Origin of the sequence: Duganella aquatilis (genome assembly GCF_009674565.1) — a bacterium.
In the GTDB taxonomy this organism is placed as follows: Bacteria; Pseudomonadota; Gammaproteobacteria; order Burkholderiales; family Burkholderiaceae_D; genus Rugamonas; species Rugamonas aquatilis.
Genome location: NZ_WKJL01000023.1, coordinates 1 through 56811 on the forward strand (window position 1 = coordinate 1; position 56811 = coordinate 56811).

General features: G+C 63.8%; 56 protein-coding genes and 1 tRNA gene (1 of these 57 only partly in view). 14 read left to right on the top strand and 43 right to left on the bottom strand.

What is annotated here, in order from left to right:
- Positions 1-10 precede the first annotated feature (10 nt).
- Positions 11-1324, top strand: coding sequence for a S1 family peptidase (locus GJ698_RS23785; protein ID WP_229260150.1), 1314 nt, complete (start codon positions 11-13; stop codon positions 1322-1324).
- Entirely contained in the window at positions 1321-2322 is a 1002-nt protein-coding gene (locus tag GJ698_RS23790) for an FHA domain-containing protein (RefSeq protein WP_154360355.1), read from the top strand. Before GJ698_RS23785 ends, GJ698_RS23790 begins: the two co-directional genes overlap by 4 nt.
- 8 nt (positions 2323-2330) lie before the next feature.
- Here GJ698_RS23790 and GJ698_RS23795 read toward each other — a convergent pair whose 3' ends face one another.
- Positions 2331-2936, bottom strand: coding sequence for a TetR/AcrR family transcriptional regulator (locus GJ698_RS23795; RefSeq protein WP_154360356.1), 606 nt, complete (start codon positions 2934-2936; stop codon positions 2331-2333).
- A gap of 89 nt (positions 2937-3025) precedes the next feature.
- Between GJ698_RS23795 and GJ698_RS23800 the strand changes: the two genes are divergently transcribed.
- On the top strand, positions 3026-4255 hold the full coding sequence (locus GJ698_RS23800; protein WP_154360357.1) for an MFS transporter: 1230 nt from the start codon (positions 3026-3028) through the stop codon (positions 4253-4255).
- A 6-nt stretch (positions 4256-4261) separates the two neighbouring features.
- Here the strand turns inward: GJ698_RS23800 and GJ698_RS23805 are convergent, their stop codons facing one another.
- Positions 4262-5164, bottom strand: coding sequence for a LysR family transcriptional regulator (locus GJ698_RS23805; protein ID WP_154360358.1), 903 nt, complete (start codon positions 5162-5164; stop codon positions 4262-4264).
- Between the two features lie 145 nt (positions 5165-5309).
- Between GJ698_RS23805 and GJ698_RS23810 the strand changes: the two genes are divergently transcribed.
- Complete coding sequence (locus GJ698_RS23810; protein WP_154360359.1) at positions 5310-6143, top strand: N-acyl homoserine lactonase family protein; 834 nt, start codon at positions 5310-5312, stop codon at positions 6141-6143.
- Here GJ698_RS23810 and GJ698_RS23815 read toward each other — a convergent pair whose 3' ends face one another.
- Together GJ698_RS23815 and GJ698_RS23820 are read right to left on the bottom strand one after the other, a co-directional pair.
- Positions 6144-6443, bottom strand: coding sequence for a hypothetical protein (locus GJ698_RS23815; RefSeq protein ID WP_154360360.1), 300 nt, complete (start codon positions 6441-6443; stop codon positions 6144-6146).
- Positions 6444-6462: 19 nt separating this feature from the next.
- Positions 6463-7368: a LysR family transcriptional regulator gene (locus GJ698_RS23820; RefSeq protein WP_154360361.1), complete on the bottom strand. Its 906-nt coding sequence runs from the start codon at positions 7366-7368 to the stop codon at positions 6463-6465.
- A gap of 98 nt (positions 7369-7466) precedes the next feature.
- On the opposite strand from GJ698_RS23820, the gene GJ698_RS23825 reads away from it, so the two are divergent.
- The 7 genes from GJ698_RS23825 to GJ698_RS30690 all read left to right on the top strand — a co-directional run bounded on the left by GJ698_RS23825 (position 7467) and on the right by GJ698_RS30690 (position 13172).
- Positions 7467-8333, top strand: a complete 867-nt coding sequence (locus tag GJ698_RS23825; protein WP_154360362.1) for an NAD(P)H-binding protein — start codon at positions 7467-7469, stop codon at positions 8331-8333.
- Positions 8330-9055, top strand: coding sequence for an SDR family oxidoreductase (locus tag GJ698_RS23830; RefSeq protein ID WP_154360363.1), 726 nt, complete (start codon positions 8330-8332; stop codon positions 9053-9055). The genes GJ698_RS23825 and GJ698_RS23830 overlap by 4 nt, the downstream gene beginning before the upstream one ends.
- A 98-nt stretch (positions 9056-9153) precedes the next feature.
- Entirely contained in the window at positions 9154-11067 is a 1914-nt protein-coding gene (locus GJ698_RS23835; RefSeq protein ID WP_154360364.1) for a M61 family metallopeptidase, read from the top strand.
- A gap of 3 nt (positions 11068-11070) precedes the next feature.
- Complete coding sequence (locus GJ698_RS23840) at positions 11071-11361, top strand: carboxypeptidase-like regulatory domain-containing protein (protein WP_154360365.1); 291 nt, start codon at positions 11071-11073, stop codon at positions 11359-11361.
- Between the two features lie 98 nt (positions 11362-11459).
- Entirely contained in the window at positions 11460-12359 is a 900-nt protein-coding gene (locus GJ698_RS23845; protein ID WP_154360366.1) for an MBL fold metallo-hydrolase, read from the top strand.
- Positions 12360-12484: 125 nt separating this feature from the next.
- Entirely contained in the window at positions 12485-12763 is a 279-nt protein-coding gene (locus GJ698_RS23850; RefSeq protein ID WP_154360367.1) for a BrnT family toxin, read from the top strand.
- Entirely contained in the window at positions 12690-13172 is a 483-nt protein-coding gene (locus GJ698_RS30690; protein WP_229260144.1) for a DUF433 domain-containing protein, read from the top strand. Before GJ698_RS23850 ends, GJ698_RS30690 begins: the two co-directional genes overlap by 74 nt.
- Here GJ698_RS30690 and GJ698_RS23860 read toward each other — a convergent pair.
- The 36 genes from GJ698_RS23860 to GJ698_RS24035 all read right to left on the bottom strand — a co-directional run bounded on the left by GJ698_RS23860 (position 13158) and on the right by GJ698_RS24035 (position 51617).
- On the bottom strand, positions 13158-14024 hold the full coding sequence (locus GJ698_RS23860; RefSeq protein ID WP_154360368.1) for an oxygenase MpaB family protein: 867 nt from the start codon (positions 14022-14024) through the stop codon (positions 13158-13160). The genes GJ698_RS30690 and GJ698_RS23860 overlap by 15 nt on opposite strands.
- 2 nt (positions 14025-14026) lie before the next feature.
- The gene (gene ispF, locus GJ698_RS23865; RefSeq protein ID WP_154360369.1) at positions 14027-14521 is read right to left on the bottom strand and encodes a 2-C-methyl-D-erythritol 2,4-cyclodiphosphate synthase; all 495 of its coding nucleotides are present in this window, start codon (positions 14519-14521) and stop codon (positions 14027-14029) included.
- Between the two features lies 1 nt (position 14522).
- Positions 14523-15248, bottom strand: coding sequence for a 2-C-methyl-D-erythritol 4-phosphate cytidylyltransferase (ispD, locus tag GJ698_RS23870; RefSeq protein WP_154360370.1), 726 nt, complete (start codon positions 15246-15248; stop codon positions 14523-14525).
- 8 nt (positions 15249-15256) lie between these two features.
- Positions 15257-15943, bottom strand: a complete 687-nt coding sequence (locus GJ698_RS23875) for a hypothetical protein (protein ID WP_154360371.1) — start codon at positions 15941-15943, stop codon at positions 15257-15259.
- Complete coding sequence (locus tag GJ698_RS23880) at positions 15940-16491, bottom strand: NUDIX domain-containing protein (RefSeq protein WP_154360372.1); 552 nt, start codon at positions 16489-16491, stop codon at positions 15940-15942. The genes GJ698_RS23875 and GJ698_RS23880 overlap by 4 nt, the downstream gene beginning before the upstream one ends.
- A 34-nt stretch (positions 16492-16525) precedes the next feature.
- Positions 16526-16831 (bottom strand): DUF2818 family protein, encoded by a 306-nt coding sequence (locus tag GJ698_RS23885; protein ID WP_154360373.1) that lies wholly within the window; start codon positions 16829-16831, stop codon positions 16526-16528.
- Positions 16831-18336, bottom strand: coding sequence for an NADH-quinone oxidoreductase subunit NuoN (gene nuoN, locus GJ698_RS23890; RefSeq protein ID WP_154360374.1), 1506 nt, complete (start codon positions 18334-18336; stop codon positions 16831-16833). The genes GJ698_RS23885 and nuoN overlap by 1 nt, the downstream gene beginning before the upstream one ends.
- A 21-nt stretch (positions 18337-18357) precedes the next feature.
- Positions 18358-19857 (bottom strand): NADH-quinone oxidoreductase subunit M, encoded by a 1500-nt coding sequence (locus GJ698_RS23895; protein WP_154360375.1) that lies wholly within the window; start codon positions 19855-19857, stop codon positions 18358-18360.
- 31 nt (positions 19858-19888) lie between these two features.
- Positions 19889-21979: an NADH-quinone oxidoreductase subunit L gene (nuoL, locus tag GJ698_RS23900; protein ID WP_154360376.1), complete on the bottom strand. Its 2091-nt coding sequence runs from the start codon at positions 21977-21979 to the stop codon at positions 19889-19891.
- Positions 21980-22015: 36 nt separating this feature from the next.
- Positions 22016-22324: an NADH-quinone oxidoreductase subunit NuoK gene (gene nuoK / locus GJ698_RS23905; RefSeq protein WP_110848930.1), complete on the bottom strand. Its 309-nt coding sequence runs from the start codon at positions 22322-22324 to the stop codon at positions 22016-22018.
- The gene (locus GJ698_RS23910) at positions 22321-22950 is read right to left on the bottom strand and encodes an NADH-quinone oxidoreductase subunit J (RefSeq protein ID WP_154360377.1); all 630 of its coding nucleotides are present in this window, start codon (positions 22948-22950) and stop codon (positions 22321-22323) included. The genes nuoK and GJ698_RS23910 overlap by 4 nt, the downstream gene beginning before the upstream one ends.
- A gap of 75 nt (positions 22951-23025) precedes the next feature.
- The gene (nuoI, locus tag GJ698_RS23915) at positions 23026-23514 is read right to left on the bottom strand and encodes an NADH-quinone oxidoreductase subunit NuoI (RefSeq protein ID WP_154360378.1); all 489 of its coding nucleotides are present in this window, start codon (positions 23512-23514) and stop codon (positions 23026-23028) included.
- Positions 23515-23537: 23 nt separating this feature from the next.
- Positions 23538-24623 (bottom strand): NADH-quinone oxidoreductase subunit NuoH, encoded by a 1086-nt coding sequence (nuoH, locus tag GJ698_RS23920; RefSeq protein WP_154360379.1) that lies wholly within the window; start codon positions 24621-24623, stop codon positions 23538-23540.
- Positions 24623-26941: an NADH-quinone oxidoreductase subunit NuoG gene (gene nuoG / locus GJ698_RS23925; RefSeq protein ID WP_154360380.1), complete on the bottom strand. Its 2319-nt coding sequence runs from the start codon at positions 26939-26941 to the stop codon at positions 24623-24625. The genes nuoH and nuoG overlap by 1 nt, the downstream gene beginning before the upstream one ends.
- A 22-nt stretch (positions 26942-26963) precedes the next feature.
- Positions 26964-28259 (bottom strand): NADH-quinone oxidoreductase subunit NuoF, encoded by a 1296-nt coding sequence (gene nuoF, locus GJ698_RS23930; RefSeq protein ID WP_154360381.1) that lies wholly within the window; start codon positions 28257-28259, stop codon positions 26964-26966.
- Entirely contained in the window at positions 28256-28735 is a 480-nt protein-coding gene (gene nuoE, locus GJ698_RS23935; RefSeq protein ID WP_072780611.1) for an NADH-quinone oxidoreductase subunit NuoE, read from the bottom strand. The genes nuoF and nuoE overlap by 4 nt, the downstream gene beginning before the upstream one ends.
- A gap of 17 nt (positions 28736-28752) precedes the next feature.
- Complete coding sequence (locus GJ698_RS23940; protein WP_154360382.1) at positions 28753-30006, bottom strand: NADH-quinone oxidoreductase subunit D; 1254 nt, start codon at positions 30004-30006, stop codon at positions 28753-28755.
- Entirely contained in the window at positions 30006-30599 is a 594-nt protein-coding gene (locus GJ698_RS23945) for an NADH-quinone oxidoreductase subunit C (protein WP_154360383.1), read from the bottom strand. Before GJ698_RS23945 ends, GJ698_RS23940 begins: the two co-directional genes overlap by 1 nt.
- A 17-nt stretch (positions 30600-30616) precedes the next feature.
- Complete coding sequence (locus tag GJ698_RS23950) at positions 30617-31093, bottom strand: NuoB/complex I 20 kDa subunit family protein (RefSeq protein WP_008450353.1); 477 nt, start codon at positions 31091-31093, stop codon at positions 30617-30619.
- Positions 31094-31096: 3 nt separating this feature from the next.
- Positions 31097-31456, bottom strand: a complete 360-nt coding sequence (locus GJ698_RS23955) for an NADH-quinone oxidoreductase subunit A (protein WP_160991434.1) — start codon at positions 31454-31456, stop codon at positions 31097-31099.
- 162 nt (positions 31457-31618) lie between these two features.
- Positions 31619-31703, bottom strand: a tRNA-Leu gene (locus tag GJ698_RS23960).
- 183 nt (positions 31704-31886) lie between these two features.
- A complete protein-coding gene (gene secG, locus GJ698_RS23965; protein WP_154360384.1) occupies positions 31887-32279 on the bottom strand; it encodes a preprotein translocase subunit SecG in 393 nt (130 codons plus the stop codon).
- Between the two features lie 71 nt (positions 32280-32350).
- Positions 32351-33097 carry a triose-phosphate isomerase gene (tpiA, locus tag GJ698_RS23970; RefSeq protein WP_154360385.1) on the bottom strand — a complete coding sequence of 249 codons (747 nt, stop codon included), beginning with the start codon at positions 33095-33097 and terminating at the stop codon, positions 32351-32353.
- A gap of 125 nt (positions 33098-33222) precedes the next feature.
- Complete coding sequence (locus GJ698_RS23975; RefSeq protein WP_154360386.1) at positions 33223-34203, bottom strand: NAD(P)H-quinone oxidoreductase; 981 nt, start codon at positions 34201-34203, stop codon at positions 33223-33225.
- 162 nt (positions 34204-34365) lie between these two features.
- Positions 34366-34974 carry a tetratricopeptide repeat protein gene (locus GJ698_RS23980; protein WP_154360387.1) on the bottom strand — a complete coding sequence of 203 codons (609 nt, stop codon included), beginning with the start codon at positions 34972-34974 and terminating at the stop codon, positions 34366-34368.
- A gap of 34 nt (positions 34975-35008) precedes the next feature.
- Entirely contained in the window at positions 35009-35776 is a 768-nt protein-coding gene (locus GJ698_RS23985; protein WP_154360388.1) for a GIN domain-containing protein, read from the bottom strand.
- Between the two features lie 127 nt (positions 35777-35903).
- A complete protein-coding gene (locus GJ698_RS23990; protein WP_154360389.1) occupies positions 35904-37016 on the bottom strand; it encodes an acyltransferase family protein in 1113 nt (370 codons plus the stop codon).
- 28 nt (positions 37017-37044) lie between these two features.
- On the bottom strand, positions 37045-38538 hold the full coding sequence (locus GJ698_RS23995; RefSeq protein ID WP_154360390.1) for an ATP-binding protein: 1494 nt from the start codon (positions 38536-38538) through the stop codon (positions 37045-37047).
- Complete coding sequence (locus GJ698_RS24000; RefSeq protein WP_371865427.1) at positions 38501-39208, bottom strand: response regulator; 708 nt, start codon at positions 39206-39208, stop codon at positions 38501-38503. The genes GJ698_RS23995 and GJ698_RS24000 overlap by 38 nt, the downstream gene beginning before the upstream one ends.
- Entirely contained in the window at positions 39180-40502 is a 1323-nt protein-coding gene (locus tag GJ698_RS24005) for an ABC transporter substrate-binding protein (RefSeq protein WP_371865428.1), read from the bottom strand. The genes GJ698_RS24000 and GJ698_RS24005 overlap by 29 nt, the downstream gene beginning before the upstream one ends.
- A 199-nt stretch (positions 40503-40701) precedes the next feature.
- The gene (locus GJ698_RS24010; RefSeq protein WP_154360391.1) at positions 40702-43260 is read right to left on the bottom strand and encodes a family 20 glycosylhydrolase; all 2559 of its coding nucleotides are present in this window, start codon (positions 43258-43260) and stop codon (positions 40702-40704) included.
- 94 nt (positions 43261-43354) lie between these two features.
- Entirely contained in the window at positions 43355-44605 is a 1251-nt protein-coding gene (locus GJ698_RS24015) for an ABC transporter substrate-binding protein (RefSeq protein ID WP_154360392.1), read from the bottom strand.
- A 52-nt stretch (positions 44606-44657) separates the two neighbouring features.
- Positions 44658-46370: a hypothetical protein gene (locus GJ698_RS24020; RefSeq protein WP_154360393.1), complete on the bottom strand. Its 1713-nt coding sequence runs from the start codon at positions 46368-46370 to the stop codon at positions 44658-44660.
- Positions 46371-46398: 28 nt separating this feature from the next.
- Positions 46399-49020, bottom strand: a complete 2622-nt coding sequence (locus GJ698_RS24025) for a TonB-dependent receptor (protein ID WP_229260145.1) — start codon at positions 49018-49020, stop codon at positions 46399-46401.
- Positions 49021-49113: 93 nt separating this feature from the next.
- Complete coding sequence (locus GJ698_RS24030) at positions 49114-50466, bottom strand: sugar MFS transporter (RefSeq protein WP_166454941.1); 1353 nt, start codon at positions 50464-50466, stop codon at positions 49114-49116.
- Positions 50467-50726: 260 nt separating this feature from the next.
- Positions 50727-51617 (bottom strand): LysR substrate-binding domain-containing protein, encoded by an 891-nt coding sequence (locus tag GJ698_RS24035; RefSeq protein ID WP_154360395.1) that lies wholly within the window; start codon positions 51615-51617, stop codon positions 50727-50729.
- 77 nt (positions 51618-51694) lie between these two features.
- Between GJ698_RS24035 and GJ698_RS24040 the strand changes: the two genes are divergently transcribed.
- Positions 51695-52096, top strand: a complete 402-nt coding sequence (locus tag GJ698_RS24040; RefSeq protein ID WP_154360396.1) for a CidA/LrgA family protein — start codon at positions 51695-51697, stop codon at positions 52094-52096.
- Positions 52093-52776, top strand: a complete 684-nt coding sequence (locus GJ698_RS24045) for an LrgB family protein (protein ID WP_154360397.1) — start codon at positions 52093-52095, stop codon at positions 52774-52776. Before GJ698_RS24040 ends, GJ698_RS24045 begins: the two co-directional genes overlap by 4 nt.
- Here GJ698_RS24045 and axe2C read toward each other — a convergent pair.
- The 3 genes from axe2C to GJ698_RS24060 all read right to left on the bottom strand — a co-directional run bounded on the left by axe2C (position 52763) and on the right by GJ698_RS24060 (position 56482).
- Positions 52763-53809, bottom strand: a complete 1047-nt coding sequence (gene axe2C, locus GJ698_RS24050) for a bifunctional acetylxylan esterase/glucomannan deacetylase AxeC2 (RefSeq protein WP_229260146.1) — start codon at positions 53807-53809, stop codon at positions 52763-52765. The genes GJ698_RS24045 and axe2C overlap by 14 nt on opposite strands.
- Before the next feature lie 88 nt (positions 53810-53897).
- Positions 53898-55220, bottom strand: coding sequence for a glycoside hydrolase 5 family protein (locus GJ698_RS24055; RefSeq protein ID WP_371865429.1), 1323 nt, complete (start codon positions 55218-55220; stop codon positions 53898-53900).
- Positions 55217-56482, bottom strand: a complete 1266-nt coding sequence (locus GJ698_RS24060) for a sugar MFS transporter (RefSeq protein WP_154360399.1) — start codon at positions 56480-56482, stop codon at positions 55217-55219. Before GJ698_RS24060 ends, GJ698_RS24055 begins: the two co-directional genes overlap by 4 nt.
- Positions 56483-56746: 264 nt before the next feature.
- Here GJ698_RS24060 and GJ698_RS24065 point away from each other — a divergent pair, with 264 nt between their 5' ends.
- On the top strand, positions 56747-56811 hold the 5' portion of the coding sequence (locus GJ698_RS24065) for a LacI family DNA-binding transcriptional regulator (protein WP_154360400.1). The gene runs 964 nt beyond the window's last position; only the first 65 of its 1029 coding nucleotides appear in the window; it begins with the start codon at positions 56747-56749; its stop codon lies off the right edge, out of view.

Below are 56811 nucleotides of genomic sequence, written 5' to 3' on the forward strand. Positions count from 1 at the left end.
GGCGTCGGCGTTGGCCGCTGCCGCGCCGGACGCGGCCAACGCCGACGCCGCCCCGCTGCCGCCGCCCTCCAGCGCCGCCCAACACCTGTACGCCGCCGCCAAGAACGACATCCTGCAAGTGCGTTCGCTGCTGAAAAGCGGCCGCACGCAATCCTCGGTCGGCTCCGGCTTTCTGATCGGCACCAGCAACCTGGTGGTGACCAACTACCACGTGGTGTCGCAGTTCGCGCTCGATCCCGACACCTACGTCGGCGAATGGGTCGACACCGGCGGCCAGCGCGGCAACGTGGAACTGCTGGCGGTCGACGTGCTGCACGACCTCGCGGTGCTGCGCGTCAGCCGCAACGGCACCGGCTTCTTCAAGATGCCGGACCAGCTGGCGCGCCTGACCCAGGGCCAGTACCTGTACTCGATGGGCAATCCGCTCGACCTCGGCTTTGCGATTTCCGAAGGCGCCTACAACGGCGTCATCACGCGCAGCTTCTACGACCAGCTGATGTTCACCGGCCCGATCAACTCCGGCATGAGCGGCGGCCCCAGCGTGACGGGCGACGGCTCGGTGGCCGGCGTCAACGTCTCCAAGCGCCTTGACGGCGAACTGGTCAGCTTCCTGGTGCCGGCGCGCTACGCCCAGGACTTGCTGAAGAAGGTCGAAGCGCAGGCCAAGGCACCGACCGACTTCACCGCCGTGGTGGCCGGCCAGCTGCTGGCGCACCAGACCGCGATGGTCAACCAGTTGCTGTCCAGCCCGCTGAGCCTGAAGCCGATGGGCCCCTACCAGGTGCCGGTGCGCGAATCCGAACAGATGCGCTGCTGGGGCCGTTCCAACGTCAAGGCCGACAAGCCGTTCACGGTGGACGACGCCAGCTGCGCAATGGAATCGGCGATCTTCGTCAGCGGCTCGCTGCAGACGGGGCAGATCGCGATCCGCCACCAGTTCCTGCGCAGCGCCGGCCTCGACAAGCTGCGCTTCGCCCAGCTGGCCAGCGCCTCGTTCAAGAACGAGCACTTCGGCAGCAACAAGGACGCGCGCCTGACCGGCCCCAATTGCACCGAAGACTTCGTCAAGAACAAGGACCTGCCGCTGCGCGCCGTGCTGTGCGTGCGCGCCTACCGCAAGTTCGCCGGCCTGTACGATTTCGCGCTGCTGACCGCCAGCACCGACCAGGGCTTGATGAGCCTGCAAAGCCGCATCGACGCGCGCGGCGTGTCGTATGAAAACGGCCTGCGCCTGGCGCGCGTGTTCCTCGATTCGCTGTCGCACGCGCCGGCGCCTGCCGCCGCCCCCGCCGCGGCTGCGGCGAAGAAAGGCGGTGCCAAATGAAGGCGCCCTACTTCGTTGAAATCCTCGCCCGCAATGGCGATGTGCTGCACCGGCACAAGGTAAGCGAGCTGCCGATCCGCATCGGCCGCAGCTACGACAACGACATCATCCTGGACGACGCCCACAGCGCCGCCAGCCACGCCATCGTCGAAACCGACCAGCACAACCAGGTCGTGCTGCGCGACCTTGGCAGCAAGAACGGCACCGTGTTCAAGGGCCGGCGCCAGAGCAGCATCACGCTCGACGGCAACACCATCGTGCGCCTTGGCCATACACGGCTGCGGGTGCGGCCGTCCGATTTCCCGGTGGCGCCGGAAATCGCCGACACCACCATGCACAGCTGGGAAGGCGCGACGCCGGCCACCATCGGCCTGGTGCTGATCGCGGTCTTCAGTCTGCTGGAAACCTGGCTGTCCGACGTCGAGCCGTTCGCGCTGATCCGCTACCTGCTGGTGCTGGCGTCCAGCCTGGCTGCCGGCCTGCTGTGGGCCGGCGTGTGGGCCCTGGCCAACCGCCTGTTCGGCAGCCATGCGCGCATGGGACGCCACCTGTTCATTCTCGGCGGCGCGCTGGCGGTGGTGGGCGTGTGGCGCGCCGGCAGCGCGGTGCTGGCCTATGCCTGGTCGGCCGAATCGCTGACGCGCTACGGCAACCTGGTGACACTGGGTATCGCCTGCGCGATGATTTTCTTCCACCTGATCACCATCAAGCCGCACCACCCGCGCCGCTTCCTGATCGCCGCGACGGTGCTGCTGCTGGCCGGTTCCGGCCTGGTGGTGTTGAGCAACCTGCAAGGCACGGGCCGCGCGGCCGATGAGCTGTACATGTCGGTGCTGCTGCCGCCGGACGTGCGTTACAGCGACAACCGCAGCGTCGACCAGTTCATGGCCAACGCCGCCAAGCTGAAAGCCGGCGCCGACGCCGCCCGCGCGCATGCCGTCAAGGACGGCGCCGATGGCGACGACGGCGAGGAAGACGACGCCGGCAGCGCCGACTAAAGCGGACGCTACGCGGCCGGCCAGCCGCGCAGCACCTGGTCCACCACCTCCTGCAACTGCTGGCGGGTGGCGCCGGCGGCGGCCTGCACCGCCATGCCGTTCGACATGGTCATCACATAGCGCGCCATCTGGCTGGCGCAGAACGTCGCCGGCAGGTCACCCTCGTCCTTGGCGCGCAGGAAGCGGTCGCGCAGGCGCGCCTCGGACGCCGCCCGGCGCTCGATCAGCGAATTGCGGATCGGCAGCGCATCATCGCTGCACGCCAGCGCGCCGTTGATGACCAGGCAGCCGTGCGGATTCTCTTCCTCCGTCTGGGCGTCGGCGTTACCGCGTAAGAAATGTTCCACCACGCCGCGCGCGGTCGGTTCTTCCAGCGCCGCGTCGAACAGCGGATCGTGGGTGGCGCCGTAGCGTTCCAGCGCCAGCTTGAACAGGTTTTCCTTGTTGCCGAAAACCGCGTACAGACTGGGACGGTTCATGCCCATGGCCTCGGTCAGCTCCGGCAGCGAGCTGCCTTCGTAGCCCTTCTCCCAGAACACCTTCATGGCCTTGTCCAGGGCCGTGTCTGCATCAAAAGTGCGCGGCCGGCCCGTCTTGCGTGCAGGTTGTTTCATACCGATCGATTAAAAATTCATTGACAAAGTGCTTTGCTGCGCACATTATGAACCGACCAGTAAAAAACTCAAGCACTTTCAGGACTTTTATGAACAAGCAAACCAATACCCAGGCCGCCGTCGACGAGGCGCAGCCCGCCGCTCCCCACCACTCGCCGTGGCCGGGCGTGCTGTCGATCGCCATCGGCGCATTTGCGCTGGTGACCACCGAATTCCTGCCGGTCGGCCTGCTGCCGGCGATTGCCGCCGAGCTGCACGTGACCGAAGGCGTGGCCGGCATGATGGTCACCGTGCCGGGCATTGTGGCGGCGTTTGCCGCCGTGCTGGTCACCATCGGCATCGGCAAGACCGACCGCCGCTACGTCATCTGGGGCCTGACCGCCACCCTGCTGCTGTCCAACCTGATCGTCGCCTTCTCGCATTCCTTCCCGCTGGTGCTGGCCGGCCGCGCGCTGCTGGGCGTGGGCGTCGGCGGCTTCTGGGCGCTGGGCCCGGCACTGAGCACGCGTCTGGCGCCGGGCTCGGAAGCGCGCGCGCTGTCGATGATTTTCGCCGGCGTCTCGATCGGCACCGTGGCCGGCGTGCCGGCCGGCGCGCTGATCGGCGACCTGTATGGCTGGCGCACCGCCTTCCACGCCGGCAGCGCGGTCGCCGTGCTGGTGCTGCTGACGCAGATGCGCCTGCTGCCATCGCTGCCGGCCAGGCAGAGCATCACCTTCAGCCACCTGCCGGAACTGCTGCGCGTGCCGAAGGCGCGGCTGGGCATCTTCATCACGCTGCTGATCTTCATCGCCCAGTTCGCGGCCTACACCTATATCACGCCGTTCCTGGCCCAGGTGACGCAGCTGGACGCCAAGACCATCAGCACCCTGCTGCTGGTGTATGGCGCGGCCGGCCTGGCGGGCAATGTCATCGGCGGCAAAATCCTGGCGCGCAGCGTGCGTGCCGGCCTGGTCACCACCGGCGTGGTGCTGGGCCTGTCGACGCTGGCGCTGCCGCTGCTGGGCCATGGCCTGATCGGCGCGGCGCTGCTGGTCGTGGTGTGGGGCATTGCCTTCGGCATGATGCCGATGTCGGTGCAGACCTGGATCTTCCAGGCGGCGCCGCATGCGATGGAAAGCGGCGGCGCGGTATTCGTCGCCACCGCGCAGGTGGCGCTGGCCAGCGGCGCGCTGGTCGGCGGCCTGGCGGTCGATCATATGGGCGTGTCGAGCGCCATGGTGGTCGGCGGCGTGCTGGCGCTGGCCATGGCGGCGGTCACGCTGCGCTGGGCCCGCGACGGCGAGCAGCCGGCCGCCAGGCTGCACGCGGTGCATTAAAAGCGGCTAGCGCATCAGCGCCGAGTTCTCGAACAGCGCGGCGATCCAGTCGACGAAGGTCCGCACCGCCGGCGACAGATGCCGGTTGGGCGGATACAGCACGGAAATCGGACTCAGCGCCGGTTTCCACTGCGGCAGCACTTCAACCAGCGCGCCCGACGCCAGGTGCGGCCGCGCCAGGAACAGCGGCGCCTGCACGATGCCCAGGCCGCGCAGCGCGCCGTCGACAAAGGTTTCGACATCATTGACGGCAAAGCGGCCGCGCATCTTGACCGGCACCATCTGTCCGTCCACCACGAAGGTGTAGTCCATCGGCCGTCCGGTGCGCCAGAAATAATGGATGGTGACATGCTGGTCCAGATCGGCCAGCGTATGCGGCGTGCCGTGGCGCGCCAGGTAGTCCGGGCTGGCGACGGTTGCCGTGTGGTGGTCGCCCAGCCGGCGCGCCACCAGCGTTGAATCGGCCAGTGCGCCGATGCGGATCACCACATCGACGCTGTCCTGGATCAGGTCGACCGGCCGGTCGCCCATGCCGACCATCAGGTCGATGTCCGGATAGCGCGCATGGAAGTCATACAGGGCCGGCATCACCACGCTGCGCCCCAGCGCCAGCGGCATATCGATCCGCAACCTGCCGCGCGGCCCCTGGTCGCCGACCACAAACGCCCCTTCCGCTTCCTCGATCTCGGCCAGGATGCGCGCGCAGCGCTCGTAGTAGGCGGCGCCGTCCGGCGTCAGGCTCAGGCGCCGGGTGGTCCGGTGCAGCAGCCGCACCTTCAGGTAGGCCTCCAGCTGCTGGATGATGATGGTGGCCGAGGCACGCGGCATCGCCAGGCTATCGGCCGCGCGCGAGAAGCTGCCGCTCTCGGCAACGCGGGTGAAGACTTTCATGGCTTGCAGGCGGTCCATTTCGGCTTTCCGGATTATTCTGGCACTTTCGATTATACCCAAGTCGATTGTTTAGAAATTCCAAATTATCATGTGGCCGCCGCTGCATTTATCTGGCGCGCCCGTTCTTCTAGACTGGCTTCATTACTTTCTTGAAGGAATACACATGAAAACGCTCTACGCCCTGATTATCGCCGGCATGCTGGCCCTGTCCGGCGCCGCACCAGCCGCGCCTGCCCCGGCCGATGTACGCCTGTACCGGCTCGACTGCGGCACCATGCATTTCGGCGACCTGTCGATGATGTCCGACAGCGGCGAATACAAGGGCCAGACCTACGATATCGTCATCTCCTGCTACCTGATCAGGCACGGCGACGACTGGATGCTGTGGGACACCGGCTTCGCCAAGAACTTCCAGCAAGGCGTCAAGAACGGCACGCTGGACATGAAGCTGTCCACCACCATTGTCGACCAGCTGCGCAGCATCGGCCTCACCAGCGACGACATCCGCTATGTCGCCATCTCGCATTCGCACTTCGACCATACCGGCCAGACCAGGGACTTCCCGCATGCCACGCTGATCATGCAGCAGCGCGAGTACGCGGTCCTGTCGGATAAGAAGGCGGCGGAAGCCCACTTCATCGATCCCGAACTGCTCGCCATCCAGCCCGGCCACCTGAAGCTGGTCGACGGCGACTACGACTTCTTCGGCGACGGCACGGTGAAGGCGATCCTGCTGCCAGGCCACACGCCGGGCCATATGGCGCTGCAATTGACGCTGCCGCACACCGGTCCGGTGATCCTGTCCGGCGACCAGTGGCACTTTACCGAGAACCGCGCCCGCAACCAGGTGCCGACCTTTAACTTCGATCACGACACCACGCTGAAATCATCGGCACGGCTGGAAGAGATACTGCGCACCACCGGCGCACGCCTGATCATCCAGCATGAACCGGCCGACAACGCCAAGCTGCCCAAGCTGCCGGCTTATCTGGACTGATCAGAGCCTGACGCGGCGATAGGCGCCGAGGAAGACGTCGGCCTCGGCGTCCGACATCACCTTGACCTCGTCGCCGTGCCAGACGTACAGGTACTGCACGCCATCGCGGTCGGTCAGCTTGGCGTTCACCAGGAAGCAGGTGCCGAGCGGGTAGACGCTGGTGTCGCTCAGGCGGCGCGAGCATTGCACCGGCAGGTCGGTCGCATAGGCCTGGCCGGACGCGGGATGGATCTCCACCCTGCCGTTCCAGTCCACCGACTCGACGACCATCTGCCGGTATGCGTAGGTGTCACGCGCCATTGTCATTCCCCAAAAGGCGTCATGGTAGCAGAGACTGGAAGAACTCCAGGAAGGCCCGCGTCTTCGCCGGCGGGTGCTGGCGCGACGGGTACAGCGCATACAAGGGGAAGCGTTCGTCCGGCCAGGCGCCGAGCACCGGCAGCAGCGCGCCGGAACGCAGCAGCGGTTCGACCGCGATGTCGATCACCTGCGCCAGTCCGTAGCCGGACAACAGCACGCTCTCCATGGCGCCGGCGTCGTTCAGCGTGATCTGGCTGCGCGGCTGCACCATGGTGACCTTGCCGCCGCGATGGAACTCCCAGTCGAATGGCCGCCCCGTTGCCGGATTGCGGAAGTGGATGCAGGTGTGTTCCGCGCTTTCCAGGTCGATCGGTTTCTTCGGTGTGCCGTGCTTGCGCAGGTAGGCTGGCGTGGCGACGGTCAGCACGCGCGTGTCCAGCAGCTTGCGGGCGATCAGCGAGGAATTTTGCGGCTGGCCGAGGCGGATTGCCAGGTCGATGCCGTCGCCCACCATGTCGCCGAGGTGGTCGCGCGCGAACAGGTCCAGCTCCAGTTCCGGATGCTGCTTGAGGAAGGCGCCCAGCCTGGGGCCGAGCAGCAGCCTTGCCAGCAGCGGATCGATATTTACGCGCAGCTTGCCGCGCACAGCCACCGCCCCCTCGCCCGCCGAAGCCACGGCGTCTTCCAGTCCCGCCAGCAACGGATGGATCTGCGCATAGAAGCGGCGGCCTTCGTCGGTCAGCGAGACCTTGCGCGTGGTGCGGTCGAACAGCCGGATGTTGAGCCGCGCTTCCAGCCGGCCGATGGCGCGGCTGACGCCTGACTGCGACATCTCCAGCGCCTCGCCAGCGCGCACGAAACTGCCGCTGTCCACGATGGCGGCCAGCACGCGCATGCCGTTCACGGTTCTTTCGTCGAATGCCATATATGCCAAATAGTCATGAATGATATGAGTCCCATGCTATCGGAGTATCAGCCGTTTTGCATCAAAATTCTCCCATCAACTCAACCAAGGAGAACACGATGTATGCAATTACCGGTATTACGGGACAAGTCGGCACGACGCTGGGCAATCAGTTATTGGCGGCTGGCCTGCCCGTGCGCGCCGTGGTGCGCGACGCGGCCAAGGGCCAAGCCTGGGCCGCGCGCGGCGCCGACGTCGCGCTGGCGGATGTGACCGACGCCGATGCGCTGGCCGCCGCCTTTGCCGGCGCCGAGGCGGTTTTCGTGCTGCTGCCGCCAACCTTCGATCCGACCGAAGGCTTCCCGGAAGCGCGCCGCACCATCGCCGCATTGCGCGAAGCGCTGGCGGCGGCGCGTCCGTCACGCGTGGTCGTGCTGTCGACCATCGGCGCGCAGGCCAAGCAACCCAACCTGCTGAATCAGCTGGGCATCATGGAACGCGAACTGGGCGCGCTGGACCTGCCGGTGGCCTTCCTGCGCGCCGCATGGTTCATCGAGAACAGCCTGTGGGACGTGGCGTCGGCGCGCGCCGGCAGCACCGCCAGCTTCCTGCAGCCGCTGGACCGTCCAGTGCCGATGGTGGCCTGCGCCGATATTTCCACCGTGGCGGCGGAACTGCTGCAGCAAACCTGGCAAGGCACGCGCATCGTCGAACTGGAAGGTCCGCAACGCATCAGCCCCGCCGACATCGCGGCCAGCTTCAGCCGCCTGCTGGGCCGCGATGTCGCCGCGCGCGCCGTGCCGCGCGATACCTGGGCCGCGCTGTTTGCAGCCCAGGGCATGAGCAATCCGACGCCGCGCATGCAGATGCTGGATGGCTTCAACCAGGGCTGGATCGAGTTCGAGAACGGCGCAAGCGGTTCGCGCAAAGGCTCCGTCACGCTGGACCAGGCCATCGCCGGGCTGCTGGCGCGGGTACCGGGATGAGCGGCCGCCTGCCCGGCCAGCGCGTGATCGTGCTGGGCGCGTCGTCCGGCATCGGCCTTGCCGTCGCGCGCGAGGCCTTGCGCGAGGAGGCGGAAGTCATGATCGTCTCCAGCCAGATGGCGCGCATCGAAAAAGCGCTGGCGGTGCTTGGTCCCAAGGCGCAGGGCTGCGCACTGGACCTGCGCGACGAGCGGGCGGTTGAACGTTTCTTCAATACCTGCGGCGCGTTCGATCACCTGGTGTACACGGCCGGCGACACCTTGCAGCTGGCGCCACTGGCCGACGCCAGCCTGCCGGCCGCACGCTCCGCCTTCGACCTGCGCTACTGGGGCGCGCTGACGGCGGCGAAGTATGGCGCGCGCTGCCTGCGGCCTGGCGGCTCGCTCACCTTCACCACCGGCATAGCCGCGCAACGGCCGCGCGCCGGCTGGACGCTGGCCGCCAGCGTGTGCGGCGCGGTCGAGGCGCTGACCCGCGCGCTGGCGATGGAACTGGCGCCGTTGCGGGTCAACGCCGTGTCACCGGGCCTGGTGGCGACCAATCTGTGGGCCGGCATGACGGAAGAAGCGTGCCAGCGCATGTACGCCGACGCCGCCGATGCGCTGCCGGTGGGCCGCGTCGGCTCGGCGGAAGACATCGCTGCCGCCTATCTGTTCCTGATGACCAGCGGCTTCGCCACCGGCCAGGTTCACACCGTCGACGGCGGCGCGCTGCTGGCGTGAACGGACGTCCGCGCGGACAACTTTACACCGCGCGGACAGCCATATACCCTTGCCATCCTGTGGATTTCATTTGGCATGCATATTGCAAGGTATATGGTATGAAAAAGCTACTTGCCCCTCTTCTCGTCCTGGCCTGCGTCGCACCATCGCAGGCCAGCGTCGGCCCGCAGCCGGCACCCGCCGCTCCCGCCATTGCCGCGCCGCGCGACGTTCCATTCAAAGGCCGGATCACGCTCAAGGTCGATGCTTCCGACAGCGTGCATAAAATCTTCCGCGTGCGCGAGACCATTCCGGTCCAGAAGGCCGGCGCCATGGTGCTGCTGTACCCGCAGTGGGAAACCGGCAGCCATTCGGCCACACAGGAAGCGGCGCCACTGGCGGGCCTGGTCATCAAGGCCGGCGCGCGCCGGCTCGAATGGCGGCGCGATGCTGTCAACCCGTTTGCGTTCCACATCGACGTGCCAGCTGGCGTGCCTCAACTGGAACTGGAGTTCCAGTACCTGCCCGCCGCGAACGGCCCCAAGCTGATCTCGCGCGACATGCTGATGCTGCCGTGGTCCAAGGTGGCGCTCTACCCTGCCGGCTGGTTCATCCGCAATATCGGCGTGCAGGCGGAATTGACGATGCCCGAAGGCTTCCAGTTTGCCACCTCGCTGGAAACGGCGGCCGCAGACGCCGGTCACGTACAGTTCAAGGCGACCAGCTTCGAAGACCTGGCCGATGCGCCGGTCTACGCGGGCCGCTACGCCAGGCGCGTGGAACTGACCTCGGTGCCGGCCATTCCGGTGCGCCTGAATATGTTCGGCGACAATGAGGCCGCGCTGGACCTGCCGCCAGCACTGGTGGAGAAATTCCGCGCGATGGCAAAGGCCGTGCCGCAGCTATTCCGTTCGCAGCACTACCGGCACTTCGATTTGCTGATGTCCCTGTCCGACGTGATGCTGTCCGGCGGCGGCGTGGAGCACCAGGAATCGACCGAAATCAATGTCTCCGCCAACTATGCACGCGACGCGGGCGAACAGGTGTTGATGGCGAATCTGGTCGCGCATGAATTCATCCATTCGTGGAACGGTCGCACACGGCAGCCGGCCGATTTGTGGACGCCCAACCTGAACCTGCCGATGCGTGGCAGCCTGCTGTGGGTGTACGAAGGACAGACCGAATTCTGGGCGCACGTGATGTCGCGCCAGCTCGGCCTGCGCAGCATGGCGCAAAGCCTGGACGCGCTGGCGGTCGATGCTGCGCTGATGACCAATCGTCCGGGACGCGCATGGAAGTCGCTGCAGGACAGCACCATCGATGCGCTCTACATGCCGGCCAAGCCGGTCAACTGGCGCGACTGGCAGCGGCGCGAGGACTATTATCCGGAAGGCGTGATGCTGTGGCTGGACGTGGACATGCTGCTGCGCGAACTGACCAGCGACCGGAAAAGCATGTCCGATTTCGCCGCCACCTTCTTCGGTGCGGGCCAGGACTCGCGCACCATCTCGACCTACACTTTCGACGACGTGTGCAAGGCCTTGAACAAGATCGCACCCTACGATTGGTCAGGCTACTTCACCACGCGCCTGAACGCGCATGACGACACGCATCTGCTGGATGGCCTGAAACGCGGCGGCTATCAACTGGTTTATACCGATCAGCCGACCGAGTACTTCGTGCTGCACGAGGCGGACCTGGGCGGTATCGATCTTTCCACTTCGCTCGGGCTGGTCATCGGCAAAAAAGGCGCGGTGAAAAGCGTGGCGTGGGAAGGCCCGGCGTTCAAGGCCGGCATCAGCCTTGGCGCACGCCTGACCGCTGTCGGCGGCAAGCCGTACACGGACGAGCTGCTCAAGCAGGCCATCCGCGATGCGGCAGCCAGCAAGCAGCCGATCGCGCTGACGTTCGACGCCGATGGCGGCGCCCACACAGTCAGCATCGCCTATTTTGATTCGCTGCGCTATCCGCGCCTGGAACGGATTCCCGGCACGCCGGATCGCCTGCAACGTCTTTTAACTCCAGCTCTTTAAACCATGCGAAAACTACTTACTGCCGCGCTGCTGGCACTGACCACTCCCTTGATGGCTGCCGAGGCCACCGGCAGCATTGCCGGCGCCGCCGATGCGGGCGCACAAATCGTCGTCACCAATATCGGCAGCGGCGAGATTATCGGCATCATGGTCAGAGATGATGGCACCTATCGAGCGGAAGGCTTGAAACCTGGCCGTGATCGTATCGTCGAAACCGGTCCGCACCATGCGCCGCGTGAGGTCGGGGTCAACGCTGGCAAGGAATCGCAGGTTGATTTGGCGGCGCGTAAGTGAATACGCGGCCTATGGAAAACCGATAAGGATATGCGTAAATAGACTTGGCATAAATATTTTCAGCGCGTGACAATCGTTTGATCGATGAAAGGATCAATATGAAGTTGCTGCGCTTGATGATTTTGCTGGCAGGCCTTTCCTGCCTTTTCCGCGCCCAGGCCGAGGAGCCTCCTGCGCGCGTCACGGTGATCTTTGATGCCTTCGGCAAGCCGTCCGACCTGGCGCGCGGATGGGGTTATTCGGCGCTGGTGGAATACGGCGGCAAGCGGATTCTGTTTGACACCGGCGGCCAGTATCAGGCGTTTGCCGACAATGTGCGCAAGTTGAAGATCGATCTGAAGACGCTCGATTTTGTCGTCATCTCGCACCGGCATGGCGACCACACGGGCGGCCTGGCGTATGTGCTGGAACAGAATCCTCATGTGAAGATTTATGCGCCGCTGGAAACCGGCTCGTTCGGCACGCCGCCCTCGCCGCCAGCGGCCAAGGCGCTGCTGCGCAATGCGGCCGGCATCACGCCGGACCTGCGCTACTTCAACGGTCAGCCGCCGGCCAACCTGACCATCGACTCGCCGTGGCCGGGCACGAAGTTCACGCTGATCGACAAGTCCGTCGAAATCGCGCCGGGACTGTTTTTGGTGAAGACCGTCTCGGATAGCAAAGGCACGCTGGAACTGAACGAGCTGTCGCTGGCGATCAGGACGCCGCAAGGGCTGGCGGTGATCGTCGGGTGTTCACATCCGGGCATCGAGCGGATTCTGGAGGCGGCGTCGCAGTACGACAAGCAGCTTTACACCATCGTCGGAGGCCTGCACCTGGTCGACAAGAGCGACCAGCAGGTCAGCGAAGTGGTCAACAACTTCAAGACGCGCTGGCATATCGACCGCGTCGCGGCCGGCCACTGCACCGGCGAATTCGCGCAGGTCGAACTGGAACGCGTCTACGGCGACCACCACGACCACTCCGGCATCGGCGAGGTCATCTCCCTGCCCCGCTAGCTCAGCAGGCACTATTGACGTGGCTTAAAGTCACGCCACAAAACAAGCTCAGGATATCGCCATGATGTCCTGAGCCTTTGTCTTTTCAGTCCGCTTGAAGGATATCTTTAAGCCACTACACTGAAATGACTATCTATACATGGGACGAGGCCAAGCGCAAAAGCAACCTGCGCAACCATGGCCTGGATTTCGCAGACGCCGCTGCGGTGATCGAAGACTTCAATTCGGTTACCGTGGAGGACAAACGTTATCACTACGATGAACGACGTTTTCTAACGCTAGGATTTTCGCTTGGTCAAGAAGTTGCTGTGATTTACACGGAGAGGAATAATGGAACACGAATCATCTCATTTAGAAAAGCCAGTCGACGAGAGCGACTTGCCATACTTAGGGCCAACAAGTGAATGGATGAATGTAATGCCCATACCAGAAGACGACATCCTGTTCGACGAGGATTGTCCGCCGCTGGAATCGGGCGTCTACGCCAACCCTGTGCGCCGTTTTAACGGGCGCATTATTCCGCCACGCGAATCGCCACTGGATCCGCTTGATCCGGAACTGCTGGCATTCATGAAGTCGCTCACGCCGCAAGTGCAGATGGAACCGGATATTCTGGGCGGCATGCCGGTATTTCGTAACACGCTCGTGCCCATCAAGCGGATGTTTGATTGCCTGTTGGCCGGCAATTCCCTTGATGACTTCCTTCGCGAGTTTCCGGCCGTATCACGCGACAGCGCCCACGCGGTGTTGGAAAACGAGGCGACGGTATTTTACGAGGATATCAGCGTGGCGCTGGACTCACTGCGTGCTTGATGATGGTGGTGCGGCCACGCGCCGCGCCGCTTGGGCGGGCGGCGTATCGTTGAGGGGCAGTAGTCCGGCGAGGCGCGCCAGCGTGCGTACCAGCGCTGCTTCGCCGACGCGCAGGCCACGGCTGCGCAGTTGCGGTAGCGAGCGGACTGGTTCGGGTGTTATGTGCACGGCGGCGCGCACCAGCAGGCGTTGCAGCCAGCGCATCGGTGCGGGCAGGATTGGCGCTGCGCCCATGACGCGCATGAAATCAGAGAGGATGTCCGATTCTTCCAGCGCCGGCGCAGTGCGCGTGAGCAGCGCTTCCCATTCTGCCCATGAACGCGGCGCGCCGGTGGCGCCGTACAGCTTTGACGACGCCTGGCCTTCAGCGAAGGCGGCATCCTTGTCCGTGCCTGACAGACGTTGCGCGTATCGGTGATAAGCCTCGGCAAAACCGAACGTGGCGGTGGCATGCACCCAGTCGAGCAGACGCGGATCGTTGGCCTGGTAAGCCACGCCACCGGGCGTAAGGCCTTCCACGTGACCATGCATCTTCACCACGCGCGCAATCAGCTGCTCCGCCGCCGAGCGCGGACCGTAGACGGTCATCATGGCGGCAAAGCCGGTGCGGCGCAGGCGCGTTGCCGGATCGCGCTGGAAGCTGCTGTGATCCCACACGCCAGTGCGCACCGAGGGTTCGGCCAGCTCCAGCAGCACCGCCGTCACGCCGCCGATAAACAACGTGACCGGATTGGCGAACACGCGCCACGAGACACCATCTGCCGGCGCCAGCGCAGCCTCGCCGGCCGGCTGGCTGAAATCGAAGTCCATGCCGGCGGGAGGCCGCATCAGGTCTTCGATTAATTTGAACATGGTCAGCTGCCGGAGGCGATCAGCAGCGCGACGGATTCAGCGGCGATGCCCTCTTCGCGGCCAAGGTAGCCCAGCTTCTCGTTGGTCTTGGCCTTGACGTTGACCTGGCTGATGTCCACGCCCAGGTCTTCCGCGATGTTGGCGCGCATGGACGGGATGTGCGGCGCCATCTTCGGCCGCTGGGCAATGATGGTGCAGTCGATATTGCCGATGCTGTAGCCAGTAGCCACCACGCGCCTGGCCGCTTCCTTCAGCAGCTTGCGCGAATCGGCGCCCTTGAATTCAGGATCGGTATCCGGGAAGTGCTTGCCGATGTCGCCCAGCGCGGCGGCGCCGAGGATGGAGTCGGTGATCGCGTGCAGCAGCACGTCGGCGTCCGAGTGGCCCAGCAGGCCGACGTGGTGCGGAATGTCGACGCCGCCGATGATCAGCTTGCGGCCTTCCACCAGCGCGTGGCAATCGTAGCCCTGGCCAATGCGGAATGGGAGTTTGGTCATGTCATTTTTCCTCGTTGGCCAGGTACATTTCGGCGATGCGGATGTCGGCTGGCAGCGTTACTTTCAAGTTTCTTGGATGGCCTTCGACCAGGCGCGGCGACAGGCCGAGCATCTCGACCGCGCTGGCGTCGTCGGTGATGGCGTTGGCGTCCGGCGCACTGCCCAGGGCGTGCAGCAGCAACGCGTAACTGAACATCTGCGGCGTCTGCGCCGACCATAGGCCGTTGCGCGGCACCGTCGCCGCGCTGACGCTGACGCCATCGGCGCCCGGCGCGCTGCGCTTCATGGTGTCCACCACCGGCAATGCCAGCAGGCCACCGGCCGGATCGTCGCCGACACCGTCGATCAGCTTCGCGATCAGGGCCGGCGTCAGGCCCGGACGCGCGGCGTCATGCACCATCACCAGATCGTGTTCGGCCAACTGGCCGGCCAGCGCGCGCAGGCCGTTCAGCACCGAGTCCATGCGCGTGGCGCCGCCGACCCGCAGCACCGTCACGCCATCGAGTTCCGGCGGCAGCACCGAGTCGATCACGCCGTCGTCGGGACTGACGACGACATAGGTGTGCGCCACCAGAGCGCTGGCGCGGAAGGCATCCACCGCGTGGCGCAGCATCGGCTTGCCGCCGACGGTCAGGTATTGTTTCGGTCCATTCGCCGCCATGCGCGCGCCGACGCCGGCGGCGGGCAGCAGCGCAAAGTAGCGAGCTTGTTGGTTCGTTGCTGTCATAAGTCTTTTCATTTACGGCGGCGATTCACGATCGCCGCGATCTCGCCATTGCACGCCTTGCCCAGGCGCGCGTATTCTTCCGGCGAATCGATCTTCGCCTGCTCTATCTTGCCCTTGTCGAATTCCGCCTGGATGAACGGGAACCAGGTGCCATTCACTTCATGCTCCAGTGCCGACAAGGCGGTGCCGGACGGCGCGTACATCGGCTGTCCGGCGAAGCGTTTGTTGAGCGCATCCTTCACCACCTTTTCCACGCGCGCCAGGTTGTCCATATAGGCTTTCAGGTGGCGCTGCTCGTGCGCCAGGATTTCCTTGTAGGCGCAACTGCCCGGCACGAACTCGTTGCCGACGTAGATCAGCACCGGCGAGTAATTCAGCTTGATCTCCAGCTTGGGCGCGATGCATTCGTAGCCGCTGGCGGCGTCCTGCAAAATCGGCCCGCCCAGGTTGGCGCGGTAGATGCCCTTGGTGACGGTCAGTCCCAGCGTCTGCATGCGGTTGTCCATGCTGCCGGTGCGCGCGGTCAGCGCGCGGTATGGCAGCTGGTTATTGATCGTGAAACCGTTCTGCTGCGACGACAGCACCGACACCGTCTTGCTGATCGTGTCTTCGCAGCGGATCTGGAATGGCGTACGCTGCGCCGCCTGCACGCCGCTGGCGGCAAGCAGCAGCGCGAACGCCATCCACGGTTTCATAGCTTCCAGTCGCCCGCGCGCAGTTTATCCAGCCAGAACACGCCGATGATGGTTTTCACGTCGGTGATCTTGCCTTCGCGGACCCACTGCAGCAGTTCGTCGATGGTGGCGGTGAAGGTTTCGAGGAATTCGCCTTCATCCAGCCTGGCCTTGCCGGCCTTGAGGCCGCGCGCCAGGTACAGGTCCAGGTATTCGTCCGAATAGGCGATGGCGTTGTGGATCTTGGTGACGAACTGCCACTCGCCGCCGGTGTAGCCGGTTTCCTCTTCCAGCTCGCGCTGGGCGGCCAGCAGCGGATCTTCGCCCTTGTCGATTTTCCCGGCCGGGAATTCGATGAACACGTCGTGCAGCGGATAGCGGTATTGGCGCTCCATCAGCACCGTGCCGTCGTCCAGCAGCGGCAGGATCACCACGGCGCCTGGGTGCAGGATGTATTCGCGCTTGGTGCGCTTGCCGTCGGGGAGTTCGATGATGTCGCGCTGGACCTTGAGGAAGTGGCCTTCGTAGACCAGTTCTCCGTCGATGCGCGTTTCTTTGAGGTTGTCCATCCCTGCTCCACTAACGTTGAAGAACGATAGTGTATCAGCCGTGAGGCTTGCGCAGGTAACGGACGATGAATCCCGGGAATCCGAGAACGACAAACAGGCAGGCGGAGATCGCGTAGAACTCCCAGGTCTGCGGGAAGCGGGTGCCGATGTTGGCTTCGAGGGCGAAGCCCACCGCGCCAACGACAAGATACAGCGCCGTCATCTCCAGCAGCCGGATGAACAGCGGCTTGCGCTGCCATCTGGCGCCGACCACGGCGAACAGCTTGTCGTTGAAGAACGGCAGGTTGGCGGCCGCGAGTGCAACCGCGATCACCAACCAGCCGGCGATGGACGTATCCATCAGGTCGCCAGAGTCGCTTTGATGGCGGCCAGGCAGGCCGACAGCAGGGCTTCAGGCATCACGCCCAGCAGCACCACGGCCAGGCCGTTGATGCTCAGGACCAGTTTCATGTCGAGCGGCGCGGCGATCGGCGCGGTATCCACCGGCTCGTCGAACCACATGGTCTTGATGACGCGCAGGTAGTAGAACGCGCCGATCAGCGAGAACATGACGGCGAAGATGGTCAGCCACAGCTGGCCGGTCGCCAGCACCGAGTTCAGCACGGCGAACTTGGCGGCAAAGCCCATCATCGGCGGCACGCCGGCCAGCGAGAACAGCAGGATGGTCATCACCAGCGCGAACCAGCCATTACGCTTGCTCAGGCCCTTGAAGTCGGCCAGGTTGTCGGCGTCGAAACCGGCGCGCGACAGCAGCATCAGCGTGCCGAAGGTGCCGACGGTGGTCAGCACGTAGGTGATCACGTAGTACATCGCCGAGCTGTAGGCTGCATCGCGACCCGTGACGTCGGTGGTGCCGGCCACGCCAGCCAGCAGGCCCAGCAGCACGAAGCCGATTTGCGCGATGGTCGAGTAAGCCAGCATACGTTTCAGGTTGGTCTGCGCGATCGCGGTCAGGTTACCGATCGCCAGCGACAGCACGGCCAGCACCATCAGCATCTGCTGCCAGTCGAACGCCATCGGCATCAGGCCTTCCACCAGCAGGCGGATGCAGATGGCGAAGGTGGCGATCTTCGGCGCGCCGCCCAGCAGCAGGGTCACTGCCGTTGGCGAACCTTCGTAGACGTCCGGCACCCACATGTGGAACGGCACGGCGCCCAGTTTGAAGGCCAGGCCGGCAACCAGGAACACCAGGCCGAACACCAGGATGGTCGGCTTGATGGTGCCGCTGGCGACGGCGGTCGAAATGCCGCGGATGTCCAGCGTGCCGGTCGCGCCATACAGCATCGACATGCCGTACAGCAGGAAGCCCGACGCCAGCGCGCCCAGGATGAAGTATTTCATCGCCGCTTCGGTGGCGCGTACGTTGTCGCGGCGGATCGCCACCAGGGCGTACAGCGACAGCGACATCAGTTCGACGCCCAGGTAGATCGACAGCAGGTTGGAACCCGAGATCATCACCATCTGGCCCAGCATGGCGAACAGCGCCAGGACGTAGAACTCGCCGCCCAGGTTACCGCTCAACATCTCGCGGTCGGCTGCGTACTGGCGCGAATACACCAGCGTCATGCCGACGGTCAGGTAGGTGAACAGCTTCAGCAGGTTGGCCATCGGATCGGACACGAACATGCCGTGGAAGGTATAGCTGGTGGCGCCGGTGTGGAAATCGGCGCAGCTGATACCGGCCAGCACCACCAGCATCAGCAGGGACAGCACATAGGTGAACGAACGCTGCGCCTTGGACAGGAACATGTCGATCAGCAGGATGGCCGAAGCGCCGATCAGCAACGCGATCTCGGCATACGCCGGGACCAGGTTCACGGCCTCTTGTGGAATAGGTGTAGTCATTTATGCGTTTCCGTTATCTTCTTAAGGCAGCTTGCTGTGTGCGACGTGGGCCAGCAGGTCAGCGACCGAGGTCTGCATCGTGTCGGTGAATGGCGCTGGGTACAGGCCCATGTACAGCGTGGCGACCGCCAGAATGCCCAGCATCAGGAATTCACGGCCGTTCAGGTCAACCAGCTCGGCCACGTGGTGGTTGCTCACTTTGCCGAAGATGACGCGCTTGGCCATCCACAGCGAGTAGGCTGCACCGAAGATCAGCGCGGTGGCTGCCAGCAGGCCGATCCAGAAGTTGAACTGGGTGGCGCCCAGGATCACCATGAACTCGCCGACGAAACCGGAGGTTGCCGGCAGGCCGCAGTTGGCCATCGAGAACAGGATGAAGAAGGCGGCGAAACGCGGCATCTTGTTGACCACGCCACCGTAGTCGGCGATCTGGCGCGAGTGGGCCTGGTCGTACAGCACGCCGATGCACAGGAACATGGCGCCCGACACGAAGCCGTGCGAGATCATCTGCATGATGGCGCCTTGCGTGGCCATTTCATTGAAGACGAAGAAGCCCAGGGTGACGAAGCCCATGTGCGCGATCGACGAGTAGGCGACCAGCTTTTTCATGTCCTTCTGTACCAGCGCGACCAGGCCAATGTAGATCACGGCGATCAGCGACAGCGTGATCACGAAGCCCGACAGGTAGTGCGAGGCGTCCGGGGTGATCGGCAGCGAGAAACGGATGAAGCCGTACGCACCCAGTTTCAGCATGATCGCGGCCAGCACGGCGGAACCGCCGGTCGGCGCTTCCACGTGGACGTCCGGCAGCCAGGTGTGGACCGGGAACATCGGCACCTTGACGGCAAACGCCATGAAGAAGGCCAGGAAGATGCAGACCTGTTCGGTCATCGTCAGCGGCGCCTTGTGCCACATCAGGATGTCCCAGCTACCGGTCACTTTGTACAGGTAGATGATGGCAACCAGCGTCAGCAGCGAACCGAAGAAGGTGTACAGGAAGAACTTGAACGAGGCGTAGACGCGGTTGTCGCCGCCCCAGATACCGATGATGATGTACATCGGGATCAGGGTCGCTTCGAAGAAGAAGTAGAACAGCAGGCCGTCCATCGCGGTGAACACGCCGATCATCAGGCCGGACAGGATCAGGAACGCGCCCATGTACTGGGCCACGCGTTTCTGGATCACCTGCCAGGCCGAGATCACGACGATCACGGTGATGAAGGCGGTCAGCGGCACGAACCACAGCGACAGGCCGTCGATCCCCAGCGAGTACCAGATGTTGAAGCGTTCGATCCACGCCGATTTCTCGACGAACTGCATGCCGTGGGCGGCATTGCTGAAGTTGGTGATCAGCGGAATGGTCGCAACAAAGCTGACCAAGGCGCCGAGCAGCGACAGCACGCGCGTAAAGCCTGCGTTGCTGTCACGCCCTACTGCCAGGACGATCATGCCGAAAATAATCGGGAGCCAGATCGCCAGGCTCAGGTACGGAGGTAGTGTAGATATGGTTGACTGCATCATGGTTATCGTTATCTCTTTGCGTATCAGCTAATTAAGCGTGCCAAAACGGCAGGAAGTAGACCAGGAACCCCAGAATGCCGAGGATCATGACGAACGCATAGTGGTAGATGTAACCAGTCTGCGCCAGGCGGGTCAGCGAAGAGAACCAGCCGACTACTTTGGCGCTGCCGTTGACCAGCAGGCCGTCGATCAGGGTCTTGTCGCCCACGTTCCACAAGCCATTGCCCAGCAGGCGTGCGCCGCCTGCGAACACCACTTCGTTGAACTTGTCCATGTAGTACTTGTTGTCCAGCAGCGTGTGCACTGCCTTGAACTTGGCGAAGAACCATGCCGGTACGCGCGGATTGATCATGTAGCAGTAGTACGAGAACGCCACGCCGGCAATCGCCAGCCACAGCGGCAGCGAAGTCAGCGAGTGGATCGCCATGGCGACCGGGCCGTGGTATTCCTCGCCCAGCACTTCCATCGCCTTGTGGTTCTCGCCGATGAAGATCACGCCTTTGAAGAAGTCGCCGAACAGCATCGGGCCGATGGTCAGCGCGCCGATGATGACCGATGGGATGGCCAGCATGACCAGCGGGAACCAGACCACGAATGGCGATTCGTGCGGTTTCTGGCCTGGGGCCAGGCCGTGGTGGCCGTGATCGTCTTCCTCGTCGTGGCCATGGTCGTCGTGACCGTGGTCGTCGTGTGCGGCGGCGGCCGGAGCATGATGGTCATCGTGACCATGTGCGTGGGCCTGGCCGAAACGCTCTTTACCGTGGAACACCAGGAAGTACATGCGGAACGAGTAGAACGCGGTCACGAACACGCCAGCCAGCACGGCGAACTGGGCGAAGCCAGCGCCGGCGATGTGGGTCTCGGCGACGGCTTCGATGATCGAATCCTTCGAGTAGAAGCCCGAGAAGAACGGCGTACCGATCAGGGCCAGCGAGCCCAGCAGCGAGGTGATCCAGGTGATCGGCATGTATTTGCGCAGGCCGCCCATGTTGCGGATGTCCTGGTCGTGGTGCATGCCGATGATGACCGAACCGGCGCCCAGGAACAGCAGTGCCTTGAAGAACGCGTGGGTCATCAGGTGGAACACGGCGACCGAGTAGGCCGACGAACCCAGCGCCACGGTCATGTAGCCCAGCTGCGACAGCGTCGAGTACGCCACCACGCGCTTGATGTCGTTCTGGATGATGCCCAGAAAGCCCATGAACAGCGCGGTGATCGAACCGATGACCAGGATGAAGCTCAGCGCGGTGTCCGACAGTTCGAACAGCGGCGACATGCGCGACACCATGAAAATGCCGGCGGTAACCATGGTGGCCGCGTGAATCAGTGCGGAAATCGGGGTCGGGCCTTCCATCGAGTCAGGCAGCCAGACGTGCAGCGGGAACTGCGCCGACTTGCCCATCGCGCCGATGAACAGGCAGATGCAGGCCACGGTCAGCAGCATCCAGTCGGTGCCCGGCAGGTGCAGCAGCGCCAGCGCTTCGCGCTTGGCGAACACTTCCTGGTAGTTCATCGAACCGGCGTAAGCCAGCAGCAGGCCGATGCCCAGGATGAAGCCGAAGTCGCCCACGCGGTTGACCAGGAAGGCCTTCATGTTGGCGAAGATCGCGGTCGGACGGGTGTACCAGAAGCCGATCAGCAGGTAGGACACCAGGCCCACGGCTTCCCAGCCGAAGAACAGTTGCAGGAAGTTGTTCGACATCACCAGCATCAGCATGGAGAAGGTGAACAGCGAGATGTAGGAGAAGAAGCGGTTGTAGCCTTCGTCTTCCGCCATGTAGCCGATGGTGTAGATGTGCACCATCAGCGACACGAAGGTCACCACGCACATCATCATCGCCGACAGCGAATCGATCTGGAAGCCGACTTCCATCTTCATGCCGGCCACGGTCATCCAGTTGTAGATGGTGCCATTGAAGCTGGCGCCATTGACCACATCATTCAGCGTCAGCGCCGAAATGATGAATGCCACCAGCACGCCCAGGATGGTCGCCGCGGTCGCGGTCTTGCGACCGACCACGTTGCCGAAGAATTTAGTTCCCAACAAGCCCGCCACCGCCGCGCCCGCGAGGGGCGCCAGTGGTACGACCAGCAGGAGATTAGGGTTAAGAGTAACCGCCATGATGAACCTTAATCGTTATTTTTCGTGAGGTTAAAATTAGCCCTTGAGGCTGTCCAGGTCTTCTACATTGATGGTGTCCAGATTACGGAACAGCACCACCAGGATCGCGAGGCCGATGGCCGATTCGGCAGCGGCGACGGTCAGGATAAAGAAGACAAAGATCTGCCCTGCCGCATCACCGAGGTAATGCGAGAACGCGATGAAGTTCATATTCACTGCCAGCAGCATCAGTTCGATGGCCATCAGGATGATAATGATGTTCTTGCGATTCAGGAAAATACCGACGATCGAGATCGCGAACAGGATCGCGCCCAGAACGAGGTAGTGAGCCAGGGATAAAGTCATGGTGCCTCCTTAACTTCGGTTTCGGCCTGGCCACGGGTAGTCACCGGATCGATCTTGACGATCTTCAGGCGGTCGTTACGCTTGACGCGGACGGCGTCGGCTGGGTCGAAGTGTTTGGTGTCTTTGCGCTTGCGCAGGGTCAGCGCCACGGCCGCGATAATCGCAACCAGCAGGATCACCGCGGCGATTTCAAAGCCATAGATGTATTTGGTGTAGATCAGCAGGCCCAGTTCCTTGGTGCCGCCGATGTTGCCGGCTGCGACAGCCTGCTGGTCGAACGACAGGAACGAGCGCCACAGCACGGCGGCCATTTCCAGCACGATGATCACGCCGACGAAGGACGCGACCGGGAGGTAGCCCCAGAAGTTCTCGCGCAGCTTTTCGGTGTCGATGTCGAGCATCATGACCACGAACAGGAACAGCACCATGACGGCGCCGACGTAGACCAGCACCAGCACGATCGCCAGGAACTCGGCTTCGAGCAGCATCCAGATGCCGGCGGCGTTGAAGAACGCCAGCACCAGGAACAGTGCCGCGTGCACCGGATTGCGGGCCGTGATAACGCGCGTCGCAGCCAATATCATGATGGCGGCGAAGACGTAGAACAAAGCAGTTTTAAATTCCATAACTAACCCAAGAGACGTACAGTTTATTGATCACATCGCTGTCGCGGGCCGCGCCGAAGCTTGGCCCGCGCGGTCTCAGCGATAAGGAGCGTCCGCTGCGCGGGCTGCGGCGATATCGTTTTCGTAACGGTCGCCTACGGCCAGCAGCATCTCTTTCGTGTAGTACAGATCGCCGCGTTTCTCGCCGTGGTATTCCAGCACGTGCGTCTCGACGATCGAATCAACCGGGCACGACTCTTCGCAGAAACCGCAGAAGATGCACTTGGTCAGGTCGATGTCGTAACGGGTGGTACGGCGCGAGCCGTCCGCACGCTGCTCGGATTCGATGGTGATCGCCATCGCCGGGCACACTGCTTCGCACAGTTTGCAGGCGATGCAGCGCTCTTCCCCGTTCGGGTAGCGGCGCAGCGCGTGCAGACCGCGGAAGCGCGGCGACATCGGCGTCTTCTCTTCCGGGTACTGCACCGTGATCTTGCGCGAGAACATGTACTTGCCCGTCAGCGCCATCCCTTTGATCAGTTCGGTCAGCATGAAGCTGCCGATGAAGTCTTTTAATCGTTCCATGATTTTCTTGTCCTTACTTCCAGTTACTTCCAGATATTCCAGGAGGTCTGCATCCAGCCAGCCACGAACACCAGATACACCAGCGTCAGCGGGATGAACACTTTCCAGCCCAGGCGCATGATCTGGTCATAACGGTAGCGCGGGAAGGTACCACGCACCCAGATGAAGACCGACACCAGGAAGAAAGCCTTGACGAACAGCCAGAAGAAGCCACCGAAACCGCCCCAGAATTCAAGGAAGGCAAACGGCGCCGACCAGCCGCCCAGGAACATGATGGAACCCAGCGTGGCGATCAGGATCATGTTGGCGTATTCGGCCAGCATGAACATGGCGTAGGCCATGCCCGAGTATTCAACCATGTGACCGGCAACGATTTCCGACTCGCCCTCGACCACGTCGAACGGGTGGCGGTTGCACTCGGCCAGGCCGGAAGTCAGGTAGACCACGAACAGCGGCAGCAGCGGCAGCCAGTTCCACGACAGGAAGTTCAGGCCGTGTTCGACCATGACGCCCTTCTGCTGGCCCAGCACGATGTCGCCGAAGTTCAGCGAACCGGACACCATCAGCACGACCACCAGCACGAAGCCCATCGGGATTTCGTAGGAAATCATCTGCGCCGAGGCGCGCATCGCGCCCATGAACGAGTACTTCGAGTTCGACGCCCAGCCGGCGATGATGATGCCGTAGACTTCCATCGAGGTGATCGCCATCAGCAGCAGCAGGCCGGCGTTGACGTTGGCCAGCACCGCTTCAGGACCGAAAGGCACCACCGCCCAGCACGCCAGTGCCGGCATGATGGTCATGATCGGGCCGATGACGAACAGGCCTGGATTGGCCTTGGCCGGGGTGATGATTTCTTTGAACAGCAGTTTCAGCGCATCGGCGATCGGCTGCAGCAGGCCCATCGGGCCAACGCGGTTCGGGCCGACGCGGATCTGGATCCAGCCGATGAACTTGCGTTCCCACAGGGTCAGGTAAGCAACCAGACCCATCAGTGGCAACAGCACGACGACGATGCGGATCAGCGCCCAGATCAGCGGCCAGGCCGGAGCCAGCACGCTGTTCGCGCCGAGCGAATTGATGGTAGTGACGAATTCAGGCAGAGCCATTATTTACCCTCTCCTGCTTTTTCTACGGTGATGGAACCGAACATGCTGCCCAGCGCGGCGGTCGACGCGTGCGCGGCGGCCACGCGCACGGCGTTGGCAGGCAGTTTGGCGTCGACAGTGGCGACCAGGATCGCGCTGCCGGAACCCTGGCTGACCTTGACGCTGTCGCCTTCGGCCACGCCCAGCTGCTGCGCCAGCGCGGTCGACAGGTGCGCTTTCGGCGCGGCGCTGTCGCCCATCTTCTGCAGCGACTCGGCACGGCGCACGATGGCGTCGGCAAAGTAGATCGGCACGTCGGCGATACGTTCGGTACCGGTGGAGGCGGCGGTCGACGCGGCCAGCGCCACTTTCGACACGTTGTTCAGCTTGGCCGAGACGTCGAACACGCCGGCGCCCAGCACTTCGTCACGCACCGCTTCCGAGGTCTCGTAGTCGAAGCCGGTCAGGCCCAGGATGTTGCCCAAGACGCGCAGCACTTTCCATGCAGGGCGGGTTTCCAGCAGCGGCTTGACGGTGGCGTTGAAGCTTTGCGCGCGGCCTTCGGCGTTGACGAAGGTGCCCGAGGTTTCGCTGAATGGCGAGACCGGCAGCAGCACGTCGGCGTAGTCCATGCCATGCTTGAACGGCGACAGCACCACCACCATCTCGGCCTTGTTCAGCGCGGCGATGGCGGCTTGCGGGTTGTGCGCGTCCAGTTCCGGTTCGGCGTTCAGCAGCACGTAGGCCGATTTGGCTTCGGTGAACACTGGCGCCTTGCCGGCATTGGCGTTGGCGATGTAGGCGCCGACGGTGTTGGCGGCTTCGGTCAGGTAGCCCAGCTTGGCGCCGGTCTGTTCCGCGATCCACTGTGCGGCGGCGTGCAGCGCGGCGGCTTGCGGGTGCTGGGTTGCAGCGTTACCCAGGAACACGCCCTTGTTCTCGCCCGAGATCAGCGAAGCGGCGATCGCGGCAGCGGCGTCCGACGCCTGTACGCCTTCGAAGCCGGCAGGCACTGCCACTTCCTTGGCCTTGGCGACAGCCACCACCACTTGCGACAGCGCCGACAGCCACTCCGATGGCGCAACGATCAGTTTGTTGGCGACGTTCATCAGCAGGTCGTCGTCGGTTGCGCTCAGCAGGGACAGCTTGGCGCCGCCCTTCACTGCCGTGCGCAGACGGGTAGCCAGCAGCGGGTGATCTTTACGCAGGAACGAGCCGATCACGAAGGCGCGGTTCAGCGCGCCGAATTCGGTGATCGACATGCCCAGCCATGGGGTCACGTCCGACGAGAAGTCGGTGTGGCGCAGGCGGGTGTCCACGCTGTCCGAACCCATGCCGCGCACCAGTTTCTGCAGCAGGTGCAGTTCTTCCAGCGTCGAGTGCGGGGTCGCGACCGCGGCCAGCGCGTTGGCGCCGTGTTCGTGACGGATGTTTTTCAGGCCGTGCGCGACATATTCCAGCGCGGTCTGCCAATCGACTTCCTTCCACTCGCCGCCCTGCTTCAGCATCGGCTGGGTCAGGCGGTCGGTGGTGTCCAGGCCTTCGTACGAGAAGCGGTCCTTGTCGGAAATCCAGCACTCGTTGACGGCGTCGTTTTCCAGCGGCAGCACGCGCTTGACCTTGCCGCCCTTGACCTGAACGATCAGGTTGGCGCCCAGGCCGTCGTGCGGCGAGACCGATTTGCGGCGCGACAGTTCCCAGGTACGGGCGCTATAGCGGAACGGCTTCGACGTCAGTGCGCCAACCGGGCACAGGTCGATCATATTGCCGGACATTTCCGAGTTGACGGTCTGGCCGACAAACGCGGTGATTTCCGAGTGTTCGCCGCGGCCGATCATACCCAGCTCCATCACGCCGGCCACTTCCTGGCCGAAACGTACGCAGCGCGTGCACTGGATACAGCGGGCCATTTCCTGCATCGACACCAGCGGGCCGGCATCCTTCGGAGCAACAACGCGCTTGTCTTCTTCGTAGCGCGATTCGCCCTTGCCGTAGCCGACGGCCAAGTCTTGCAGCTGGCACTCGCCGCCCTGATCGCAGATCGGGCAGTCCAGCGGGTGGTTAATCAGCAGGAACTCCATCACCGACTTCTGTGCCTGCACGGCCTTGTCGGAGTGGGAGTGCACAATCATGCCTGCCGAGACCGGCGTTGCGCATGCTGGCAAAGGCTTGGGCGCCTTTTCCACTTCGACGAGGCACATACGGCAGTTTGCTGCGATCGACAATTTCTTGTGATAGCAGAAGTGCGGAATGTAGGTTCCCAATTTGTTGGCGGCGTCCATCACCATGCTACCAGCAGGGACTTCGACTTTTTTGCCGTCTATTTCGATTTCAACCATGGTGATCGTTACCTGACGCAGCTTAGATATAAGCGGGCACGCAGCATTGCTTGTGCTCGATATGGTGTTCAAATTCTTCGCGGAATTGCTTGATGAACGCACGCATCGGCATAGCCGCCGCGTCGCCCAGCGCGCAAATCGTGCGGCCCTGGATGTTGTCGCAGATCGAGTTCAATACGTCCAGATCCGACTTGCGGCCCTGACCGTTTTCGATACGGTGGATCATGCGATACATCCAGCCCGTACCTTCGCGGCATGGGGTGCACTGGCCGCACGATTCTTCAAAGTAGAAGTACGCCAGACGTTCCATTGCCTTGACCATGCAGCGCGTCTCGTCCATGACGATGACCGCGCCCGACCCCAGCATCGAACCCGCTTTCGCGATCGAATCGTAGTCCAGGTCGGTTTGCATCATGATCTCGCCGCGCACCACTGGCGCGGACGAACCGCCAGGGATCACAGCCTTGATCTTTTTGCCGCCGCGCATGCCGCCTGCCAGTTCCAGCAGTTTGGCGAACGGCGTGCCCAGTGGCACCTCGTAGTTGCCCGGACGCTCGACGTCGCCCGAGATCGAGAAGATCTTCGAGCCGCCGTTGTTCGGACGGCCGATCGCCAGGTACTTCTCCGGGCCCATGTTCAGGATGAACGGCACGGCGGCGAAGGTTTCGGTGTTGTTGATGGTGGTCGGCTTGCCGTACAGGCCGAACGACGCCGGGAACGGCGGCTTGAAGCGCGGCTGGCCTTTTTTGCCTTCCAGCGATTCCAGCAGCGCGGTTTCCTCGCCGCAGATGTAAGCGCCGTAACCGTGGTGCGCGTGCAGCTGGAAGCTGAACTCGCTGCCGAGGATCTTGTCGCCCAACATGCCGGCGGCGCGCGCCTCTTCCAGCGCCTCTTCAAAGCGGGTGTACACCTCGAAGATCTCGCCGTGGATGTAGTTGTAGCCGACCGTGATGCCCATCGCGTAGGCGCCGATGGCCATGCCTTCGATCAGCGCGTGCGGGTTGTAGCGCAGAATGTCGCGGTCCTTGAAAGTGCCTGGTTCGCCCTCATCTGAGTTACATACCAGGTACTTCTGGCCAGGGAACTGGCGCGGCATGAAGCTCCATTTCAGCCCGGTAGGGAAACCCGCGCCGCCGCGGCCGCGCAGCGACGAGGCTTTGAGGTCGGCGATGATCTGTTCCGGGGTGATTTTCTCTTCGATGATGCGGCGCAGGGCGCTGTAGCCGCCGCGCTTGACGTAGTCTTCCAGATGCCAGTTATCGCCGTTCAGGCCGGCCAGGATGACTGGATCGATGTGTCGGTCGTGGAGTGACGTCATTTCTTCAATTCCTCCACCAGGGAGTCGATTTTGTCGTTGGACATGAAGCTGCACATGCGGTGATTGTTCACCAGCAGCACCGGTGCGTCGCCGCAGGCGCCCATGCACTCGCCTTCCATCAGCGTGAACTCGCCGTCCGCCGTGGTGTCACGGTAGTCGATGCCCAGCTTCTGTTTCAGGTGGTGCGCCGCGCGCTCGCCGCCCGACAGGGCGCAAGGCAGGTTGGTGCACACGGTGATCTTGTGTTTGCCGACCGGCTTCAGGTTGTACATATTGTAGAAGGTCGCGACTTCCTGCACGGCAATCGCCGGCATGCGGATGTAGTCGGCCAGTTCCTGCATGGTTTCAGGCGAGACCCAGCCCAGTTCGACCTGGGCGTGCGCCAGCGCGGCCATCACGGCCGATTGGCGCTGATCGTCTGGGTACTTGGCCAGCTCGCGATCGATTTTTTTGTAGCACTGCTCAGATAACAACATACTTTTGCCTCTCGCACTTAGCGGTCAATACTGCCGAACACGATGTCCTGCGTACCAATGATGGTGACGGCATCGGCAATCATGTGGCCACGCGCCATTTCATCCAGCGACTGCAAGTGTGCGTAGTCTGGAGCGCGCAGTTTCACGCGGTATGGTTTGTTGGCGCCATCCGACACCAGGTAGACGCCGAACTCGCCTTTCGGATGTTCCACTGCGGAGTAAGCCTCGCCCGGTGGGACGTGGAAGCCTTCAGTGAACAGCTTGAAGTGGTGGATCAGCGATTCCATGTTGGTCTTCATGTCCACGCGGCCCGGCGGCGCGACCTTGCGGTTGCTGGTCATGACAGGACCCGGGTTGTTGCGCAGCCATTCGACGCACTGCTTGATGATGCGGTTCGACTGGCGCAGCTCTTCCACGCGCACCAGGTAGCGGTCGTAGCAGTCGCCGTTGGTGCCGATTGGAATATCGAAGTCCATCAGGTCGTACACTTCGTACGGCTGGTGCTTGCGCAGATCCCACTGAATGCCCGAACCGCGCAGCATGGCGCCGGTAAAGCCCATCGCTTTCGCATCTTCCGGCGACACCACGCCGATGCCGACGGTACGCTGTTTCCAGATACGGTTGTCGGTCAGCAGGGTTTCGTATTCGTCGACATAGGTCGGGAAACGCGCGGTGAACGCTTCGATGAAGTCCAGCATCGAGCCCTGACGGTCCTTGTTCAGGTTGTCGATGGCCTTGGCCGAACGGATGATCGATGGCTTGTGCTGCGGCATCGCGTCCGGCAGATCGCGGTAGACGCCGCCCGGACGGTAGTAGGCCGCGTGCATGCGTGCGCCCGACACCGCTTCGTAGCAGTCGAACAGGTCTTCGCGGTCGCGGAAGCAGTACAGGAACGGGCCCATGGCGCCGACGTCGAGCGCGTGCGCGCCCAGCCACATCAGGTGGTTCAGGATGCGGGTGATCTCGTCGAACATGACGCGGATGTACTGCGCGCGCAGCGGCACTTCGATGCCCATCAGTTTTTCGATGGCCATGACGTAGGCGTGCTCGTTGCACATCATCGACACGTAGTCCAGGCGGTCCATGTACGGCACCGACTGCAGGTAGGTCTTCTGCTCGGCCAGCTTCTCGGTGCCGCGGTGCAGCAGGCCGATGTGCGGGTCGGCGCGCTGGATCACTTCGCCGTCCAGCTCCAGCACCAGGCGCAGCACGCCGTGCGCGGCCGGGTGTTGCGGGCCAAAGTTCAGGGTGTAGTTCTTAATCTCAGCCATTATTTAATCCCGTAGTTTTCTTCGCGGATCACACGCGGCACGTTTTCACGCGGCTCGATGGTGACCGGCTGGTAGACCACGCGCTTCTGCTCAGGGTCGTAGCGCATTTCGACATAGCCCGACACCGGGAAGTCCTTGCGGAACGGGTGGCCGATGAAGCCGTAGTCGGTCAGGATGCGGCGCAGGTCGTTGTGGTTCTCGAACAGGATGCCGTACATGTCGAAGGCTTCGCGCTCGTACCAGTTGACCGCACGCCACAGCGGGGTCACGGACGGCAGCAGCGGCATGTCGTCGTCGGCGCAGAACGCGCGCACGCGCACGCGCCAGTTGTGCGTCACCGACAGCAGGTGCACGACCACCGCGAAACGCTGGCCGTCCCAGGCGCCGTCGCCGTAGTTCAGGTAGTCCACGCCGCACAGGTCGATCGCCTGATCGAAGCCCAGCGTGGCGTCGTCGCGCAGCGTCTGCATCACGCCGTAATAGTCGGCCGCCTTCACGGTCAGGGTGATTTCACCCAGTGCGACGACGGTAGTAACGCGTTCGCCCAGGGCAGTGCCGAGGGCGGTTTGGAGTTGTTCCAGATGAGTAGTCATGTGTTGTAGCGCCCCCGTTAGCGTGCGATCGTGTTGGTGCGCTTGATCTTGTTCTGCAACTGCATGATGCCGTACAGCAGGGCCTCAGCGGTTGGCGGACAGCCTGGCACATACACGTCGACCGGCACGATGCGGTCGCAGCCGCGCACCACGGAGTACGAGTAGTGGTAGTAGCCGCCGCCGTTGGCGCAGGAACCCATCGAGATGACCCAGCGCGGCTCCGGCATCTGGTCGTAGACCTTGCGCAGTGCCGGGGCCATCTTGTTGCACAGCGTGCCGGCCACGATCATCACGTCGGATTGACGTGGCGATGGACGGAACACCACGCCGAAGCGGTCCATGTCGTAACGGGCAGCGCCCACGTGCATCATTTCGACCGCGCAGCAGGCCAGACCGAACGTCATCGGGAACATCGAACCCGTGCGCGCCCAGTTGATCAGCTTGTCGGCCGAGGTGGTGATGAAACCTTCGTTTAATACGCCTTCAATAGCCATGGCTTATTCCCAATCAAGGGCACCTTTCTTCCAGATATACCAAAAACCGACCACGAATTCGGCGATGAACACCATCATCGTAACGAAGCCCTGCCAGCCCAGTTCGCGCATGGATACGCCCCACGGGAAGAAGAATGCCGTTTCCAGATCGAACAAAATAAAGAGGATTGCGACGAGGTAGTAACGCACGTCGAATTTCATGCGCGCGTCTTCGAACGCTTCGAAGCCGCATTCATACGGGGACAGCTTGGCTGCGTCGGGCTTTTTCGGGCCCAGGAGATGGCCCAGCACTTGGGGAGCGATACCTACGCCGAGACCGACGAGGATGAACAACAGGACGGGGAGATAATTTTCGAGGTTCACGATTGATGAGCTTATATTGAACGATCAGGTTAAAGGACACATCGCGCTGTTCTGCGGTGCGCTTAACGTTCGCCCCAATCGTAAAACTGCTCTGACCAGGATCGAACGACACATCCTCGTAAAAAAGCCAGCTTGGTACCACCCTTGCTGGCCTATATTTTCTGGTGCCGACGACGAGACTCGAACTCGTACAGCTTGCGCCACTACCCCCTCAAGATAGCGTGTCTACCAATTTCACCACGTCGGCATAAGGCCGTTATTTTACTTCCTTTTCACGCGGTTGTTAATCCGTATTGCGTCAAAACAAGAAGAAAAACGATAATTCTTTAACTAAATTGATGTACTAAAGTTTTTCGCTACGATACTGCCAAAACAATGTGCAAACAACTTAAAAAATTATCAACTGCGCCTAATTAACTACACAATTATATTACTTTGGGATGGAGTTTGCAGGAGCCGGTGCAGGCGCTGCGACCGGAGCCGAGGCGGCCGGGGCGGCTGGCGTTGCAGGAATGGCATTGGCCGGGGCTGGCGCGGCGGCGGCCGGCACCTTGTCCATCACACCACCGCTGACGTTGTTGGTCTGGTGGGTGGTGATGTACGACAGGGCCAGCGTGGCGCTGAAGAAGATGGCGGCGGCCACGCCGGTCGACTTCGACATGAAGTTCGACGAGCCGGTGGCGCCGAACAGGCTGCCGGACGCGCCCGAGCCGAAGGCGGCGCCCATGTCGGCACCCTTACCGTGCTGAAGCAATACCAGACCGATAATGGCGATTGCCGATACGACCTGCACGATGATAACCAGATTGAACAAGGAGCTCATGTTATTCCATTCCAAATTAAAAGTTTTGTATCGTTTTGTTTCTACTGCGCTTTTACACTTACGCGTAACGCTTAAACCGCCTGAATAATCCCGAGAAAATCAGTCGCCTTTAATGCCGCTCCGCCGATCAGGCCACCATCGATATCCGGTTGTGCCATCAATTCTTTTGCATTCTCCGGCTTCATGCTGCCGCCGTAGAGTATCTGCACGGTTGCCGCAGCCGCCGCATTCTTGTTTGCCAGGCAGTTGCGCAGGAAGCGGTGGGCATCCTGCGCGATCTGCGGCGTGGCGGTCTTGCCGGTGCCGATCGCCCAGACCGGCTCGTAAGCCAGCACGATACTCGCCACCTGCTCCACCTGCAGCGCATCGAGCACGGCCTGCAGCTGGGCGCAGATCACGTCCTCGGTCTGCCCTGCCTCGCGCTGCGCCAGCGATTCGCCCACGCACACCACCGGCGTCAGTCCGGCGGCCAGGGCCACCACCGCCTTCTGCGCCACCAGCGCATTGCTCTCCTGGTGGTAGGCGCGGCGCTCGGAGTGGCCGCACAGCACATAGGTCGCGCCGAAGTCGCGCAGCATCGCGGCCGCCACCTCGCCGGTGTAGGCGCCGCTGGCGTGCACCGACAGATCCTGCCCGCCCCACGCCAGTTCCGTGCCTTCCAGCTCGGCCTGGCACTGCGCCAGGTACGGCGACGGCACGCAGACGGCGCTGTCGGCGCCAAAGTCGTTCAGGCCGGCGACGATGCCGGACAACAGTGCCGTATTGGCGGCGCGGTTGCCGTTCATTTTCCAGTTCCCGATTACGAGTTTGCGACGCATGGCTAGCCTAAAGGTTAATAACCCGCCATTTTAACGCGCGCAAAGAAGCACGGTCAAACAGGCAAAGCGTAGCCCCGGCTCAACAAAACCGTAAATTTACTACGCATTTTACAACGAATTGGCCTTTAGATCACCTGCAACATGATTTTGCCGACGTGCGAGCTGCTCTCCATCAGCGCGTGGGCGGCGGCGGCCTGCTCCAGCGGGAAGACGGTGTGGATCACCGGCTTGAGCTTGCGCTCGGCCATCATCGGCCACACGCGTTCCTTGAGTTTTTTGGCGATCGCGCCCTTGAATTCCACCGAGCGCGGGCGCAAGGTGGAGCCGGTGACGGTCAGCCGGCGGCGCAGCACCTGGGCCATGTCGAGCGTGGCCTTGCCGCCGCCCAGCGTGGCGATGATGGCGATGCGGCCATCGTCCGCCAGGCAGGAAACCTCGCGTGGCAGGTAGTCTCCGGCCACCATGTCGAGAATCACGTCGACGCCGCGATCGTTGGTCAGCGACTTGACGACGGCGCCGAAGTCCTCGGTTTTGTAGTTGATGCCGCGCTCGGCGCCGAGCTTCATGCAGGCCGCCACCTTGTCGTCCGAACCGGCGGTGGCGAACACCCGGTGGCCCATGGCGCTGGCCAGCTGGATGGCGGTGACGCCGATGCCGGAGCTGCCGCCCTGGACCAATAACGTCTCGCCGGCGGTCAGCTGGGCGCGGTCGAAAACGTTGCTCCAGACTGTGAAGTAATTTTCCGGAATTGAGGCGGCTTCGAGCATCGACCAGCCTTTCGGGACCGGTAAAACCTGCTGTATTGGTGCAACAACGTACTCGGCATAGCCGCCGCCCTGCACCAAAGCGCAGACGTGGTCGCCGATATCGAGGGTGGTGTAGTCCAGATCGCCGTCGACGATTTCGCCGGCCACTTCCAGGCCGGGGATGTCGGACGCGCCCGGCGGCGGCGCGTAATTGCCCTGGCGCTGGAACACGTCGGGGCGGTTGACGCCGGCCGCGTGGACCTTGATCAGCACCTCGCCGGCCTTGACGACGGGCATGGGGCGTTCGCAGAGTTTCAGGACATCGGCCGGGCCGGGCTGGGTGATTTCAATCGCGCGCATGGGGTGCCTTTCAGGGAAAGCACGATTTTACCCCGCACGGCGATCCGTCACAGGACAGCGCCCTTTTGAAAAATTCTCCCGCACGGCGAGCCGTCGCGGAGTCTGACCCCGCATGGGGTCAGACCCCTCTGTCGCTGGTGGGTGGAGGCGCCGCGATGGGTATCAGCCGCCGCCCGTCCGCGACTTCTGCGGCAGCGGTGTATTCGGTTTCCACGCCGCCGACAAGGCCTGCCCCTCCTCGATCTGCTCCTGCGTCATGCCGCGCGCCACCTGCCCGCGCTGCTCGGCCGCGTTGGCCGAGCCATTCGCCGCCGCCAGGTTCCACAACATATAAGCAATCACATTATCCTGCGGCACCCCGCCCATGTGATAGCGGTACATCAGCCCCAGCACCTGCTGCGCCTGCGGATGGCCCTGCTCGGCCGCCTTGCGGAACCAGCCCACCGCCTGCTTGTGGTCCTGGATCACCGCGTTGCCGGTGTAATACATGGCGCCCACCACGTACTGGGCGTCGGCCTTGCCCTTGAGCGCGGCCTTGCGGTGCCATTCCAGCGCAATCTTGTAATCCTGCGGCACGCCGCGCCCCATGTAGTACATCAGGCCCAGCAGATGTTCGGCATCGGCATTGCCGGCTTGCGCCAGCGGCCGGATTTCTTTCAACGCCACCGCGTAATTCTTGTTGTTGTACGCGGTCGCCCCTTCGGCGAATCCTGCCATCGCGGCTTGTTGCCAGCCTAGTGCGACGACGATCGCTAGTATGAATTTTTTCATATCGCGTTATATAAGGTGTGCTTATTTGGAGAGCTTATTTCCAGCTGACTTTGCCCAGGCCGTCCACGCTGACGTTGCGGTTCAACGGCTTGCCATAAACAATGACCGATCCCAGGCCGCTCAAGTTCAACGTCGCGTTGGCCTTGGCATTGACGGTGGCGTTGCCCAGGCCGCTCAGGTCGACATCGACCGACTCGGCCTGGAACTGCTGCGCGTTCAGGCTGCCGACGCCGCCCAGGTTGGCTTTCAGCAACTTGCTGCGACCGCCCAGCGTGATGTAGCCGGCGCCGCGCAGGTCAAGGTCGGCCTCGTCGTTTTCACTGATCCACAGGTTCATGCTGCCGACGCCGCCCAGGTTGGCCTTCAGCACGCGGTAGTCGCCCACCACCTTCATGCTGCCGGCGCCGTCCATGGTCAATTCCAGCAGTTCGCCGCTGAAACCGTTGATCTCGGTCGAACCGACGCCTTCCGACACCACCTGGCGCAGATTCGGCAGGATCAGCTCGGCGCGGGAGGTGGAGCGCCCGACCTTGATGCCGCGCGCCTCGCTCTCCAGGTGCAGGGTGTCGCCGCTCTGCGAGGCGGTCAGCTTGTCCAGGTAGCGCTTTTCGCCGCTGACCTTGAGCGAGGCCGTGTCGCCCTGGCGCAGCTTGACGTCGATCACGCCGTCCAGCTTGACCCGCACCACGCGGGCGTCAATCGTGATCATGCGCGTCTCGGTGACCTCGTCGGCTGCTTCGGCACGGCCGAACAATGCGCAAAACGCGGCAAACAGCAAACCGAACTGGAAAAGCTTGTTCATTATCGAATCCTCTGATGTTGATGAGTAATCATAACCGCCGGGCAGCAGCCAGCACCCCGAATTGCGACGAAATGCACAAAACGGGCACTGGACGACCAATTCCGGGGACTAGCCCTCCCCGGCGGTTTTACAGTTTGATGTAGATTTTCCGCCGGTCCAGCAGGTAGCCGACCAGCCAGCAGCCCAGCATGTAGACCGCCGCCCACAGCAAAGTGCCGTTGTACGTCCCGGCCCACGGCCGGAACAGATTCAGGTAGACCCAGTCGAACACCGACAGGCCGCCGATCCGGAAAAGGAAGAACAGGGTCGCCACCAGCTCGCTGAGCAGGTAGATGAACAACGTGTTGCGGCCGAAGACCTCGAAGAAGTAGGTCCAGCCGCGCTGGCCGCGCAGGTCGATCACGTACAGCAGCAGCGCCAGCACGCCCAGGTCGATGGCGATGGTGATCAGGGTGTAGGAGCTGGTCCACAGCTTTTTATTCAGCGGGAACACGCTGCTCCAGGCCAGCGCCAGCAGCGCCAGCACGGCGCCGGCCATCATCAGCCGCGCGATGCTCTCGTAGCTGGCGCCCAGCCGCCGCACCAGCCGCCCGGCGAAATAGCCGGCCAGCACATTGACGATGGACGGCAGCGTGCTGAGTATCCCTTCCGGGTCGAAGGCCACGCCCTCGCCGTGGTACATATGGGCCTCGCCCAGCACCAGCAGGTCCAGCTTGCGCTGGGCGTTGCCGGCCAGCGTGTAGTCGCCGAAACCGGCCAGTAGCGCCCAGTAGCCGAACAGCGCCAGCAGCGCGAACACGACGGCGCCCTTGGCGCCGCTGTAGTGCAGCAGCAGCGCGGCGGCGCAGTAGCCCAGCGCGATGCGCTGCAGGACGCCGAACACGCGCGTGCCGGAAAGCGGCAGCATGCTCACCGAGCCGCCGTCGACGCCGACGAAGGGGAACCAGTACATCAAAAAGCCGCACAGGAAGATCAGCGCGGTGCGGGTGCAGATCTTCTTCAGCACCGCCGCCTCGCCCATGCCCTGGTACTTCTCCAGCGTGAAGCTGAGCGCCGTGCCGACCACGAACATAAAGGTCGGGAACACCAGGTCGGTCAGCGTCAGCCCGTGCCAGTCGGCGTGCAGGAAAGGCGCGTAGGTGGTGGCCGGCGATCCCGGCATGTTCACCATGATCATCAGCGCGACCGTCAGGCCGCGCAGCACGTCGATGGCTTGCGAGCGTTGCTGCTGTATCGTCATTGAAGCGCCTTTCAGGTGGTGGTTGCGTTCAGGCCGGCAGGCGGATGACGGCGTTCAGGCCGCCCTGCGGATGGTTCTCCAGCAGCAGCTGGCCGCCGTGCGCCTCGGCGATGCTGCGCGCGATGCCGAGGCCGAGTCCCATGCCGCCGTCGTTCTGCTCGCGGCCATGGGCCAGCCGCACGTAGGGATCGAACAGGCTGGCGAAAGCGTCGTCCGGCACGCCCGGACCGTGGTCGCGCACGGCGATCGCCAGCGCGCCCGGCTCCTCGCTGACGCCGATCTCGGCGCGCTCGCCGTAGAACAGCGCGTTGTCCAGCAGGTTGCCGATGGCGCGCTTCAGCGCCAGCGGCTTGGCGCGCACCGTCAGGCCGCTGGGCTGGTAGGCCACCACGTGCCCGGCCAGCTGGGCGCTGCGCACCAGCCGGCCCAGCAAGGCGTCCAGCTTGACCTCGGCCGGATTCTCGTGGATGTCGGTGTCCTTCACGCATTGCAGCGCGCCCTTGACCATCATGTCCAGTTCATCCAGGTCTTCCTCGAACTCGTTGCGCAGCGCTTCGTCGTCCAGCAGCTCGGAGCGCAGCTTGAGGCGCGTGATCGGCGTGCGCAGGTCGTGCGAGATGGAGATGAACAGCCGCTCGCGGTCCTCGATGTAGCGCTGGATGCGCTCGCGCATGGCGCTGAAGGCGCGCGCGGTGTTGATGAACTCGCGGCTGCCCGTTTCCGGCAGCGGCGACGCGCCCTCCTCGTGCCCCTGGCCAAAGGCTTCGGCGGCGTCCGACAGCGCCGCCAGCGGACGCGTGATCGAGCGCACCACCAGCAGGCACAGCAGCAGCACCACCGCCAGCGACAGGCCCTGCAGCGTCAGCCGGTCCCACGCGAACGGATCGTTACTGCTCAGGAAATACGGATTGGGCATCAGCGCCGCCATGTACAGCCAGTTGCCCGGCTCGATCTCGGTCTGGATCACCAGGATCGGCGCCGGATCGGGTTGCAGCAGCAGCACGTGCTGCACCCAGGCGTCCGGCAGGTCGTTCAGGCGCACGTCGTGCTCCGCCACCACCAGTTGGTCCGGCCAGGCGAAGGCCAGCTCGAAGCCCGGCGAATGCGGCAAATCGGTCTTCAGCGTTTCGCGCACGGTGGCGATCACGCTTTGCGCCAGCGGGTGCGGCGCGATCTGCGTGATCGGCACATACGCATGATTCAGGTTGACGAAGAAGCGCGTGCCGCCCATTTCGCGCAGCTGCTGGATGATCAGCATGCGGTAGGCCGGCGGCAGGCTGCGGAAGAAGCGGATGGCGCCAGCCGCGCTGTGCGCCACGTACTGCGCCGCCGACTGCGCCTCCACCTGCGACTTGGCGCGCAGCTGGCTGGCCCAGATCGCGCTGGCGGCCAGCTGCGTCACCAGCACGCCGGCCACCATCACCAGCGTCAGCCGTCCCAGCAACGACGCCGGCCACAGCCGCCGCAGCCTGTCGCCGACGCGCTTAAGCACTGGACACGCTGACGTCGGCGGAGAACACATAGCCGGCGCCGCGCACGGTCTTGATCAGCGCCGGCTGCTTGCCGTCGTCGTTCAGGCGCAGCCGCAGGCGGCTGATCTGCACGTCCAGCGAGCGGTCCAGCGGGCCGGCGTCGCGGCCGCGGGTTTCCTCGCACAGCACGCTGCGGTCGAGGATCTGGCCCGGATGCTCGGTGAAGTATTTGAGCAGCTGGAAATCCAGTCCGGTCAGCACCACCGGCTGGCCGGCGCTGTCGGTCACCTTGCGCTCCTTCAGGTCCAGCGTGAAGCCGACAAAGCGGTAGTAGCGCGCGGCCGGCGTCTCCACCGCGCTGCGGCGCAGGATGGCCTTGATGCGCGCCAGCAGCTCGCGCGGACTGTAGGGCTTGGCGATGTAGTCGTCGGCGCCCAGCTCCAGGCCGACGATGCGGTCGGTCTCGTCCGAGCTGGCGGTGAGCATGATGATCGGCACATTCGATCCCTGGCGCACCTGCTTGCACAGCACGAAGCCGTCGGTGTCGGGCAGCATCACGTCGAGGATCACCAGCGACAGCTGGTCCGTGTGCGCATGCAGCTCGGCTAGGAAGCTCTCGCCGTTGTGCGACAGGATCACCTCGTACTGGTTTTTTTCCAGGTAGGTTTTCAGCAGCTCGCGGGTCTTTTGGTCATCGTCTACGATCAGTATCTTGCGCACCTGGCGCTCCTTGGCTTCTGAGATTGAATAGTCGGAATAAGGCGCCCAGGCGCCGCTGGGCGTCGGCCGCCTGCGCCCGGTCGTCGAGGAAATAGCGGTGCACCTCGGCGATGATGGCGTCGCGGCTGGCCTCGTCGGAGGCCATGCGGTGCACCAGGCTGGGCGCCTGCACCGCCGCGCCCTTGCCGAAAATGCTCCAGGAGGCGCGCGCGCAGCTGTCCATGCGCGCCGGGTCGGCGTCGCGCCGCACCGGCACGCCGCCTTTCAGGGCGTTGAAGTCGGCCTGCAGCGCTGGCGTCAGCAGCAGCCGCGCCATCTTTTCCTGCGCCGGCATATGGCGGTAGTCGCCGGCGAACATGGCCAGCGTGTCGACGCTGTACAGGTGGTAGTTGCCGGTGCCCGGCGCGGCGGCGCAGCCGTAGTCCTGGTCGAGCGCCATGCCGCGTTCGGTCAGTTCGGCCTTGGCCCAGTCGCCCATGATCAGCATGCCCGCCTGGCCGCGCGCGAACTGCGCCACCACCTCGGTCCAGGGCCGCTCGTCGAGCTGGCCGCGTACCCAGCCCTTGATCGCGCGCAGGCGCTGCAGCGCGTTGGCGGTGCGCGGGTCGGCCGCCGCCGCCGGGCTGCGCTGCACGAACAGCTGGCGATAGAATTCCGGGCCGCTCTCGGCCAGCACCAGGTTCTCGAACAGCGCCGCCACCTGCCACGCCTCGCTGCTCTGCGCCAGCGGCTGCACGCCGGCCGCGCGCAGGCGCTGCGCGGCCGTCTCGAATTCATGCCAGGTCTGCGGCGGCGCCAGCTTGAGCTGGGCGAACAGCGCGCGGTTGTAGTACAGCGTGTTGACGCGGTGGATGCCGAGCGGCGCCGCCACCACGTGCTTGCGGTGCTGGATCAGGTTCTGGATGGTGGGGAACAGAAAACTGTTCCAGTTGCCGGCGGCGGCCACGTTGTCGAGTTCCAGCAGCAGGCCCATGTCGGCCCACTCGGCGATCGAAACGCCGATGATCTGCGTGACTTCCGGCGCGTCGCCGGCCAGCACGCGGCCTTTCAGCACCTTGCCGGCGCCCAGGCCGGCGCCGCCGGGAATCGCGGCGTCCTGCCAGTCGATGCGTTCCTCGGCCATGCGCGCCGCCAGCAGGTCGGCGGCCTTGCGCTCGCTGGCGGACGTCCACCAGTGCAGCACCTGCAGCGTGGATGGCGAGGCGGCGGCCGCCGATGGCGCGGCGCCTATCATCTGGGCGGCGGCCAGCGCGCCGCCGTTGCCGGCGCAGACCGCGGCCAGCAGGCCGAACACCCAGGCGCGCCGGGTCTGCGGGCGGCGGAAGCGCGAACGAAAGCGTAACCAATCGGAGCAATGCGTGTAGCAAAACCAGCTTACTTTTCCTATCGACGCTATCACTCAATATCCCGCAGAAAAAATTGATTATAACGAAGAAGCCCGCCGGCGGGGACACGACGGCGGGCCTTGCGGCCATATGCGGCGCTGCTTGCTATCAACGTTCCAGCCGCGCCACCAGTCCGCTCCTGCCGTTGCGGTCGAAGGCCGCCACCTGGATCACGCCGCGCGCGGCGATCGGCCCCGTCACCAGCGGGCTGGCGGCGGTCGGCGCGCTGCCGTCCGTGGTGTAGCGCAGCGTGACGCCCGGCAGCACATGGTTGACCAGCACCCGGTCGCCATCCAGCAGCAGGCCCGGCGGCGCGATGCGGTAGGCCACGCCGGCCTGCTCCAGGTCCAGGCGCGGCAGCACGCGTTGGCCCAGCTGATTGACGAAGCCGGACCAGTCGCGCCGGTGCACCGCGGCGGCCTTGGCGGCGTCCGGCTCGGTGGCCCAGGCCGGATCGGGCGCCCAGCCGCGCTCGGCCACCGCCAGCAGGCGCGGCATGACCAGGTAATCGATGCGGGCCGGATCGCGCACCGTTTCGGTAAACAGCGTCGCCTCCAGCCCGCGCACGCGACGCTTGCCGTAGTCGGTCAGGCCGTCCTTGCCGAGGCGCTGGGCGTCGCTGGCGTTCTTCAGGTAGTCGAACGGAATGAAGTCGTACACCGTATCCAGCTCGACGTAATCGCCCCAGTTGACGCCCGGCTCGTCCGGGTTCGGGTTATACGACATGTCCATATACATCTTGGTCACCGGCGCCAGCACGATGTCGTAGCCGGCATTGGCCAGGCGGTAGGCCAGATCCTCGGCGCCCTCGGTGTTGTTCCAGACATAGGCGCTGAAGCCGCGCTGCGTAAAACGCGGATTCGGGATCAGCTTGTGCTGGCCGCGCAGCATGGTCTTGCGCGACGCGATCTCTTCCCAGCCGGAGGTGAACAGGCCGTGCTTGTGCAGGATGCCGTCGACGCGGTCGTAGAAATAGTCCCACAGGTCGGCGCTGGTTTCCAGATTGTGCTTCTTCATCTGCGCCAGCGCGGCCGGCGATTTTTCCCAGGCGCCGTTCGGCAGTTCGTCGCCGCCCATGTAGATGGTGTGCAGCGGCACGCCGGCCTCGCGGTGCAGCGCCACCACCTGCGTCACCACGTGTTCGATGAAGGTGAAGCTGGACTCCAGGCCAGGATTCAGCACATGGTCGTTGTACAGCTGCGGTGACTTGTAGACCGAGCGGTCGTTCAGATCGTTCAGCAGGTACTTGTCGGCGTCCTTGCCGCCGGCCGCTTTCAGGCGGTGGTAGCGCGCTTCCATGGCCTGCACGGCCGCGCGCGCGTGGCCCGGCATTTCGATTTCGGGGATCACCTCGATGTGGCGCGCCGCCGCGTAGCGCAGGATCTCGATGTAGTCGGCGCGGCTGTAGTAGCCGCTGCCGTGCGGATCGCTGGCGTCCGGGCCGGAGCCGTAGGCCGGCTGCAGGCGCACGCCCGGCTTGGCGCTGTGGCCGCGCACCGCGCCGATGCTGGTCAGCTCCGGCAGGCCGGCGATTTCCAGGCGCCAGCCTTCATCCTCGGTCAGGTGGAAGTGGAATTTGTTCAGCTTGTAGCGCGCCATCAGGTCCAGCCACTTGAACACGACCTGCTTGTTCTGGAAGTTGCGGCTGACGTCCAGCTGGAAACCGCGATAGCCGAAGCGCGGCGCGTCGGTGATGCTCACCTCGGGCAGCGACAGCGCGCCGGCGCCGGGCAGCGGCAGCAGGTCGCGCAGCGTCTGCAGGCCGTAGGCGACGCCGGCGGCGCTGTTGCCGACGATGGCGATGCCCTTGCCCGCGTCAATGTTCAGGGTATAGGCTTCCGGCGAAGTTTGGCCGTCCACCTTGCCGACGTCGAGACGCAGCGCCGGGCCACCGGCCGCCAGGCTGGCCGGGAACAGCGTGCGCGCCAGCGCCGCTTCGGCCGCCAGCGCGGATGCCGCCTGCACCATCGGACGAGCGGTCAGCGCCAGCTTGCCGGCGCCGGCCTGCAGGTGCAGCGGCGTCGGCAGCACCAGCGGCACCTCGGCTGCCGGCAGCAGGTCGGCGCGGGTGTTGCGGCGATAGGTATCTTGCGGCGTCACCACCGGTGCGGCGCCGCTATTGCCCTTGTCCAGTTGCTCCGGCCGCGTCACCGGCAGCAGCTGGAAATCGGCGATGGCGGTGCCGACGTCGGGCGCGGCGTCGTACACCAGGTAGGGGCCGATCGGCGCCTTGGCCATCTTGATGATCAGGCCCGGATGGTAGTAGACGATGTCCAGCGTCTGTCCCGGCGCCAGGCCGGCGAAGTCCGGCGCCGGGCGCAGGCGGAACAGGCTGCCCGCCACCTGCTCGATCACCAGCTTGCTGGGCAGCGTACCGGTTTCCACGCCGTCCATGCAGTTGAAGTACAGCGACCAGCCTTGCGCCGGCAATGGCCGACTGTCCTTGTTCGTGAGGATAAAACGCGTCTGCGTGCGGGTGGACTGCGCGGTGAACAGCGGCCGCTGCACTTCCCAGCGCAGCTGCAGCCGGGCGCCGCTGGCGTGGTCGTTCAGCGCCGCCGGCGACTGCTGCGCCGGCACGGCCTTGTCGGCGGCGGCTTGCACCAGCGGCGCGATCAGCAGCAGCGAGGTCAGCGCGCAGGCGCCATATAGTTTTCGATTATCCAAGAGTCTCTCCAAATCCAGCCAAAAAACGACCGGCGCCGCGCCCGGCGCCGGTCCAAAAATTCACACTCATCGAGGGGAGGGATAAAGTGTGACACTACTTTTGCTGTGGCTTGTACCACTTGGCAAAACCGTTCTGCAACCTGGCGGCGGCCTCCTTCGGCGCCAGGCTGCCATTCAACACTTGCGCGTTGATGCTCCAAAGTTCGCTTTCCATGCTGGGCTGGCCACGGTTCAGCACTTGCGCGTTGAAGCGTATCGTCGAGGCGCAACTGTTGCGCCACTCGGCCATCTGCTTGGCCACCGGGTCGCGCACCGCGATCAGATGGTTGGACAGCGTGAAGAAGCCCGTCAGCCGGTCGGTATAGATGTTCGCGAATTCCTGCGAGCCGACCCACGCCAGGAACTTGTAGGCGTCGTCCTTGTTCTTCGATTTGCGGTTGACGCCGATGCCCAGGTCCATGTGGTCGGAAATGAAGCACGGGTCGCCGTTCCTGCGCACCGGCGGCGCAAACGCGCCCAGCTCCAGGCCCGGCGTCTGGCTGAAATGCGCGATGTCCCACGAGCCGGTCGGATAGATCGCCGCCCTGCCCGCCGCGAACTGCGCCTGGCTGTCGCCGTAGGTCTGGCTGCTGGCGTTCCTGCCCAGGTAGCCGCCCATGCGCGCTTCGAACTGCAGGGCCTCGACATACGGCGCGTCGGTCAGCCTGGCCTTGCCGCTGATCAGCGCCTTGCGGCCTTCCTCGCCGCGCCAGAAATTCGGGCCGATGTTGGTGTACACCATCTGGCTCGCTTCCCACTGCTCGGCGGTGCCCAGCGCCAGCGGCGTGACGCCGGCCTTCTTCAGCACGTCCAGCACGGTGAAGAAATCCGCCACCGTCTTGGGCGGCTGCAGGTCCAGCTGCTTGAAGATCTTCTTGTTGTACAAAAAGCCGTGGATGACCGACGCCACCGGCATGCAGAAGGTGTCCTTGCCGTTGTCGGTCTGCCACGCCAGCATCGCTGTCGGCGCGAAATTCTGCATGCCGGGCTTGCCGTCCAGCTTTTCCAGGTGCCCCTTCTGGTACAGCGACAGCGACGCATCGAACGGCCGGCAGGCGATCAGGTCGCCGGCATTGCCGGCCGCCAGCCGCGCCGCCAGGGCGGCATCGTATTCGGTCGGCGCGGTCGGCGCGAACTTGACCTCGATGCCTGGATGGTTGCGCTCGAACGCGGGGATCAGCACTTTTTCCCACAGCGTCTTGTCGTCCACCCGCCAGCTTTCGATCACCAGCGTGCCCGCGTCGGCGGCCGTCGCCGCGCACAGGGCGAACGGCAAAGCGTATCGAAGCATCCGGCGTAATGGCATCTGTCTGTCTCCTGTTGATATTGGCTGGGCCTGCGCCCATCTTAGCATTGCGTTAATAATGCGCGTACGGGTTTTTGCCCTGGTTGGCGTAGTACAGCCAGGCGGTGCCGGCCACGCTGCCGGAGCTGGTGAAGTCCGCATTGCTGTTCTGCGTCGCATACGGCATGTTGTGCAGCTTGTCCACCATGTAGTTCATCGATTCCAGGATGTCGCCGGCCGTGTTGCCGGCGCAGGTCATGCTGGCGGCGCCCTGGCGCATCGCCATCACAGCGCCCAGGCTGCCCTCGCTCCAGACGAACGGCGCCGACGACGGCACGTTGTCGTAGATGACGTCGTAGAAGCCGACCACGCCGGTGACCTTGCGCGACGGGTAATCCAGCTTGCCGGCGACGTTGAAGTAGTCGCACATGGCCGGCAGCGCGGCGGCGAAGTTCTGGCCGCTGCTGCCGGTGTTGCCCAGCGCCAGCAGCGACCACGAATAATTATCGAGATAGCGCTCGCTGGTGTTCAGCGTCTGCGTGTTGGCGTCGAAACCGCCGAGGAAGCGCGTGCCGTTCCACAGGCTCTCGGACATGCTGCGCAGGTTGTTGGCGGCGGTCAGGTACTGGCTGCCGCCGTTGAGCGCATAGTATTGGTGCATGCTGGCGTAGGCGTCGAGCTGGTGCTCCAGTGCAAAGATGCCGCTGCGTCCCGCCACGTAGTTGGTCGGCGCGAAGCGCAGGCCCTTGCGGCTGACGCCGTTGATGGTGACGTTGACCAGCTCGCCAACCAGGTAGTTGTGCAGCCTGGTCGACATCGCCAGGTATTTGGTGCTGGCGAAGGCCTTCTGGTAGGCGTTCAGCGCCATGCCGAACCAGGCGTTGGAGCCGGCGATGCGCATGTCGACGCCGGGATTGCCGTCCTCGCCATCGGTCAGGTAGGAAAACACCCAGGCGCCCGACGCGCCTTGCAGCTTGGCCATGGCGTTGATGATCAGGTCGGCGTGCGCCTGGTCGCCGGCCTGACTGAAGGCGATCACCGCCAGCGCCTGGTCGTACAGGAAGGCCGAGTCCATGTCGCGGAAGCTGCGGATCAGCCGGCCGTCGCCGTACGGGCCGCCGCTGATCAGCGGCGTGTTCATCATGCTTTGCAGGCCGGCGATCTGCGCGTTGGCGGAGCTGGTCGCGGCCGGGAAATAGGCGGCCGTGTAGGCGGTCAGCGCCGACGGCGTGACCGGCAGCGACAGCTTGGTCGTGGTGGTGATCACGCCATTGCAGGTGGCGGCTGTCGCATTGCAGTTGGACGCCGACAGCGGATTGTAGGTGCTGGGATACAGCGCCAGCACGGCGCGGTCGGCGGCGCCCACCGAACGCGGCAGCGTGACCGTGAAGGTGCCGTTGGCGGCGATGCTGACCACCGCGTCGGCCTGGAAGTAAAACACATCGTTATGCAGGAACACGCCGATGCGGTAGTTCTGCACGCTGCCCGCGGGCAGCGTGTGGGAGCCGCTGAAGATCGTCTGGGTGGCCGACTGCGTCAGTTGCGAGACGCCAAAGGTGACCGCGGGCGCCGCCGCCAGCGGCGGTTCGTTGTACGGGAAATCCAGTCCCGACCACACCGGCCACGGCGACCTGGTCACCGCCGCCGTAGTCGCCGCCGCCGCCGCCGCCGCCATCGTCTGCCGCTGCTGCGGCGCGCTGTCCGCCGTATCGCCGCCGCAAGCGGCCAGCACCATCAATGCCGCGCCGGCGGCCACAGTCCACACACCACTCAGATTTTTCTTCATGCCATGCTCCCTTGGGTTTAACGACGATTTACCATTCCGCGCCGATGCGCAGGCCGAACATGCGCGGATCGTTGTACTGGGCGATGACGTAGCCAGGATCGACAATGCGGGCATTGTTCTTGGCGAAGACGTCGCTCAGGTTGTTGACGTACAGCTCCGCGTGCCATTTGCCGCTCGGCGCCGTCAGGCGCAGCGAGGCGTCATAGGTGGCGTAGGCTTTCTGCATATTGCCGATGTGCGGGTTGTCCAGGTTCTGGATGCTGAAGTACATCTTGTCCTGCCAGCGGGCCGACACGCGCGGCGTCAGCACATAGGCGTTCGGCAGCACGAACTCCTGCGAACCTTCGATGCGGGCGCTGTTGTCCGGCGCGTTCGGCAGGCGGTTGCCCACCACGTTGGCCGGGAACTTGCCGATCAGCGCAGGGTCGGTGCCGGTGTAGCGCACGCAGGCCGGCACGCCGTAGGTTTCGCGGAACGGTGCGCACGGCACGTCGCGCCAGGTCTGAACGTAATCCGGATAGGAGGTCACGACAGCGTGCAGGTGCGAGGCCGAGAAGTTGATCTCGGCGCCCGACCATGGCTTGTACTTGCCTTCCAGTTCCAGGCCGGAGATCTTGGCCGACGCCGCGTTGGTGGTGCCGTACAGGACCGCCGCATCGCAGGCCGGGTTGGCGGCCGTACATGGGATGGTCGGGATGATCTTGCCCATCTGGACCGCGCCGGTCATCTGCATGTCCTTGTAGCGGCTGTGGAAGGCGGTGGCCGAGACCGACAGGCGGTTGTCCAGCATGCGGCCCTTGTAGCCGACCTCGAAGTTGGTCAGGGTCTCAGGCTTCCAAGGCAGGAAGGTGTAGTGCGGGCCGGGCGTCATGTCGGCGCAGTTGCCGTTCAGGCCGCGTGCGCAGATGTTCTGCTTGTCGCTGAAGCCGCCGGCCTTGTAGCCGGTCGACAGCGAGGTGAACACGAAGTCGCGCGGCGTCGGCTGGTAGCTCATGCCGAGGCGCCAGGTGAACTTGTTCCACGAATCCTTGTTGTTGCTGATATCCGGCACGATGGCCGGATTCAGGCCGGCGATGCCGTAGTAGCTGCCCATGCCCGGTTTCAGGTTGGAGCTGTTGAAGTACTGGCCGGCCACCGGCGTGTACTGGCCGTTGAAGTAGGAGTACGGGTCGCTGACGGTGCCGGAGTCGTAGAACTTGCCGTCCTTGTCCTCGCGCACATCGCGCGTCATGCGGCCGCCGACGGTCAGATTCCATTTCGGCGCGAAGCCCCAGTCCACCTGGCCGAACACGGCTTTCGAATCGGACTGGCGGTCGGTCTGGCTGTACAGGTAGTTGTACGGCTGGCCCGGCGCCTGCACCATCGACGAGATATCGTCCTCGCCGAATTCGATGGCATTCTTCTCGTGCATCCAGAACAGGCCGGTCACGTAGCGCAGGGCGCCGGCTTCGCCGCGCAGCTGCAGCTCCTGCACGGTGGTCTTGAACTTGGACGAGTTGGTGAAGGTAGCGGTGTCGTTGACCACGCCGCCATAGATGTTGATGTCGGACTCGATCGGCTGGTAGCCGGCGTCGCCGTCGCGGATCTGACGCCGCTTCTGCACCGAGTACGAGGCGTTGTATTCGACCGTGGCGTTGGGCAGCGGATTCCACGTCAGGCGGCTGCGCCAGGTGTCGATGCTCCAGTTCAGCTCACCCGGCACGTTGATCTTGACGTCCCACTGGCCGCCCGGGCAGGCGTAGGCGGTGCCGGCCGCCATCTGGCAGTCCTTCAGCGCGATGTCGCCGGCGCCTTTGTTGGTGTAGCGCTCATAGGCGCCCAGCCATTCCAGGGTGTCGGTGGCTTTCCAGCGCGCCTGCAGGCGGGCCGCCCATTCGTTCTTGTTGCCGTAGGCCTTGTCGGCGCCGACCGGCACGTTGTGGCGCTGGTCCACGTCCGGAATGATGTTGCCGGCGGCGTCGCGCGCCGGCGTGATGCCCAGCGACGGGAAGTTGGCGGCGTAGAAGTCCTGCTGCTGGTTCAGGTAGCTGTCGCGCTTGATGGCCATCATGGTGGCGCGCATGGCGAAGTTGTCGCTGATCGGAATGTTCTGCGCAGCCGCCACCTGGCGCAGGTTGTAGTTGCCGACCGTGAAGGTGCCGTTGCCCTCGTTCACGCCGAACTGCGGCTTGGCCGGGATGATGTTGATGCTGCCGCCGGTGGCGTTGCGGCCGAACAGCGTGCCCTGCGGGCCGCGCAGCACTTCCACCTGCTCCAGGTCGAACAGCAGCGCCAGCGCCGACTGCGGACGCGGCGTGTAGATGCCGTCGACGTGCAGGCTCACCGCCGGATTACCGATTTCGGTGAAGTCATTGCTGCTGACGCCGCGCATCGAGATCTTGACGCCCGAGCTGCCGTCGGTGGCGCTGCCCAGTTGCAGGTTGGGCACCTCGCCGCTCAGGCCGCGGATGTCGGTGATGCCCTTGCGGGTCAGTTCGTCCTGCGTCACGGCGGTCATCGACACCGGCGTTTTCAGCAGCGATGTCGAATGGCGGGTTGCCGTCACCACCACCTCGGGTACTTCGTCCTTGCTGGCCGGCGCCGCTGCGGCGCTGTCTTGCTGGGCCAGCGCCGGCCATGCGATGCAGCTGCAGGCGCCGGCGACGGCCATACTGATAATCGTTTTTTTTGTGCTCAATAGGGACATCTGATTACTCCTGGTTTTGGTGACAACAGTAAAAAGGCTTGGTGCGATCGTGAATCGTTATTGCGGGGTGGCGGCGCCGCGCCAGTGGCGTATCTTGTGGCCGCCGGCGGCATACCAGAGGATCAGCGCATAGCAAGGCAGCATCAGCCAGTAGCCGGCGCGCGGATTGGCCAGGTCCGACAGGCGGCCGTACAGCAGCGGCAAGACCGCGCCGCCGGAAATCGCCATCACCAGCACCGCCGAACCGCTGGCGGTGTGACGGCCCAGTCCCTGCAGCGCCAGCGGCCAGATGGCCGGCCACACCATGGCGTTGGCCAGGCCCAGCAGCGCCAGGCACATGACGGTGTCGGGCACCGGCGGCACGCCGCTCCAGCCCAGCAAGGCCTGCGACAGGCCACTGCTGTGGCTGGAACCGGTGGCCACGCCGACCGTCAGCAGCAGGCCGGCCAGCGCCGACAGCACCAGCGCATGCTGCTGCGACAGGTAGCGCGGAATCGCTACCACGCCGATCAGGTAGCCCAGCACCATGCACAACATGGTGTAGGACGTGAGCACGCCGAAATTGGCGACGTTCAGTTCGTGGCCGTACAGGCCGATGGTGTCACCGGCGATCACCTCCACGCCGACGTAGCCGAACAGCGCCAGCGCGCCCAGCACCAGCTGCGGGAACTGCAGCACGCCGCTGCGCGCCAGCGGACCGCTGTCGCCCTCGCCGTCGGTTTCGGCAGGAATCTCGCGCAGGCTGGAGAAGTGAATGAAGGCGGTGATGACGAACAGCGCCGCCGCCATGCAGGCATACGGGAAGATCAGGCGCTGCGCCAGCACGGCGCGCATGGCGTCGCGGCCGGCGTCATCGAGCGTGGCCAGCGCGGTGTGCGAGAAGCTGTCGATATCGGCCAGCATCAGCGACGAGAACACCAGCGGCACCACCACGCCGGCGCCCTTGTTGAACAGGCCCATGATGCTGATGCGCATGGCCGCGCTTTCGCGCGCGCCGAGGCAGACGATGTAGGGATTGATGGCGGTCTGCATCAGCGTCATGCCGCTGGCCAGCGTGAACAGCGCGGCCAGGAACAGTTCGTAATGCGTGCTCTGCGCCGCCGGGATGAACAGCAAGGCGCCGGCGCCCATGATGGCCAGGCCCAGCGTCATGCCTTTCTTGTAGCCGATTTTGCCCAGCACCACGGCCGACGGCATGGCCATCACGGTGTAGGCGATGTAGAACGCGAAGGTGACCCACAGCGCCTGGAAGTTGTTCAGGCCGCAGACGATTTTCAGGAACGGCACCAGCGAGCCGTTCAGCCAGGTGACGAAGCCGAGAATAAAAAACAGCAGTCCGACGAATAGCATCCCGACCACGACCGCGCGCGTCGAGTCGCTACTGCTCGGGTTCGGCTTAAGTTGTTGCATGGGTCTCCTCCGGGTTATCGATGAGTCATGCTAGCAGTGCCAAGTTTGCACGGCCAGCAACCCGGAAAATCTCATAACTATATGATTTTATTGAGAATGTATTTTTTAACAATGCTGCAGCGCTTACATTTCTTTACGAAGCCGGCGTTATGCCTCGCCCGCCCACGGCAAGTCCGCAAGTTCAGCTTGCAAAACTTTACAAAACGACGCGAGAAATTACAGGCTTGTGACCGTGAAGCCACAATTGGCGGGGTGAAGGGCTAGGCGGCCTTGCTGCGCACCAGATCGAGCCAGGCGCGCGCGGCGAACGACAGGTGGCCGCCGCGCCGCCAGGCCAGCATCAGTTTCCAGTCCAGCGCCGGCTCCTCCAGCTTCACCACGGTGAACTGGCCCTTCTCCAGGGTGTCGCAAAACACCTTGGGCAGCAGCGTGATGCCGACGCCCAGCCGCACCAGCGAGGCGACGAAATCCCACTGGCCGCTGCGGCCGCTGATGCGCGGCGTGAAGCCGGCGCGCAGGCAGGCGTCGGCGATGATGTCGTTCAGCGCGAAGCCTTCGCCGTAGAAGATGAAGGCGCTGTCGGCCAGTTCGCGCAGCCGCACGCCGCGCTTGCCGCGCCAGGCCGAGTCGCCCGGCGCCAGCAGGCACATGGGCGACGTCAGCAGCGGAAAGGAATCGAACTCCTGCCACGCCGCCTGGTTGGACGGGTGGTCCAGCATGGTGCCCATTTCCAGCACGCCGCTGCGCAGGTCCGCCTCGATGCCCTGCGAGCCGCCCTCGAACAGCTTGAGCTCGATCTGCGGATGGCGCTTGTGGTAGGCCGCCAGCAACGGCGCCAGCGGCGCGTGCGATTGCTGGGTGACGCCCAGACGCAAATCGCCACGCCGCAGCTGCTGCAGGTCTTCCAGCTCGACGCCCATCTCTTCGTGCATGGCCAGCAGTGCGCGGCCGCGTTGCAGCACCACGTTGCCGGCGTCGGTCAGCGTGAAGCGCTTGCCGACCCGCTCCAGCAAGGTCAGGTCCAGCGACAGTTCCAGCTGCTGGATCATCTTGCTGACGGTGGGCTGGGTCACGTGCAGCTGTTCGGCCGCCCGGCTGAAGCTCTGCTGGTCGACCACGGCGACGAAATAGCGCAGTGCGCGGATATCCATGAACTATTCCAATTCAGAATGATTTTAATAATTTTAATTCATTTTATCTTTTATGGGCCGCGACCTAGAATGGCAACATGAAACGTATTGTCTACACACTGGCGCAGGTTCTGGGGCTGATCGCGGCGTGGTACGCGGCCGACCGCCTGTCGGCGTGGTCCGGCCTGCCCTTCTCCGGCGGCGTGGTCGGCCTGATCATCATGGTCCTGCTGCTGCAAAGCGGCGTGCTGCGTCCGTCCGCCATCGAGCATGGCGCGGACTGGCTGCTGTCGAACATGCTGCTGTTCTTTATTCCGCTGGTGGTGTCGGTGGTGCAGTTCACCGGCTTGCTGGAACAGGATGGCCTGCGCCTGTTCGCCGCCATCGGCATCGGCTTTATCTGCGTGATGCTGGCTACCGCCTTCACCGTGGAATGGGTGTGCCGCTTTGAACGCGGCCGCAAACTGCGCCGCTTGCGCGAAGCACGGGCGGCGGCATGAAACCGCTACTGTTCCTGCTGCTGACGCTAGTTCTGTTCTACGCCAACGTGGCTTTGCACAAGCGCTATCCGCGCATCTGGCTGACGCCGGCCATCGCCACCTCGGCGGTGCTGATCGCGGTGGTGCAGCTGTCGTCCACGCCCTTCCCTGTCTACTTTGGCGACACGCGCTGGCTGTCATGGTTACTGGGTCCGGCGACTGTGGCGTTTGCGCTGCCGATCTACCAGTACCGTGAGCTGGTGAAGGAGCATTGGCTGGCGCTGTCGCTGGGCAGCGTGGCTGGCATCGTCGCCTCGCTGGGCAGCACGCTGCTGCTGGACCGCCTGCTTGGCCTGCACGGCAGCATGGCGCAAAGCCTGCTGGCGCGTTCGGTGTCGACGCCGTTTGCGCTGGAGGCCACGCGCCACCTGGGCGGTTCGGCGCAGCTGACCGGCGTGTTCGTGATCATCACCGGCCTGTTCGGCATCCTGCTGGGACAAGTGCTGCTGGCGCGCCTGCCTCTGCGCATGCGCATCGCGCGCGGTGCGCCGTATGGCGCGGCGGCCCACGGCTTCGGCTTGAGCAAGGCGCGCTCGATCGGTCCGCAGGAAGGCGCGGTCGCCAGCCTGACCATGATCTTCAGCGGTGTGCTGATGGTGCTGCTGGCGCCTTTGTTAGGCCACATCCTTACCAGCGCATGACCGCGCGCACCTGCGGCAGCAGGTCGTTGACGATGCTGATGTTCTGTTCCCTGGTCGGATGGCCGTCGGTGGCATCGCCGGGATAGCCGGTGGACGCGATGGCGTGCACGCGCTGGTCGTCCACGCGGCGCACCGTCTCGGCGATATAGCTGCGCAGCGCCGCCTGTTTTTCATCGCGCAGGATGCCGCCTTCGGTCAGCATGATCTGCGCCTGCGGATGATCTGTCAGCAGCGTGCGCACCAGCGACACATAGGCTTGCACGTACTGCTCGCGCTCCGGTATGCCAAGCGTCATGTCGTTGGTGCCGATGGCGACCAGGATCGCATCCGGACGATACTCGCGCTGGTCCCACTTCACGGCGTCGTTCAGCGTGGGTATAGTCATGCCGTAGAACTCGCCCAGGTTCAGCTCATTGGTCTTGCCTTCATACGTGCGGACCAGGCCACGGCCGCCGTAGCACACCAGCTGCACCTGCGCGTTGAGCCGCTGCGCCATCAGCATGCCGTAGGAGGCGCGCGGATCGCTCCATGCCGGCGTGCTCTTCTCGCCGGCCACGCGGTCTATCGACGCGCCGCAGGTGACGGAGTCGCCCAGCAACAGCAGCTTGCGGGCTGGCAGTTGCGGCGCCGCGTTCCATTTGCCATCGGTATCGAAGCCCAGCAGCATGGCGATGCCTTGCCAGGTCTCGGTGCGGTTGACAATTTGCGCCGCGTGCTTGCCCGGCGCCAGTCCTTGCGCCAGCACCAGCGTTTGCGCGCCTTTGTCGAGATGCAGCTTGCGCGCCGCGCCGTCCACGATCACGTCCAGATAGTTTTGTTCGCCGCTGGCCTGCACGATGGCGCTCAACCGCGTGCCCTCGAAGTTCAGGAAGAAGCTCACACCGGGATAGCTGAACCGCACGCCGCCGTCCGGCCGCACTTCCATCCGCCCCATGCGCGCCACATGCGGATCGGTGGCGGCAATCTGCGGGGTAGCAGCCAGCCCCTCGAACTTCTGCGCACGAACGTTGACACCCAGGACCAGCAGCAACAACAGCAGTAAAACATCCTTCCACCACGAACGAAAGGGGCTGCCCCCGCACGGGGTCAGACCCTGGTCGCAGCGATGTGCGGGTTTCACATCACCGCCTGATCGCATGCAGACGATCCGCATACTCCTTAATCAGCAGCAGCGAAGTCACATCGGAGTCAAACACCGAATACAGTCCCTGCTCTTCCTGCGGCGGATCGCCGACAAAGTCATTCCCCGGCTTCCACCAGTAATCCGGATTGGCAGCACGCCCGGCGCCGCCCCACGCCCAGAAATTAAAGCCGGCAATCGGATCACCCTTCTGCGCGCGCGTAGCGATGATCTCAAACACCTCCCGATAAAAGCGATCGCGAATCCTGGTCGTAGCCTTGATGCTGAACGACGGCCCATCGCGATCCAGTCCAAACTCCTCCAGCACAATCGGCTTGCCCAGCTTCGCAGCCAGCTCGATATGCGAGTTCAGATAATCGCGGCTCTTGGCAATGGCGTTATCCCAGGTGCCGGTTGGATTGTTGGAATCGAACCAGCTCCAGTTCTTCGGCCACAAATGATAGGTCAGGTAATCGATATTCCTGGTGCGATGCGCGTCCAGGTACAGCTGCGCATCCTGCGCCGAACCAGCCAGACCTTCGCTGCCGCTGCTGACCAGATGGTTCTTGTCCAGGCCATGAATGTAGCCCGCCACCTCATCAACCCACTTGACGTAGACCGCCTTCTCCTCCGCCGTCGCCTTGCCGTTGCCCGGACGCGGCTCGTTGGCCAGCTGCCACGACAGGATGTGCGTATCCTCGGTGTACGGCTTGCCGGTGATGGTGTTGACGCGCCTGACGATCTTGGCGATGACGTTGCGATACTCCGCCTGCGCCGCAGCGTTGCGGTAGAAGCCCGCCGTCTTCTGCATATAGGTGTCGTAGTCCTTGGTCACGTTCGGGTCCAGCGCCGGCGTGCCTTCGAACCAGTTCAGGTACTGCGTCATGCCGCCCGACCACTGCCAGAAGTTGTTCAGGTAAAGCACCACCGTCATGTCGCGCTTGGCCACTTCCGCCATCAGGAAGTCCAGGCCGACGAGCAGGTTTTCATCGTACTGGCCAGGCGCGCTGGTGGTGGCCGGGCTGACGGCGCTATTCATCTCCGTCTTCTCGGACACCGCCAGCACACGCAGATTGTTGATGCCGATGGCCTTCATGTTATCCAGCTCTTTCAGCAGACGCGCGCGCTCGCCCACGCCACTGGCCGCGCCCAGGTAACCGCCGTACCAGAAGTTGGCGCCGGCGATGTAGTAAGCCTGTCCCTTGCGGGCGAAATGCGTTTTCTTGACGGTGACGAAATCGCCACCGGCGGCGGGCGCCGCCTCCACCATGCCGCAGGCGCCGATCATCAAAGCGGCGGCGCAGAATTTGTAGAGTTGTTTCACGTTCCGCTCCTGTACATGCCTGCGTATTTGACGCCGAAGTAGAGGATGAAAGTGTAGCAGGCGGCCGGCACGAAGAACGACCATTGCAGGCCGATGGTGTCCGCCAGCAGGCCCTGTGCGAACGGCACCAGCGCGCCGCCCACGATCGCCATGCACAGGATGCCGGAACCCTGGCCGGTCTGTTTGCCCAGCTTGTGCAGCGCCATGCTGAAGATGGTCGGGAACATGATGGAGTTGAACAGGCCCACCGCGATGATCGACCACATGGCCAGCTTGCCGCTGCCGAAGATCGCCAGCAGGATCAGGATGATGGAAGCGGACGAGTTGAACGCCAGCGCCTTGCCAGGGCTGACGTAGCGCATGACGACAAAGCCGATGAAGCGGCCGACCATGGCGCCGCCCCAGTAGTAGCTGACATAGTGCGCGGCCGAACTGGCCGGCAGGCTGGCGACATTCGCCTCGCCCAGGAAGTTGATCAGGAAGCTGCCGATGCTGACTTCACCGCCCACGTACAGGAAGATGCCGATGGCGCCCAGCAGCAGGTGGCGATGCGCCAGCACGCTGGTTTCGACCGACGACACCACGCCGTCGTCCTCGGTGTGGCTGATCTTAGGCAGGCGCACGATCGCGAACAGCACGGCCAGCGCCAGCAGCGCGGCGGCCAATGCCAGGTATGGCCCCTGCACCGCCGCGGCTTCCTCGGCCTTGCTGCGTACCAGGCCGGCGATGGCCGGCGCGCCTTCGGACAGGATCAGGAAACCGCCCAGCGCCGGCGCAATCGTCGTGCCCAGCGAATTGAACGCCTGCGTCAGCGTCAGGCGGCTGGACGCGGTGGCCGGCGCGCCAAGCACCGTTACATACGGATTGGCCGCCACCTGCAGGATGGTGATGCCGCTGGCCAGCACGAAGAACGCCAGCAGGAACAGTGCATAGCCGCTGGTCGACGCCGGGAAGAACAGCGCGCAGCCGGCGGCGGCCAGCACCAGGCCACTCACCGCGCCGCGCTGGTAGCCGATGCGGCGGATCAGCATCCCGGCCGGCAGCGACACGATGAAGTAGGCGCCGAAGAAGCAGAACTGCACCAGCATGGCCTGCACATAATTGAGCGTATAAATCGATTTAAGATGCGGAATCAACACGTCGTTTAGCGACGTAAGCAATCCCCACATGAAGAACAACAGGGTAATGATGATCAGCGGGACGGTATTGCCGCTTGCCGTATGCTCGTGCGGGCGCAAAGTTGCGGGTGCAACGTGTTCCATCGATGTCTCCTCGTATGGTTTTTATCTTAATAATTCTGCATGCCGGCTGCCACAGGGTCAAACAACAAGCGTTTTTTGGCCCGAGTTTAGCAATCTTCACTAAACAAGCCGAAAGCGGTGCGACACGGCGCCTGCGGCATCCGGATCGCTCAGCGGCGGCGTGTTTAGTAAATTACGCTAAACTCCAATCGAAATTTGATGTGTCATTTGACCGTCAATAGACGCTTATGCAAGACTTCATTCACACCGGAGGAGACACCAACAATGGGCACCAACATCACGATCAGGGATATCGCCCGGGTCGCTGGCGTATCGGCGGGAACGATTTC

Coding starts and splice junctions, on each gene's coding strand:
- GJ698_RS23790 (WP_154360355.1), top strand. CDS start 1,321: ATGAAGGCGCCCTACTTCGTTGAAATCCTCGCCCGCAATGGCGATGTG.
- GJ698_RS23795 (WP_154360356.1), bottom strand. CDS start 2,936: ATGAAACAACCTGCACGCAAGACGGGCCGGCCGCGCACTTTTGATGCA.
- GJ698_RS23800 (WP_154360357.1), top strand. CDS start 3,026: ATGAACAAGCAAACCAATACCCAGGCCGCCGTCGACGAGGCGCAGCCC.
- GJ698_RS23805 (WP_154360358.1), bottom strand. CDS start 5,164: ATGGACCGCCTGCAAGCCATGAAAGTCTTCACCCGCGTTGCCGAGAGC.
- GJ698_RS23810 (WP_154360359.1), top strand. CDS start 5,310: ATGAAAACGCTCTACGCCCTGATTATCGCCGGCATGCTGGCCCTGTCC.
- GJ698_RS23815 (WP_154360360.1), bottom strand. CDS start 6,443: ATGGCGCGTGACACCTACGCATACCGGCAGATGGTCGTCGAGTCGGTG.
- GJ698_RS23820 (WP_154360361.1), bottom strand. CDS start 7,368: ATGGCATTCGACGAAAGAACCGTGAACGGCATGCGCGTGCTGGCCGCC.
- GJ698_RS23825 (WP_154360362.1), top strand. CDS start 7,467: ATGTATGCAATTACCGGTATTACGGGACAAGTCGGCACGACGCTGGGC.
- GJ698_RS23830 (WP_154360363.1), top strand. CDS start 8,330: ATGAGCGGCCGCCTGCCCGGCCAGCGCGTGATCGTGCTGGGCGCGTCG.
- GJ698_RS23835 (WP_154360364.1), top strand. CDS start 9,154: ATGAAAAAGCTACTTGCCCCTCTTCTCGTCCTGGCCTGCGTCGCACCA.
- GJ698_RS23840 (WP_154360365.1), top strand. CDS start 11,071: ATGCGAAAACTACTTACTGCCGCGCTGCTGGCACTGACCACTCCCTTG.
- GJ698_RS23845 (WP_154360366.1), top strand. CDS start 11,460: ATGAAGTTGCTGCGCTTGATGATTTTGCTGGCAGGCCTTTCCTGCCTT.
- GJ698_RS23850 (WP_154360367.1), top strand. CDS start 12,485: ATGACTATCTATACATGGGACGAGGCCAAGCGCAAAAGCAACCTGCGC.
- GJ698_RS30690 (WP_229260144.1), top strand. CDS start 12,690: ATGGAACACGAATCATCTCATTTAGAAAAGCCAGTCGACGAGAGCGAC.
- GJ698_RS23860 (WP_154360368.1), bottom strand. CDS start 14,024: ATGTTCAAATTAATCGAAGACCTGATGCGGCCTCCCGCCGGCATGGAC.
- ispF (WP_154360369.1), bottom strand. CDS start 14,521: ATGACCAAACTCCCATTCCGCATTGGCCAGGGCTACGATTGCCACGCG.
- ispD (WP_154360370.1), bottom strand. CDS start 15,248: ATGACAGCAACGAACCAACAAGCTCGCTACTTTGCGCTGCTGCCCGCC.
- GJ698_RS23875 (WP_154360371.1), bottom strand. CDS start 15,943: ATGAAACCGTGGATGGCGTTCGCGCTGCTGCTTGCCGCCAGCGGCGTG.
- GJ698_RS23880 (WP_154360372.1), bottom strand. CDS start 16,491: ATGGACAACCTCAAAGAAACGCGCATCGACGGAGAACTGGTCTACGAA.
- GJ698_RS23885 (WP_154360373.1), bottom strand. CDS start 16,831: ATGGATACGTCCATCGCCGGCTGGTTGGTGATCGCGGTTGCACTCGCG.
- nuoN (WP_154360374.1), bottom strand. CDS start 18,336: ATGACTACACCTATTCCACAAGAGGCCGTGAACCTGGTCCCGGCGTAT.
- GJ698_RS23895 (WP_154360375.1), bottom strand. CDS start 19,857: ATGATGCAGTCAACCATATCTACACTACCTCCGTACCTGAGCCTGGCG.
- nuoL (WP_154360376.1), bottom strand. CDS start 21,979: ATGGCGGTTACTCTTAACCCTAATCTCCTGCTGGTCGTACCACTGGCG.
- nuoK (WP_110848930.1), bottom strand. CDS start 22,324: ATGACTTTATCCCTGGCTCACTACCTCGTTCTGGGCGCGATCCTGTTC.
- GJ698_RS23910 (WP_154360377.1), bottom strand. CDS start 22,950: ATGGAATTTAAAACTGCTTTGTTCTACGTCTTCGCCGCCATCATGATA.
- nuoI (WP_154360378.1), bottom strand. CDS start 23,514: ATGGAACGATTAAAAGACTTCATCGGCAGCTTCATGCTGACCGAACTG.
- nuoH (WP_154360379.1), bottom strand. CDS start 24,623: ATGGCTCTGCCTGAATTCGTCACTACCATCAATTCGCTCGGCGCGAAC.
- nuoG (WP_154360380.1), bottom strand. CDS start 26,941: ATGGTTGAAATCGAAATAGACGGCAAAAAAGTCGAAGTCCCTGCTGGT.
- nuoF (WP_154360381.1), bottom strand. CDS start 28,259: ATGACGTCACTCCACGACCGACACATCGATCCAGTCATCCTGGCCGGC.
- nuoE (WP_072780611.1), bottom strand. CDS start 28,735: ATGTTGTTATCTGAGCAGTGCTACAAAAAAATCGATCGCGAGCTGGCC.
- GJ698_RS23940 (WP_154360382.1), bottom strand. CDS start 30,006: ATGGCTGAGATTAAGAACTACACCCTGAACTTTGGCCCGCAACACCCG.
- GJ698_RS23945 (WP_154360383.1), bottom strand. CDS start 30,599: ATGACTACTCATCTGGAACAACTCCAAACCGCCCTCGGCACTGCCCTG.
- GJ698_RS23950 (WP_008450353.1), bottom strand. CDS start 31,093: ATGGCTATTGAAGGCGTATTAAACGAAGGTTTCATCACCACCTCGGCC.
- secG (WP_154360384.1), bottom strand. CDS start 32,279: ATGAGCTCCTTGTTCAATCTGGTTATCATCGTGCAGGTCGTATCGGCA.
- tpiA (WP_154360385.1), bottom strand. CDS start 33,097: ATGCGTCGCAAACTCGTAATCGGGAACTGGAAAATGAACGGCAACCGC.
- GJ698_RS23975 (WP_154360386.1), bottom strand. CDS start 34,203: ATGCGCGCGATTGAAATCACCCAGCCCGGCCCGGCCGATGTCCTGAAA.
- GJ698_RS23980 (WP_154360387.1), bottom strand. CDS start 34,974: ATGAAAAAATTCATACTAGCGATCGTCGTCGCACTAGGCTGGCAACAA.
- GJ698_RS23985 (WP_154360388.1), bottom strand. CDS start 35,776: ATGAACAAGCTTTTCCAGTTCGGTTTGCTGTTTGCCGCGTTTTGCGCA.
- GJ698_RS23990 (WP_154360389.1), bottom strand. CDS start 37,016: ATGACGATACAGCAGCAACGCTCGCAAGCCATCGACGTGCTGCGCGGC.
- GJ698_RS23995 (WP_154360390.1), bottom strand. CDS start 38,538: ATGTGTTCTCCGCCGACGTCAGCGTGTCCAGTGCTTAAGCGCGTCGGC.
- GJ698_RS24015 (WP_154360392.1), bottom strand. CDS start 44,605: ATGCCATTACGCCGGATGCTTCGATACGCTTTGCCGTTCGCCCTGTGC.
- GJ698_RS24020 (WP_154360393.1), bottom strand. CDS start 46,370: ATGAAGAAAAATCTGAGTGGTGTGTGGACTGTGGCCGCCGGCGCGGCA.
- GJ698_RS24025 (WP_229260145.1), bottom strand. CDS start 49,020: ATGGCCGTCGCCGGCGCCTGCAGCTGCATCGCATGGCCGGCGCTGGCC.
- GJ698_RS24030 (WP_166454941.1), bottom strand. CDS start 50,466: ATGCAACAACTTAAGCCGAACCCGAGCAGTAGCGACTCGACGCGCGCG.
- GJ698_RS24035 (WP_154360395.1), bottom strand. CDS start 51,617: ATGGATATCCGCGCACTGCGCTATTTCGTCGCCGTGGTCGACCAGCAG.
- GJ698_RS24040 (WP_154360396.1), top strand. CDS start 51,695: ATGAAACGTATTGTCTACACACTGGCGCAGGTTCTGGGGCTGATCGCG.
- GJ698_RS24045 (WP_154360397.1), top strand. CDS start 52,093: ATGAAACCGCTACTGTTCCTGCTGCTGACGCTAGTTCTGTTCTACGCC.
- GJ698_RS24060 (WP_154360399.1), bottom strand. CDS start 56,482: ATGGAACACGTTGCACCCGCAACTTTGCGCCCGCACGAGCATACGGCA.